55 protein-coding genes and 1 riboswitch (2 of these 56 running past the window's edge) are annotated in these 57,671 nt (G+C 44.4%); of the genes, 41 read left to right on the forward strand and 14 right to left on the reverse strand.

Translation table 11 applies throughout. The features are described 5' to 3' along the window. Positions 1–626 carry the 3' portion of a response regulator transcription factor gene (locus JOD82_RS02015; protein WP_069011716.1) on the forward strand. 67 nt of this gene lie to the left of the window's left edge, so 626 of the gene's 693 nt are visible here — the last part of the coding sequence; the start codon falls outside the window, past its left edge; the stop codon is at positions 624–626. Between the two features lie 64 nt (positions 627–690). Here the strand turns inward: JOD82_RS02015 and JOD82_RS02020 are convergent, their stop codons facing one another. Beyond that, on the reverse strand, positions 691–1,188 hold the full coding sequence (locus JOD82_RS02020) for a C40 family peptidase (RefSeq protein WP_069011717.1): 498 nt from the start codon (positions 1,186–1,188) through the stop codon (positions 691–693). A gap of 279 nt (positions 1,189–1,467) precedes the next feature. Beyond that, the gene (locus JOD82_RS02025) at positions 1,468–2,109 is read right to left on the reverse strand and encodes a thiamine diphosphokinase (RefSeq protein WP_209947434.1); all 642 of its coding nucleotides are present in this window, start codon (positions 2,107–2,109) and stop codon (positions 1,468–1,470) included. A gap of 148 nt (positions 2,110–2,257) precedes the next feature. On the opposite strand from JOD82_RS02025, the gene JOD82_RS02030 reads away from it, so the two are divergent. Continuing rightward, entirely contained in the window at positions 2,258–2,722 is a 465-nt protein-coding gene (locus tag JOD82_RS02030; RefSeq protein WP_069011912.1) for a low molecular weight protein-tyrosine-phosphatase, read from the forward strand. 143 nt (positions 2,723–2,865) lie between these two features. Here the strand turns inward: JOD82_RS02030 and JOD82_RS02035 are convergent, their stop codons facing one another. Then, positions 2,866–3,600 carry an alpha/beta hydrolase gene (locus JOD82_RS02035; RefSeq protein WP_069011718.1) on the reverse strand — a complete coding sequence of 245 codons (735 nt, stop codon included), beginning with the start codon at positions 3,598–3,600 and terminating at the stop codon, positions 2,866–2,868. A gap of 255 nt (positions 3,601–3,855) precedes the next feature. Between JOD82_RS02035 and pdhA the strand changes: the two genes are divergently transcribed. The 8 genes from pdhA (at position 3,856) to JOD82_RS02075 (ending at position 15,207) form a co-directional block, all read left to right on the forward strand. Beyond that, positions 3,856–4,923 (forward strand): pyruvate dehydrogenase (acetyl-transferring) E1 component subunit alpha, encoded by a 1,068-nt coding sequence (gene pdhA / locus JOD82_RS02040; protein WP_029517443.1) that lies wholly within the window; start codon positions 3,856–3,858, stop codon positions 4,921–4,923. Between the two features lie 100 nt (positions 4,924–5,023). Continuing rightward, positions 5,024–6,004, forward strand: a complete 981-nt coding sequence (locus tag JOD82_RS02045; protein ID WP_013310510.1) for an alpha-ketoacid dehydrogenase subunit beta — start codon at positions 5,024–5,026, stop codon at positions 6,002–6,004. A 34-nt stretch (positions 6,005–6,038) separates the two neighbouring features. Further along, positions 6,039–7,652 carry a 2-oxo acid dehydrogenase subunit E2 gene (locus JOD82_RS02050; protein WP_208332708.1) on the forward strand — a complete coding sequence of 538 codons (1,614 nt, stop codon included), beginning with the start codon at positions 6,039–6,041 and terminating at the stop codon, positions 7,650–7,652. 3 nt (positions 7,653–7,655) lie between these two features. Continuing rightward, positions 7,656–9,077: a dihydrolipoyl dehydrogenase gene (gene lpdA / locus JOD82_RS02055; protein ID WP_039271311.1), complete on the forward strand. Its 1,422-nt coding sequence runs from the start codon at positions 7,656–7,658 to the stop codon at positions 9,075–9,077. 252 nt (positions 9,078–9,329) lie between these two features. Continuing rightward, a complete protein-coding gene (thyA, locus tag JOD82_RS02060; protein WP_069011721.1) occupies positions 9,330–10,124 on the forward strand; it encodes a thymidylate synthase in 795 nt (264 codons plus the stop codon). 17 nt (positions 10,125–10,141) lie between these two features. Next, the gene (locus JOD82_RS02065) at positions 10,142–10,630 is read left to right on the forward strand and encodes a dihydrofolate reductase (protein ID WP_069011722.1); all 489 of its coding nucleotides are present in this window, start codon (positions 10,142–10,144) and stop codon (positions 10,628–10,630) included. Positions 10,631–10,868: 238 nt separating this feature from the next. Further along, positions 10,869–12,356, forward strand: a complete 1,488-nt coding sequence (locus JOD82_RS02070) for a glutamate synthase subunit beta (RefSeq protein WP_069011727.1) — start codon at positions 10,869–10,871, stop codon at positions 12,354–12,356. 526 nt (positions 12,357–12,882) lie between these two features. After that, positions 12,883–15,207, forward strand: coding sequence for a type IA DNA topoisomerase (locus JOD82_RS02075; RefSeq protein WP_069011729.1), 2,325 nt, complete (start codon positions 12,883–12,885; stop codon positions 15,205–15,207). 30 nt (positions 15,208–15,237) lie between these two features. Here JOD82_RS02075 and JOD82_RS02080 read toward each other — a convergent pair whose 3' ends face one another. Both JOD82_RS02080 and JOD82_RS02085 read right to left on the reverse strand, forming a co-directional pair. Then, the gene (locus tag JOD82_RS02080) at positions 15,238–16,002 is read right to left on the reverse strand and encodes an HAD family hydrolase (protein WP_069011731.1); all 765 of its coding nucleotides are present in this window, start codon (positions 16,000–16,002) and stop codon (positions 15,238–15,240) included. Positions 16,003–16,068: 66 nt separating this feature from the next. After that, positions 16,069–16,986 (reverse strand): hypothetical protein, encoded by a 918-nt coding sequence (locus JOD82_RS02085; RefSeq protein ID WP_023988964.1) that lies wholly within the window; start codon positions 16,984–16,986, stop codon positions 16,069–16,071. 442 nt (positions 16,987–17,428) lie between these two features. Between JOD82_RS02085 and JOD82_RS02090 the strand changes: the two genes are divergently transcribed. From JOD82_RS02090 to JOD82_RS02110, 5 genes are all read left to right on the forward strand, one after another. Beyond that, positions 17,429–18,586, forward strand: coding sequence for an MFS transporter (locus JOD82_RS02090; protein WP_069011733.1), 1,158 nt, complete (start codon positions 17,429–17,431; stop codon positions 18,584–18,586). Between the two features lie 82 nt (positions 18,587–18,668). Further along, positions 18,669–19,394 carry a phosphonate ABC transporter ATP-binding protein gene (locus JOD82_RS02095; RefSeq protein WP_029517452.1) on the forward strand — a complete coding sequence of 242 codons (726 nt, stop codon included), beginning with the start codon at positions 18,669–18,671 and terminating at the stop codon, positions 19,392–19,394. Then, a complete protein-coding gene (locus JOD82_RS02100; RefSeq protein ID WP_069011735.1) occupies positions 19,391–20,725 on the forward strand; it encodes a hypothetical protein in 1,335 nt (444 codons plus the stop codon). Before JOD82_RS02095 ends, JOD82_RS02100 begins: the two co-directional genes overlap by 4 nt. A 1-nt stretch (position 20,726) precedes the next feature. Beyond that, complete coding sequence (locus JOD82_RS02105) at positions 20,727–21,425, forward strand: response regulator transcription factor (protein WP_007432526.1); 699 nt, start codon at positions 20,727–20,729, stop codon at positions 21,423–21,425. Continuing rightward, entirely contained in the window at positions 21,422–22,846 is a 1,425-nt protein-coding gene (locus JOD82_RS02110) for a sensor histidine kinase (protein ID WP_029517454.1), read from the forward strand. The genes JOD82_RS02105 and JOD82_RS02110 overlap by 4 nt, the downstream gene beginning before the upstream one ends. A gap of 86 nt (positions 22,847–22,932) precedes the next feature. Here JOD82_RS02110 and JOD82_RS02115 read toward each other — a convergent pair whose 3' ends face one another. Further along, positions 22,933–24,159 (reverse strand): glucose-1-phosphate adenylyltransferase, encoded by a 1,227-nt coding sequence (locus JOD82_RS02115; protein ID WP_029517455.1) that lies wholly within the window; start codon positions 24,157–24,159, stop codon positions 22,933–22,935. Between the two features lie 235 nt (positions 24,160–24,394). On the opposite strand from JOD82_RS02115, the gene glgB reads away from it, so the two are divergent. Continuing rightward, entirely contained in the window at positions 24,395–26,317 is a 1,923-nt protein-coding gene (glgB, locus tag JOD82_RS02120; protein ID WP_029517456.1) for a 1,4-alpha-glucan branching protein GlgB, read from the forward strand. Between the two features lie 21 nt (positions 26,318–26,338). Next, positions 26,339–27,781: a glycogen synthase GlgA gene (glgA, locus tag JOD82_RS02125; RefSeq protein WP_029517457.1), complete on the forward strand. Its 1,443-nt coding sequence runs from the start codon at positions 26,339–26,341 to the stop codon at positions 27,779–27,781. Positions 27,782–27,868: 87 nt separating this feature from the next. On the opposite strand, the gene JOD82_RS02130 is transcribed toward glgA, so the two are convergent. After that, the gene (locus JOD82_RS02130; protein ID WP_069011738.1) at positions 27,869–28,939 is read right to left on the reverse strand and encodes a glycine-rich domain-containing protein; all 1,071 of its coding nucleotides are present in this window, start codon (positions 28,937–28,939) and stop codon (positions 27,869–27,871) included. A gap of 42 nt (positions 28,940–28,981) precedes the next feature. After that, the gene (locus JOD82_RS02135) at positions 28,982–30,160 is read right to left on the reverse strand and encodes a M20 family metallopeptidase (protein WP_209947436.1); all 1,179 of its coding nucleotides are present in this window, start codon (positions 30,158–30,160) and stop codon (positions 28,982–28,984) included. 148 nt (positions 30,161–30,308) lie between these two features. Between JOD82_RS02135 and JOD82_RS02140 the strand changes: the two genes are divergently transcribed. The 3 genes from JOD82_RS02140 to JOD82_RS02150 all read left to right on the forward strand — a co-directional run bounded on the left by JOD82_RS02140 (position 30,309) and on the right by JOD82_RS02150 (position 33,555). Further along, positions 30,309–31,772, forward strand: coding sequence for an ABC transporter substrate-binding protein/permease (locus JOD82_RS02140; RefSeq protein ID WP_029517460.1), 1,464 nt, complete (start codon positions 30,309–30,311; stop codon positions 31,770–31,772). Beyond that, on the forward strand, positions 31,759–32,481 hold the full coding sequence (locus JOD82_RS02145) for an amino acid ABC transporter ATP-binding protein (protein ID WP_029517461.1): 723 nt from the start codon (positions 31,759–31,761) through the stop codon (positions 32,479–32,481). Before JOD82_RS02140 ends, JOD82_RS02145 begins: the two co-directional genes overlap by 14 nt. A gap of 230 nt (positions 32,482–32,711) precedes the next feature. Then, positions 32,712–32,880: riboswitch (cyclic di-AMP (ydaO/yuaA leader) on the forward strand. A 6-nt stretch (positions 32,881–32,886) separates the two neighbouring features. After that, positions 32,887–33,555 carry a 3D domain-containing protein gene (locus JOD82_RS02150; protein ID WP_029517462.1) on the forward strand — a complete coding sequence of 223 codons (669 nt, stop codon included), beginning with the start codon at positions 32,887–32,889 and terminating at the stop codon, positions 33,553–33,555. 193 nt (positions 33,556–33,748) lie between these two features. Here JOD82_RS02150 and JOD82_RS02155 read toward each other — a convergent pair whose 3' ends face one another. After that, on the reverse strand, positions 33,749–34,555 hold the full coding sequence (locus JOD82_RS02155; RefSeq protein WP_029517463.1) for a polysaccharide deacetylase family protein: 807 nt from the start codon (positions 34,553–34,555) through the stop codon (positions 33,749–33,751). A gap of 305 nt (positions 34,556–34,860) precedes the next feature. Between JOD82_RS02155 and JOD82_RS02160 the strand changes: the two genes are divergently transcribed. From JOD82_RS02160 to JOD82_RS02180, 5 genes are all read left to right on the forward strand, one after another. Continuing rightward, entirely contained in the window at positions 34,861–35,883 is a 1,023-nt protein-coding gene (locus JOD82_RS02160) for an NADH:flavin oxidoreductase/NADH oxidase (RefSeq protein ID WP_029517464.1), read from the forward strand. 88 nt (positions 35,884–35,971) lie between these two features. After that, positions 35,972–36,640, forward strand: a complete 669-nt coding sequence (locus JOD82_RS02165; protein WP_010348252.1) for a PspA/IM30 family protein — start codon at positions 35,972–35,974, stop codon at positions 36,638–36,640. Positions 36,641–36,771: 131 nt separating this feature from the next. After that, complete coding sequence (locus JOD82_RS02170) at positions 36,772–37,179, forward strand: DUF350 domain-containing protein (RefSeq protein WP_013310484.1); 408 nt, start codon at positions 36,772–36,774, stop codon at positions 37,177–37,179. Between the two features lie 24 nt (positions 37,180–37,203). Continuing rightward, the gene (locus tag JOD82_RS02175; protein ID WP_029517465.1) at positions 37,204–37,710 is read left to right on the forward strand and encodes a DUF4178 domain-containing protein; all 507 of its coding nucleotides are present in this window, start codon (positions 37,204–37,206) and stop codon (positions 37,708–37,710) included. Positions 37,711–37,723: 13 nt separating this feature from the next. Next, positions 37,724–38,479, forward strand: coding sequence for a DUF4247 domain-containing protein (locus tag JOD82_RS02180; protein WP_209947438.1), 756 nt, complete (start codon positions 37,724–37,726; stop codon positions 38,477–38,479). Positions 38,480–38,618: 139 nt separating this feature from the next. On the opposite strand, the gene JOD82_RS02185 is transcribed toward JOD82_RS02180, so the two are convergent. Beyond that, complete coding sequence (locus tag JOD82_RS02185; RefSeq protein ID WP_029517467.1) at positions 38,619–38,846, reverse strand: helix-turn-helix transcriptional regulator; 228 nt, start codon at positions 38,844–38,846, stop codon at positions 38,619–38,621. A 266-nt stretch (positions 38,847–39,112) separates the two neighbouring features. Here JOD82_RS02185 and JOD82_RS02190 point away from each other — a divergent pair, with 266 nt between their 5' ends. From JOD82_RS02190 to JOD82_RS02200, 4 genes are read left to right on the forward strand one after another with little or no spacing between them, the layout of a single operon-like run. Continuing rightward, complete coding sequence (locus JOD82_RS02190; protein WP_029517468.1) at positions 39,113–39,826, forward strand: hypothetical protein; 714 nt, start codon at positions 39,113–39,115, stop codon at positions 39,824–39,826. Next, a complete protein-coding gene (locus JOD82_RS02195) occupies positions 39,777–40,325 on the forward strand; it encodes an accessory gene regulator ArgB-like protein (RefSeq protein ID WP_069011745.1) in 549 nt (182 codons plus the stop codon). Before JOD82_RS02190 ends, JOD82_RS02195 begins: the two co-directional genes overlap by 50 nt. Beyond that, complete coding sequence (locus tag JOD82_RS29455) at positions 40,298–40,429, forward strand: hypothetical protein (RefSeq protein WP_280921430.1); 132 nt, start codon at positions 40,298–40,300, stop codon at positions 40,427–40,429. The genes JOD82_RS02195 and JOD82_RS29455 overlap by 28 nt, the downstream gene beginning before the upstream one ends. 5 nt (positions 40,430–40,434) lie before the next feature. Next, on the forward strand, positions 40,435–41,169 hold the full coding sequence (locus JOD82_RS02200; protein WP_069011746.1) for a hypothetical protein: 735 nt from the start codon (positions 40,435–40,437) through the stop codon (positions 41,167–41,169). Between the two features lie 269 nt (positions 41,170–41,438). Here JOD82_RS02200 and JOD82_RS02205 read toward each other — a convergent pair whose 3' ends face one another. Beyond that, positions 41,439–41,654: a helix-turn-helix transcriptional regulator gene (locus tag JOD82_RS02205; protein ID WP_016820733.1), complete on the reverse strand. Its 216-nt coding sequence runs from the start codon at positions 41,652–41,654 to the stop codon at positions 41,439–41,441. Positions 41,655–41,742: 88 nt separating this feature from the next. On the opposite strand from JOD82_RS02205, the gene JOD82_RS02210 reads away from it, so the two are divergent. The 3 genes from JOD82_RS02210 (at position 41,743) to mobB (ending at position 44,000) form a co-directional block, all read left to right on the forward strand. Next, the gene (locus tag JOD82_RS02210; RefSeq protein ID WP_029517471.1) at positions 41,743–41,982 is read left to right on the forward strand and encodes a helix-turn-helix domain-containing protein; all 240 of its coding nucleotides are present in this window, start codon (positions 41,743–41,745) and stop codon (positions 41,980–41,982) included. Between the two features lie 195 nt (positions 41,983–42,177). Continuing rightward, positions 42,178–43,455, forward strand: coding sequence for a molybdopterin molybdotransferase MoeA (locus JOD82_RS02215; protein ID WP_209947440.1), 1,278 nt, complete (start codon positions 42,178–42,180; stop codon positions 43,453–43,455). Further along, complete coding sequence (gene mobB, locus JOD82_RS02220; RefSeq protein WP_209947442.1) at positions 43,452–44,000, forward strand: molybdopterin-guanine dinucleotide biosynthesis protein B; 549 nt, start codon at positions 43,452–43,454, stop codon at positions 43,998–44,000. Before JOD82_RS02215 ends, mobB begins: the two co-directional genes overlap by 4 nt. A 4-nt stretch (positions 44,001–44,004) precedes the next feature. On the opposite strand, the gene xerS is transcribed toward mobB, so the two are convergent. Continuing rightward, positions 44,005–45,105 carry a tyrosine recombinase XerS gene (xerS, locus tag JOD82_RS02225; protein WP_209947444.1) on the reverse strand — a complete coding sequence of 367 codons (1,101 nt, stop codon included), beginning with the start codon at positions 45,103–45,105 and terminating at the stop codon, positions 44,005–44,007. Between the two features lie 116 nt (positions 45,106–45,221). Here xerS and JOD82_RS02230 point away from each other — a divergent pair, with 116 nt between their 5' ends. From JOD82_RS02230 to JOD82_RS02240, 3 genes are all read left to right on the forward strand, one after another. Continuing rightward, the gene (locus tag JOD82_RS02230; protein WP_039273227.1) at positions 45,222–45,731 is read left to right on the forward strand and encodes a GNAT family N-acetyltransferase; all 510 of its coding nucleotides are present in this window, start codon (positions 45,222–45,224) and stop codon (positions 45,729–45,731) included. A gap of 169 nt (positions 45,732–45,900) precedes the next feature. Continuing rightward, positions 45,901–47,073 carry a M20 metallopeptidase family protein gene (locus tag JOD82_RS02235; RefSeq protein WP_209947445.1) on the forward strand — a complete coding sequence of 391 codons (1,173 nt, stop codon included), beginning with the start codon at positions 45,901–45,903 and terminating at the stop codon, positions 47,071–47,073. 448 nt (positions 47,074–47,521) lie between these two features. Next, positions 47,522–50,593: a X2-like carbohydrate binding domain-containing protein gene (locus JOD82_RS02240; RefSeq protein WP_209947447.1), complete on the forward strand. Its 3,072-nt coding sequence runs from the start codon at positions 47,522–47,524 to the stop codon at positions 50,591–50,593. A 339-nt stretch (positions 50,594–50,932) separates the two neighbouring features. Here the strand turns inward: JOD82_RS02240 and JOD82_RS02245 are convergent, their stop codons facing one another. Then, positions 50,933–51,850 carry an AEC family transporter gene (locus JOD82_RS02245; RefSeq protein ID WP_069011754.1) on the reverse strand — a complete coding sequence of 306 codons (918 nt, stop codon included), beginning with the start codon at positions 51,848–51,850 and terminating at the stop codon, positions 50,933–50,935. A gap of 251 nt (positions 51,851–52,101) precedes the next feature. On the opposite strand from JOD82_RS02245, the gene JOD82_RS02250 reads away from it, so the two are divergent. Further along, on the forward strand, positions 52,102–53,103 hold the full coding sequence (locus JOD82_RS02250) for a copper amine oxidase N-terminal domain-containing protein (RefSeq protein ID WP_029517479.1): 1,002 nt from the start codon (positions 52,102–52,104) through the stop codon (positions 53,101–53,103). 203 nt (positions 53,104–53,306) lie between these two features. Then, on the forward strand, positions 53,307–54,095 hold the full coding sequence (locus JOD82_RS02255) for an SDR family oxidoreductase (RefSeq protein WP_209947449.1): 789 nt from the start codon (positions 53,307–53,309) through the stop codon (positions 54,093–54,095). Between the two features lie 94 nt (positions 54,096–54,189). On the opposite strand, the gene JOD82_RS02260 is transcribed toward JOD82_RS02255, so the two are convergent. Then, positions 54,190–54,918, reverse strand: a complete 729-nt coding sequence (locus JOD82_RS02260) for a DsbA family oxidoreductase (protein WP_209947451.1) — start codon at positions 54,916–54,918, stop codon at positions 54,190–54,192. A gap of 212 nt (positions 54,919–55,130) precedes the next feature. Between JOD82_RS02260 and JOD82_RS02265 the strand changes: the two genes are divergently transcribed. The 4 genes in view from JOD82_RS02265 to JOD82_RS02280 are tightly spaced (at most 30 nt apart) and all read left to right on the forward strand, a layout consistent with a single transcriptional unit that may run on beyond the window. Then, a complete protein-coding gene (locus tag JOD82_RS02265; protein ID WP_069011760.1) occupies positions 55,131–56,159 on the forward strand; it encodes a LacI family DNA-binding transcriptional regulator in 1,029 nt (342 codons plus the stop codon). Further along, positions 56,152–57,030 (forward strand): ribokinase, encoded by an 879-nt coding sequence (gene rbsK, locus JOD82_RS02270; RefSeq protein ID WP_209947525.1) that lies wholly within the window; start codon positions 56,152–56,154, stop codon positions 57,028–57,030. Before JOD82_RS02265 ends, rbsK begins: the two co-directional genes overlap by 8 nt. Before the next feature lies 1 nt (position 57,031). Next, on the forward strand, positions 57,032–57,466 hold the full coding sequence (gene rbsD / locus JOD82_RS02275; protein WP_069011762.1) for a D-ribose pyranase: 435 nt from the start codon (positions 57,032–57,034) through the stop codon (positions 57,464–57,466). 30 nt (positions 57,467–57,496) lie between these two features. Beyond that, a protein-coding gene (locus tag JOD82_RS02280; protein WP_069011764.1) for a sugar ABC transporter ATP-binding protein crosses the window boundary here: on the forward strand, positions 57,497–57,671 show its 5' portion. It continues 1,307 nt past the right edge of the window; 175 of the gene's 1,482 nt are visible here — the first part of the coding sequence; it begins with the start codon at positions 57,497–57,499; its stop codon lies beyond the right edge, outside the window.

Here is a 57,671-nt window from a genome sequence, read left to right on the forward strand (position 1 = left end):
AGGAAGGTTATCAGGTGGTTCATGTTAGCAATACGACGGATGCAAGCTCTTATGTAGCCCATAATCCTGTGGATTTGCTGCTGCTCAATATAAAAGATGAACAGACAGTTTCGCAAGGTTTACTTCGCATATTGCAGCAATACCATCCTCATGTCCCGCTATTAGCAATGACTTCATCGGATGAGGAGGACCATATTGTTTCCTGTTTTGAACAAGGAGCACATGATGTGATCGTTCTGCCCTTTTATCCTAGAGTTTTTCAGGCTAGAGTGGCTAATTTATTGCGGATTTTTGGTATTGAACGTGATGTGAAAAGGGCAATCGAGGCGGGTGATTTACATATAGACAATGCAAGCAGATTGGTGAGCAGAGGGGGACAAAAGCTGGAATTAACTCCGAAGGAATTTGATCTTTTACTTCATCTGGCGATACATCTTAACCAAGTTTGTAGCAGGCAGCAAATTCTGAAGGATGTTTGGAAACATGATTATATCGTTGATACGAACGTTGTAGATGTCTATATCAGACATTTGAGGGTTAAAGTAGATAAGGGATATAAGTTTAAAATGATCCGTACGGAACGAGGTATTGGTTATTCACTCAGAACACCAACCGTATCAGAATAGTATTAGGTATAAAAAAAGCCGGAACTTTTCGTCCCGGCTCGCATATTTCAAAATGAGTTTCATACTACAGCACGCGGCGTGCTTTAATGTATGTTCTTTTCCAGTTGCCAGAGTTCAAATCGGAGATGGTCACGCCAGGTCCGCCGTAAGTGTGTAAAATTTTACCCCCGCCCATATAGACTGCTACGTGGGTAATGTTGCGTCCTGTAGCACGACTACCGCTTGAAAAGAAAACTAAGTCGCCTTTTTTCAAATTGGACTTGGATACGGCATGTCCAACTTTAGACTGTTGAACAGAAGTACGCGGCAAATTTACTCCGTATTTCTTGAATATGTGCTTCATGAAAGAAGAACAGTCAAAATTACGTGTAGTGCTTGTGGAAGCTCCAAACTTATAAGGAGTTCCCATATATTTTTCACCGTAGTTAATTACTTTTTGGCCTACCGAAGTCGTAGTGGCGGCTTGTGCCGTATTTGTTCCCTCAATTGCAAAAGTGCCAAAGCCGATCGTGGCTGCGACCCCTGCTATAATTACCTTTTTTATGATTTTCTGCATATTCATGTTGTAAGTACCTCCAAAAATTGATTTGTGCAATATTTTGCTGAGTTGCTAACTAACTGACAGCGTTGAGTATAACAGTTTTGAAGCCGCCTAATAGTTGGAAAAGAACGCTCAAATGCTTGAGGGACAAGACTTACACAGCGATTATTAAAAAACGATTAAAAATTACAATTTGTAAAAAATATATCGATTCATTGATCTCTATAAACGGAAAAACCCTTGTTCATCAAGGGTTTTGAGTGAAAAACAATTTATATAATGGTTACAATAATGTCATAATTAATCCTTGCTTTGAATAACGAGTAGCAGACCGCTTTTGATGGAAATCGTACCTTTTGAAGCCGTTAGCTTATTACTGACAGCACGTGATTGTCCCATTTTGAGGGTGGCATTATGTAACGGATACATAAATCCTTCTAGTTGTATGCCAGTTACTTCGGCGGTCATAGGAAGCAGGGAGGTATATGTATAGCCCATAGGTTGGATTTCAAGCGTTGATCCGGTGAGCTCAATATAATTATGTGCGTCCATAATAGCGCAGCTAATATGATGCTGCATTGCACGTACCAATATTTGAACATTAGCCAATGTGTGGTCCATCCGGGTGCCAGTCACACCAAGCATCAGTACTTGATCTGCCTGTTCGTCCCTAGCGATTTCTAAAGCAAGCTCAGTATCTGTTAAGTCTTTAAGTACTGGATCGCACGCAATCATACGTTGGCTTGCTGATTCTACCTTTTCTTTTTCCTCTGGTGTGATTGAATCAAAATCTCCTACAGAGATATGTGGTGTAATACCGTGCTCGATCAGGAAAAGAGCACCTTTATCTGCACCTATAATAAAATCATCGGGCTGTATTTGATGTAAATCTTCTTCATTAAGACGACCACCTGAAAATACAATCGCTCGTTTTTTTGTCATAATCAACATCCTTTCTTTCTGATACGATCCTATATATACCATCGTTTTTAAGTATACCGCGTTAAATATGGCTTGCACAATTTTGGAGGACATGGCTACAATGAAACAGAAAAAAGGAAGTGTAACGTGTAATAGGAAGGAGAACGAAATGATTAACGTTTTGTTTGTGTGTTTGGGCAATATTTGCCGCTCTCCGATGGGGGAGGCAATACTGAGACATAAAGCGCAGGAACGGGGATTGGGTGCAGAAATCGGGGTGGACTCGGCCGGGACAGGCGACTGGCACATCGGAAATCCTCCGCATGAGGGAACACTAAAGCAACTTAAACTGCATGGAATCAGCGAACAAGGCATACAGGCGCGGCAAATAACGGGCCGTGATTTTGACGCGTTTGATTATATTGTGTGCATGGATGACTCTAATGAACGAAACATTCGAAAGATTGCAGGTGGAGCGGAGGCAGATATTCTAAAATTTATGGATTTGCTCCCTCAAGAAAAATTAAGAGAAGTACCCGACCCATATTTTACAGGGAATTTTGAAGAGACCTATCGATTAATGGACGCAGGTTGCGACGCCTTGCTGGACAAGATCGTAGAAGAAAAGCTATAATGTGAACGACAGATGACGGCAATCATTGCCGTTTTTCGTTATACATTTTTGAAAGCGCAACCAAATCATGAAAAAGAAGAAGGAGCTTTATGACCTAGTAGGTCAAATGCTCCATTCCCTTTTAGTTACCTGGGAGAATTTACTCAGGCGCGATCCAAAAAATACATTAGCGCGTCAGGCAACTCGTTTTGCCAAAAGCCCCACAAATGTTTGCCATCCTTTTCACGGTAAGAAACTTCAACGTTCCGTTCGCGCAGCAAATCTGCGCATTGACGGTTAAGCTCTACAAAGTTGTAAATGCCAGTATCACTCTCAAATGCATCTTCCTGAAGGCCAACCGTCATCCACACCCGCAAATGAGACAGATCTTTCTCACGGGCGATGATTTCCTGCGAAGCTTCATAGTAAGCACCTGAGAGGCTGATAATGCGGTTGAACAACTGAGGATACATCAAAGCCAAATGCAGAGACACACTGCCTCCCAGTGAATCCCCCGCCAAAATACGGGACGCTGCATCTTTTCTTATAGGATACTTTTGCTCTACATAGGGAATAATCTCTTCTGCAAAACAGGCGGTATACGCCTCAAAACGATTGCCAAAGGGAGCATACTCCTGCGTTCGAATTTTTGTATTCACTTCCACACCTACAATAATGAAGGGTTCGACGCCCTCATCTAGAATGAGGCGGTTGGCATGAGTTGCAATGCGGCCAAAATTGAAAAATTCTTCTCCGTCCTGACAGTACACGACCGGGTAGCTCAATATTTCATTATAGCCGGGCGGCAAATAAATCCGGAGAGTTCTGGTCTCGCCAAGAAAGCGGCTGTCTACTTCGTCTTTAAGGATGGTTCGTTTTAAATACCGAGAATCCGTCATTTTTCGTCACCTTTCTTGGGTATTATTTTGCATTCGGGATCACAATAAGTTAAGATTACCCTGATTGCAATAGATGTTTAAAATTTCAATCATGTACTAAGCTGTTACAGTAAAAAATATACCCTGTTACACACACAAAAATGTGACAAACTCAAAAAAAATAACTAAATCTTTGACGCGAGCGGTATAACAGGTGTATAATAATCCTATAACAGCGGAACTTGATATTCAAATTTTTTTGTTGAGGTGAAGAAAATGAGCAAGGTTCCTTATGAAGTTTACACAGAGGAAGTTGAGGCGCTGTCCGTACTTTCTCCGGATGGTGAAATTATCAATAAAGATATGTTGCCTAAACTTACAGATGATCAATTGAAAGAAATTATGTATCGAATGGTATTTACACGTACTTGGGATGACCGTGCCGTTAACTTAGGCCGTCAAGGGCGTCTCGGTTTCTATGCTCCGGTATCCGGACAAGAAGCAACCATGGTTGGTAGCGAATATGCGCTCCAAAAAGAAGACTTTATTGCTCCAGGCTACCGCGATATTCCGCAAATCGTTTGGCATGGCCTGCCATTATACCAAGCTTTCTTGTATTCCCGTGGTCATCAACACGGCGGCCAAGTGCCGGACGGTGTTAATGTACTGATGCCGCAAATCATCATTGGCGCGCAAATTTTGCATGCTATGGGTATTGCTATGGGTTACAAGCTGAAAAAACAAAAACAAGTCGCCATTACATATACAGGTGACGGCGGTTCTTCCGAAGGTGATTTCTACGAAGGCCTGAACTATGCTGGTGTATACAAGTTGCCAGTTATTTTCTTTGTGCAAAACAATGGTTACGCGATCACGACTCCATTCTCAAAACAAACGGCTGCTCTTTCGATCGCTCATAAAGCAGTAGCTGCTGGTATTAAAGGCGTGAAAATTGACGGCATGGACGTGCTTGCAGTTATTAAAGCCGTTCAAGAAGCTGCAGAGCGTGGACGTAATGGTGAAGGTGCTACTTTGATTGAAGCCGTAACGTACCGTTTCCGTCCGCATTCCCTTTCTGATGATGCAACAAAATATCGTTCTAAAGAAGAAGAAGGCGAATGGAATGCGAAAGATCCAATTGCCCGCTTTGCGAAATACCTTGAGAAAAAAGGCCTTTGGACTGAAGAAGATACAGCTCGCGTAAAAGAAGAAGCTAAGGCAAAAGTGAACGAAGAGATCAAAAAAGCCGAGAAAACAGAGAAAATGACAATTCCTGGCCTGATCGATAGCATGTTCGAAACAACGCCTAAGCACTTGGAAGAACAAAAAGCTGATTTTAAATAATTGAACTTGAAAGAGACCGGGCCGTAACCCGATCCGGTCTGCTTTTCGATTGACCTGAACTGAAATTGATCTGTCAATGTTTAAGGAGGAAATGAAGCAAATGGCACAAATGAACATGAAAGAAGCGATTCGTGACGCACTGCGCGTAGAGTTGAAACGCGACCCTAACGTCCTGCTTTTCGGTGAAGACGTAGGTCATGTAGGTGGCGTATTCCGCGCTACAGAAGGTCTGCAAAAAGAATTTGGCGAAGAACGTGTATTCGATACTCCGCTGGCGGAATCCGCAATCGGGGGTCTTGCTGTCGGTTTGGGTATTCAAGGCTTCCGCCCTGTAGCTGAAATCCAGTTCGTAGGCTTTATCTTTGAAGCGCTTGATCAAATGGCAATTCAAGCATCCCGTATGCGTTACCGTTCCGGTGGACGTTACAATTCTCCAATCGTATTCCGTACACCTTTTGGTGGCGGTGTTAAGGCAGCCGAGCTGCATACAGATTCCTTGGAGGGCCTGCTGGCTCAAACACCTGGTATCAAGGTTGTTGTTCCATCCAACCCTTATGATGCAAAAGGTCTCATGATTGCGTCTATTCGCGACAACGATCCTGTGTTTTTCATGGAGCATTTGAACTTGTATCATGCATTCCGCGCTGAAGTTCCTGAGAATGATTACACAGTTGAACTGGGCAAGGCTAATGTAGTTCGCGAAGGTTCCGATGTGACGATCATTACTTACGGTATGATGGTACACACTTCGATTAAAGCTGCGGATGAGCTGGAAAAAACAAAAGGTATCAAAGTAGAAATCATTGATTTGCGTACCATTAGCCCGATTGACATTGATACCGTTGTTGCTTCTATTCAAAAAACCAATCGTGCCATCGTTGTTCAAGAAGCGCAAAAGAGCTCCGGTGTAGCTGCTGAAGTTATTGCACAAATTAACGAAAAAGCAATCCTGCATCTGGAAGCACCCGTTCTGCGTGTAGCAGGTCCGGATACCGTTTATCCTTTTGCTCAAATTGAAGATACTTGGTTGCCAACGCCAACACGTATCATTGATGCGGTTAATAAAGTATTGGAATTTTAATTAAAGCACACCGTAAATTTGGGAGGTTTTAAACGTGGCTAAATTTGAATATAAATTCCCGGAGCTAGGTGAAGGTCTTCACGAAGGCGAAATCATCAAGATGCACATTAAGCCCGGCGACAAAGTAACCGATGAAGATATCATCATGGAAGTACAAAACGATAAGGCTGTAGTTGAAGTTCCTTGTCCGGTTAATGGTACAGTACAAGAAGTATTTGCCAAAGACGGTGACATCTTTAACGTAGGTCAAGTCGTAGCTGTAATTGATGCAGAAGGTGAACTTCCCGAACAAGAAGATGCACCAGAAGCACCAGCTGCTAGCCCTGAGCCAAGTGCTGCTGCACAAAGCGGAGCTGCAGGTACAGCTAGATTTGAATATAAATTCCCAGAGCTGGGTGAAGGTCTTCACGAGGGCGAAATCATCAAGATGCACATCAAGGCCGGCGACAAAGTAACCGATGAAGATATCATCATGGAAGTACAAAACGATAAGGCTGTAGTTGAAGTTCCTTGTCCGGTCAATGGCACAGTACAAGAGGTATTTGCCAAAGACGGCGACATCTTTAACGTAGGTCAAGTCGTAGCTGTAATCGCTGCAGAGGGTGAACTTCCTGAACAAGAAGAAGCACCAGCTGCTGCTAAACAAGAACAGGATGCTGCACAAGGCGGAGCTAACACTAAACCAGCTGCAACTCCTGTTGCTTCTAACAAAGATGTACTAGCTACACCTAGCGTCCGCAAATTTGCTCGTGAGCAAGGTGTAAACATCGCTCAAGTGAGTGGCTCCGGCAAAAATGGTAAAATCACCAAAGAAGATGTAGAAGCTTTCAAAAATGGTGGAGGCCAAGCGGCTGCACCAGTAGCGAAAGAAGCTGCAAAAGCACAAGAGCCTGCTAAGAAAGAAGCGAAAGCTGCAGCAGCATCCGCACCAGCAGCAGATCCACGTGCTGAGGAAGAGCGCGTACCATTTAAAGGTATCCGCAAGGCTATTTCCAATGCTATGGTTAAATCGGCTTATACGGCTCCGCACGTTACGATTATGGATGAAGTAGATGTAACTGAACTGGTTGCTTTCCGTACTCGTATCAAACCAATTGCTGAGAAGAAAGGCACAAAAGTAACATACCTGCCATTCATCGTAAAAGCTTTGGTTGCTGCTTCCCGTCAATTCCCGGCTCTGAATGCCTCAATCGACGAAGAAGCAAACGAAATTGTCTACAAAAAATACTACAACATCGGTATCGCTACAGATACAGACAACGGTTTGATCGTTCCTGTTATCAAAGATGCTGATCGTAAGAGTATCTGGATGATTGCTGATTCCATTCGTGATCTGGCTGTGCGCGGTCGTGATGGAAAATTGGCAGCAAATGAGATGAGAGGAAGCACAATCTCCATCACTAACATCGGTTCCGCAGGCGGTATGTTCTTTACTCCAATCATTAACTTCCCTGAAGTTGCGATTTTGGGTACTGGACGCATCAGTGAAAAAGCAGTCGTGAAAAACGGTGAAATTGTTGCCGCTCCAGTAATGGCTCTTTCTCTGAGCTTTGACCACCGTATTATTGACGGTGCAACTGCTCAAAACTTCATGAACTATATCAAACAGCTGCTCGCTAACCCTGAGTTGCTTGTTATGGAGGTGTAATCAATGGTAGTAGGAGACGCTTCTCTGGATATTGACACATTGGTTATCGGTGCGGGTCCTGGCGGCTATGTAGCTGCCATCCGTGCCGCACAATTAGGACAAAGCGTATTGATCGTTGACAAATCTGAGCTGGGCGGTGTCTGTCTGAACCGTGGATGTATTCCATCCAAAGCTTTGATCTCTGCAGCTCATCAATACGAAGCAGCTAAACATGGCGAGTCTTTCGGTATTTCGGCTGAAAATGTAAAAGTAGACTTCGCTAAAACACAAGAATTCAAAAACGGCGTTGTTAAGAAAATGACAGGCGGCGTAAGTGGCTTGCTCAAAGGCAACAAAGTTGAAGTTTTCAATGGTGAGTGCATGTTCATCAACGAAAACGAAGCGCGTGTATTCAACGAACATGAATCACCACGTTACCGTTTTAAAAATGCAATTATCGCAACAGGTTCCCGTCCAATCGAACTGAAACCATTTCCTTTTGGTGGACGCATTCTGTCTTCTACAGAAGCATTGAACCTGCCTGAAATTCCGAAAAGCCTGATCGTAATCGGTGGTGGATACATTGGTGCAGAGCTCGGACAAATGTACTCCAAATTCGGTTCCAAAGTAACGATTATTGAAGGTATGGATACAGTGCTTCCTGGTTTCGACAAAGATATGACTTCGATCGTTGCGAAAAGCATGAAGAAAACGGGCATCGAAATCTTCACTGGTGCTAAAGCGGAAAGTGCAGAGCAAACAGATAAAGACGTAACAGTGAAATTCTCCGTTAACGGCGAAAGCAAAGAAGTAACTGCTGATTATCTGCTTGTAACTGTTGGACGTCGTCCAAACACAGACGGTGAACTGGGTCTGGATCTGATCGGCCTAGAACTGGATGAGCGCGGAATGGTGAAAGTTGATCACCAAGGACGTACTAGCATTCCTCACATCTTTGCAATCGGCGATATCGTAGCTGGTCTTGCTCTGGCGCACAAAGCTTCTTACGAAGGTAAAGTAGCTGCTGAAGCAATTGCAGGCGAGCCGTCTGTAGTAGATTACAAGTGTATGCCGGCTGTCGTTTTCACGGATCCAGAATGCTCCAGCGTAGGCTACACAGAGTCACAAGCCAAAGAAAAAGGCTACAATGTCAAAGTTGGCAAGTTCTCTTATGGAGCAAACGGTCGTGCGGTTTCCCTGAACGCTGCTGAAGGTTTTGTGAAAATCGTTGCTGACGCTGACACAGGTTTGGTACTGGGTACGCAAATCGTAGGTCTGGAAGCTTCCAACCTTATTGCTGAGCTGGGTCTGGCGATTGAAATGGGTGCTACACTCGAAGATATCTCCTTGACTATTCATGCTCACCCTACACTGGGCGAGATCGTTATGGAAGCAGCGGAAGTCGTGCTGGGGCATCCGATCCACGCATTGGCACCACGTCGCTAATACCATTTTTCATTATCTCGTTTTCGTTTTCATACATGACAAAGAGAGGCAAGGAGCGCTATATCTGCGCTCTTTGTCTCTTTTTTTTCAAACTTTAGGATTTTCAGGACTACCATGAAAATTCACACAGTACATGGTCAACGAAGTACCGTACATGATAAACTAACTATAGATATGGGTGCAGAAAAGAATTTTAAAGTTTAGAATCTGGCGATGCCAGGTTTTTATTCATGCTCAAAGGAGAGGAATAACGTGCGTAACTATTTGGAACTGCTGGAGGATATTTTAGAGAATGGAGTAAAAAAAGAGGATCGTACAGGAACAGGTACACTATCTGTTTTCGGAAGGCAACTCCGTTTTGACCTGGCCAAGGGCTTCCCCTTGGTGACCACCAAAAGAGTACATTTGAAATCCGTTATTCATGAGCTGTTATGGTTTTTGCGGGGAGATACCAACATTTCTTATCTCAAGGAGAACGGAGTTACCATTTGGGATGAGTGGGCAGACGAGCAGGGGAATCTGGGGCCTGTATATGGGTCGCAATGGCGCTCGTGGGAAACAACAGACGGACAACATATTGACCAAATTGCGAATGTCATTGAAGCTATTAAAAAAAATCCGGATTCACGTCGACACATTGTCAGTGCTTGGAATGTGGCTGAAATCGAATCGATGAAGTTGCCGCCATGTCACTTTGTATTTCAGTTCTATGTAGCTGGAGGGAAGCTTTCCTGTATGCTAACGATGCGTTCTGTGGATACCTTTTTAGGGTTGCCGTTTAATATCGCAAGTTATGCATTACTAACGCATATGGTTGCACAGCAGTGCGGTTTGGAGCCCGGCGAATTTATTTGGTCAGGCGGCGATGTGCATATTTATTCAAATCATATGCAACAAGTGCATACACAGTTGGAACGTGATCCTTATCCGTTGCCTCAGTTGAAAATTCTGCGCAAGCCGGATTCGATTTTTGATTATACCTACGACGATTTTGCTTTTGAAAATTACGAATATCATCCAGGGATTAAGGCGCCTGTCGCCATTTGATTAGAGGAGGTGGGAAAATGGGCATTTCAATGATATGGGCTATGGCACAAAATGGTGTGATCGGCCGAGATAACAAACTTCCCTGGCGCCTCCCTAGAGACATGGCCTTTTTCAAAGAGCAGACGATTAATAAAACGGTACTCATGGGACGCAAAACGTGGGAATCCTTTGGAGGAAAAAGCCTGCCAAACCGGCGTAACGTTGTCTTGACCCGAGATCTGCGCTATCAGACGGAAGGTGCGGAAGTAATTCATTCAATGGAAGAAGGACTCCAATTAGCAAAGCAGGAAGAGTTAATGGTCATCGGAGGAGCAGAGATTTATTCACTGTTTTGGCCACATGCTGATCGGCTGATTGTGACTCGGATTGAGGAGGTTTTTGAAGGCGATACAACCTTCCCTGAGCTGGATTGGAACGGCTGGAATATAGTTAGTGAGACCCCAGGTATCAAGGATGACAAAAATCCCTATGAGTATCGTTTTGTTGTTTACGAGAGAACCGAATAAGAATAGACTATATCCGACCCCACTCATTTGAAAAATTAATAAACCATATAAAAAATCCTTTTGGCTGTTGATGCAGAAAGTTGCATAAGTTTTCATCACTTTTACGCTGTATTGTGATACAATAAATCAAATTCAATGAGAACAGACCCTTTCATAATACAAATAGACAAATTCGAATTTGACTTAAATTCTGAATGGATGATCGGGGTTCATAAGCGAAGAGATGGGGGAACGTAACATGTCTACACCAACTGGATTTATGGAATACACACGACAGCTTCCTACAGACCGGGACCCGGCAGAGCGTATAAAGGATTGGGAAGAATTCCATAAGCATATGTCTGAGGAAGAGCTGCGTACCCAAGGGGCGCGTTGTATGGACTGCGGAACCCCTTATTGTCATACGGGGATGGATATCATGGGAGCAACTTTAGGCTGCCCGGTTCATAATCTCATTCCGGAATGGAACAATCTCGTATATCGTGGTTTGTGGAAGGAAGCGCTAGAGCGGCTGCACAAAACGAATAACTTCCCAGAATTCACAGGTCGTGTTTGTCCTGCGCCATGTGAGGGTTCATGTACTGTGGGACTGATCGGACAGTCTGTTACAATTAAAACCATTGAGGAAGCTATTATCGAAAAGGGTTTTGAGGAAGGCTGGGTTGTCCCTAATCCGCCAGAAAAGCGTACAGGCAAACGAGTGGCTGTTGTCGGTTCGGGTCCGGCAGGTTTGGCTGCAGCGGCTCAGCTTAACAAAGCAGGGCACAGCGTGACTGTGTATGAGCGTGCAGATCGTGTGGGTGGATTATTGATGTATGGCATACCGTCCATGAAATTGGATAAAAAGGTTGTTCAGCGGCGTGTGGATTTGCTGGAGGCTGAAGGTATTCAATTCATCACCAATACGGAAATCGGCAAAGATATCCCTACCGATCAGTTGATTGGTGAATATGATGCTGTTGTTCTATGCGGTGGTTCTACGAAGCCAAGAGAATTCAACATTGAAGGTAGCGATTTGAAGGGTGTTCATTATGCGATGGATTATCTGAATGGTACCATCAAAAGTTACTTGGACTCCAATCTGGAAGATGGCAACTATTTGTCTTCCCAAGGTAAGGACGTTATTGTAATCGGTGGCGGTGATACGGGTTCGGACTGTGTAGCTACTTCTTTGCGTCATGGTTGTCGGAGTGTCACTCAATTTGGCACACATACCAAAGCACCTATGGAGCGTGACCCGATTGCCAATCCTTGGCCACAATTTCCAAACGTGTATTCTCTTGATTATGCACAGGAAGAAGCTAAGGCGCTGTTCGGAGAAGATCCACGTGAGTTCTCCATCATGACGACCAAATTTGTAGGTGATGAAAACGGTAATCTGAAAGAGCTGCACACCATTCAAATTCAACGGATTGTTGATGAAACAGGGCGCAAAATCTATCAACCGATTCCAGGTACGGAGCGCGTATTCCCTGCACAAATTGCTCTTATTGCCATTGGATTTGATGGTCCTGAGCAAACGATTGTAGAGCAAATTGGCTTGGAGACGGATCGTCGTTCCAACGTTAAAGCACGTTATGGAAAATATGTTACTAATGTGGATAAGGTTTTTGCTGCAGGTGATATGCGTCGCGGACAAAGTCTTGTTGTGTGGGCTATTAATGAAGGTCGAGAAGCTGCGCGTGAAGTTGATAAATACCTCATGGGCGCTACCGTTTTGGTGTAATTATAAATTTTATGTTACGGATCAGTCAAAGCTCCATCTTCGGATGGGGCTTTATTGTATTTCAAGCTGAGTCTGCCAGAAGCGAAAAATGAATAAATGATTATTGAGCTGTGAAACATTGTGAAATATATGTTATATAATATAACTTAAATTTAATCGTATCACCATATATTTCTTATCTAAATTGATCATAACATAAAAAAGAGTGTTTAGTGTAGCTTTTTTATAGAAAAAAGAATTATTTCACAAGAAAATTTGATAAAATCTGATATATATGTGATGTAAATTAACATATACATAACTTTCGTTGACTATTTAAAATCATGACCTGAGAGAACCATGGTATCTATGGTATAATACACGTATATTGTTGAAGCGTTTGACTAAATGAATTTACAAAGGAGCTTTCGTCGGGAGAAGGCTCCTTTTGCATGAGGCCGGGATACCTGTGTTTTCTTTAATATCCATGTATATGTATGATTCATGGAGGAGAAACAGAAGGCCGTCAGGAAGGAATGGAGTATGAATGAAGACGTTGATTATTGCTGAGAAACCGGATATGGGACGGACGATTGCCGCTGTTATGGAGCCGCGGGCTAAAAATAACCGTACCTATTTGGAAGGGGAGAAATACATTGTAACCTGGGCGATCGGGCATTTACTGGGTTTGGCTGAGCCGGATGCATACGATGCTAAGTACAAGCGATGGAATATTAAGGATCTTCCTATTATCCCTGAGCAGTTCAAAATTGTACCGAATCCGAAAACAAAAGATCAGCTGAAAATGATTGGTGAACTGGCCAAACGCTGCGATGCCATCGTAAATGCTTGTGATGCTGGACGGGAAGGGCAATATATTTTTGCGTTGATCCAACAGCAATTAAAGTTGCGTCAGCCAGTTAAGCGACTGTGGATTTCAGACTTGACAGCGGAAAGTATTGCGACAGGCTTTGAACGATTGCGAGATGCTTCGGAGTTTGAATTTCTGACTCAAGCTGCGCGGGCACGAAGTGAAGCGGACTGGCTGATCGGCATGAACGCTTCCAGAGCGTTCACAACACGACATAACACACTGCTGTCGGTAGGACGGGTGCAGACTCCCGTGCTGGCACTGATTCATGACCGGGAAAAAGAAATTGAGGCATTTCAGTCTCAAACCTTCTATGACGTGTGGGCAGAATTTAAGCAAGATCAGATCAAGTACAAAGGTGCGTGGCAGGGGGATAGGCTGACGAAGCCAGAGGAAGCTGAGGAAATCGCTGCGGCTGTTCGCGGAAAAATAGGTAAAATCACCAAATATGACACCAAGCAGACAAAAGAGTATCCTTTTAAATTGTACGATTTAACGCTGCTTCAACGAGAGGCGAATGCCAAGTACGGTTATTCGGCCAAAAAAACACTGGATGTGGCACAAGCGCTTTATGAGCGCCACAAGGTCATTTCCTATCCGCGTACCAATTCTAACTATGTGACAGAGCAAAATATAGACGGCATGCACAAGGCACTACGGATGCTGGGCACAGGTCCTTATGCTGATCTGGTCCAACAAGCCAACCCCAATTTGGTTCATAAACAGAATAAATCGGTCTGCAATCCATCTCGTGTTGAGGATCACCATGCTATTTTGCCGACATTAAAAAGGCCAGGAACACTAAGCAAAGAAGAGCAAAATGTATATGACCTGGTTATTCGCAGGTTTTTGTCGCATTTTTTTCCGCCTGCTGAATACAAAATGCATACCGTAATGACACAGGTGGACAAGCATCTGTTTAAAACAAATATTAAAGAGCTTCTTTCCTTGGGGTGGAAAGTAGTTTTAAGTAAGGTTGATCAGGATAAAGGTAAAAAGAGCAAATCACCGAAAAAAGAAGATGAAGAGGAAACGGACGAGTGGACGGACAAGAAGTTTGAGATTGATGCGGGGCGTCCCGTGGATTGTGTTCGCGCCGAGATGAAAGAAAAGGCGACTCAGCCCCCTAAAAGCTACACGGAGGGTACATTGCTTAAGGCGATGGAAAGCGCGGGTAAACAGATGGAGAATGAGGAATTGCGTGAGGTCATGAAGGATGCCGGTTTAGGCACACCTGCGACGCGGGCCGCCACAATTGAACGATTGAAAAAAGTTGGCTATATTGAAATGAAGGGTAAAAAGATTCTTATTACGGAAAAAGGAAAGATGGCTATTGACCTGATCCGTCATGCTGGGGTTGATCTATTAGCCTCCCCGGAGATGACAGGTCAATGGGAACGTCGCCTACATCAAATTTCCAAGGGTGAGGCGGCTCAAGAGAAGTTTATGGAGAACGTTAAAAGATTTACGTTGTCCATCATTGATAAGGTGAGGCAGCAGCCGCCGGCTCCGGCAAATGCCTTTGGTGAGGAAGCAAGGGGGAAGCGTGCGATTGGAAAAGAAGGCGCACGTAGTGCGCGTGCGAGTGGACGCACCGCCGCCAAAGGGGTGGGGCGTGCTACATCAGGACGCGGTGGCAGCGCTGGAAGCGCAACGCTAGAGCAAGCAGCACCACCAGCACGCAGCTCTTCCGACGGATCCTCAGGCATTTCAGGAAGCCAAAGGCAAGCTTTAGGTAGCTGCCCACGCTCTAATTGCGGCGGAAGCATTATTGAAGGCCGTAAAGGGTATGGGTGCAGCCACTACAAGCAGGGTTGTGGCTTTGTCGTCTGGAAGGAATATGCTGGAAAGCAGATTACCGAAACGATGCTCAAGTCCTTGTTGGCGAAGGGACAGACGCAATTGTTGTCTTTTAAGCGTAAAGATGGATCGACCGTCAAAGCGCGAATTGTTCTGAATGAACCTGGTACAGGACAACTTAGCGTTCGAGAGGAATCCTGAGACAGGGTTTAGACCAATACAAAAAGGACCCTATCCGAGGGTCCTTTTTTGTTGGTGCAATTGTATGCTTTCGTGGATAACCCGTGGTACTTCCGTTAGCTTCTGTATCGTATACATCACGGAGTTCACGTTTTTTTGCAGTTCAACCATATTGTAAATCCATTCCTTAGGCTGCTTGAGATATACAGCATGAATACCTGCGGCAAGGGCTGGAGAAACATCAGTGCGCAGAGAATTCCCGATCATCCAGGTGATGCTTCGGTCCAAGCGATTCATCTGGATGATTTCTTCTAGGGCTTCGACATTTTTATGCTGGCGAATGTAGATGCGGTCATCAAAGTAGGTAGCCAGTTTCATTTGTTCAATCTTTCTTTCTTGAATGATCTGCTCACCGCCAGTATACAGATGGAGGGAATGCCCTGCTTTTTGGAGGGAGTTCAGCGTTTCGACCATGCCTGGATACGGTTCGATTTCCTGTTCGTACACACTTCGGCCAAGAGAGCGAAGCTCCTGCTCTTCCCGAGAATCGAGACGGCGTCCGAATTGTTCCGAGAAAAATTGGTACGTATCTATCAAAGATTGTGGGAAATGCTCGCTGGCAAAGCCCACTTGATGAACTCCAGCCACATCAATTTCGATTTGTTTTTCACGAATCGCATTTTTGGTTAGGTTATGAGTTGCAAACCATTCCTGAAGCAAATCAAAAAAGTGGTTGAGGATCAGGTCAAAATACTTGTTGCAGTGGACTAAGGTGTCATCAAGATCAAATAAAATGTGCTGCTTCGGATACGACACGATGCATACTCCTTCCAAGCCAAAGCTTTAACGCTGCTTCGGTTATAACTAAAAGTACAATTCAAATTACAATCCAATATAGGATTCCAAAAATACTTGTAAATCAGCCGCGCCATCGGGACGGATGCTGAATTTTTCCTTATGATAACGTCCGATGTGAATACGAAGCAGACCAGCCACTCGTAAAATCATCATATCAGACATGAGTGTATCTTCCAAACGGCTCAAATCATGGCGCATATCTTCGAGAGACTTAGGACCTTGAGCTACATAACGCAGAATTCGTAGCCGCTGCGGATCATTAACCGCACGAGTGAGCCGTAGCAGAAGCGTAGGCGGTTCTTCCTCGCTCTCCTCGGGGATATCTACTGGATACTGGATCAGCAGTGTGCGGGTATAAAAACAGTATGAATTAATCGGGCGATTATGGACAACTGGAAATAGGACTACTGTATCCAGGTCTTCCATGTGTGGCACGACTAGTCCAGCTGTCGCATATTCAACCAGTGCTTCCGGTTCCATTTTACTCAGCAGCATGCGCTTTTCCGCAGCGTCTTCTTCTGCCAACACACGCAGTTCGCCTTCCAGGGCCCGAAAATAATCACGATCCCACAATTTGAGGAGTGGTGCGTATACCTTACGAATGCGTAAAGATTCTTCAAAGGTTAAAAAAGGGATATGCGGAACGAGCAACTCAAACATATCTTTATCCGGGCCGTGGTCCAAATAAGAGATATAATCAGATATTTCATCTGATTCCGGACGAAGTAACGCCCAAGCATAGAGTGCGTCATAATCGCTAAAAGGGCAATCCTGAGCTGTAGCCAGCTCAGTACGAACTTCATGTTGTAGTCGTGCATCTACCTTGTCGATCCATTCATGGCCCAAGTCCATATCTTGAACCCACTTTTTAGTCACATAGGCCATGAAGCTGCCGAGCAATTCATAAATTGGAGAAGTGTCTATTTTAATTTGATAACTCATGGAACCCAATGCCTCCTATTCTGTCTTCTAGCCCAGAGCGGTGAACGTAATTAAGCCCGTCCATAAGCAAAACATGAGCATTTTAATGATTGCTCACTTATTTATTATGGCTTGTTCTGCCAGGGATTGTCCACTATAATATGAAATAGTGCGTTGTGACGTGAATGGGTTCGGATTGAACATACGAGGCTCCTTAACCGAAGGAGTCGGATACATACCAGACAAGCTCTTTCCGTAAAATCGTCATCTCAGATGGCGATTTTTTTCTTCTATTCTTTAATACACTAATTACACCTGAATTTGTATATGTGATTTGCCGGTTTTGCAGGACGGCATGGAATACATAGTGATAAGAATTATTATTGATTATGGAATCAAATGCAAATCATTTCTTAACATTGATTTTTTTATTATTTTATTTGTTCGATCAGGAGGAGCTAGGATGTCGTCGTCGTTACGGGTTCATTATTTTATTTTAATTGCTGTTATTATTGTTGCCGGATTATGCCAAGGTTTATTATTACCTATTCTGTCAATCTCGTTGGAACAAATGGGAGTTTCATCTTCACTAAATGGAATGAATGCGGCTGCTCTGTATATTGGTTCATTTGCAATGACGTTGGTGGCAGAACGGACATTGGGCTGGTTAGGGTTTAAAAAGCTGATGGCCGGTGGGCTTGTGCTAGTGCTCATTACGCTGCTGCTGTTTCCGCTAATCCCTGATATTCGAGTATGGTTCATACTGCGTCTGCTAGTAGGTATTGGTGACAGTGCATTGCACTACTCTGCGCAGCTATGGATATTGCTGGTGACTCCAGCAGAGAAGCGAGGCCGCAACATTTCCTTTTATGGTATGTCATATGGTCTGGGTTTTGCGTTAGGACCATTGGGATTATGGCTACTTGATTATGGAATGCTGGTTCCATTTGCTGCGTTGGCCTTATTGTGCTTGCTTGTTTTGCTGTTGGTGTTAATTAAGCTGCCGGACTCCAGACCAGAGAAGCTGGAGTCCGAGGCGCGTCCCACTCAAAGATTTCGTCGCAGTTACAGCTGGGCATGGTACGCTCTTTTGCCTGCATTTCTATACGGCTATATGGAAGCGAGCCTGAACAGTAACTTTCCAGTCTATGGCCTGCGTATTGGCTTTCATACCGATGAAATCGCCGCCTTGCTGCCGTTCGTCAGTTTGGGAGGGTTAGTGCTGCAGCTGCCGCTAGGGATATTGAGTGACCGTTGGGGACGTAAAAAGGTGCTAATGAGCGTAGGCATAGCAGGGGGAATGACCTTTATGTTGCTACCATGGAGCGGCAATCATTTTATGTTCACTTTGATATTGCTGACCCTAGCAGGTGGTTTAGTAGGCTCCTTTTTCTCTCTCGGTTTGGCCTACGCCGCTGATCTGTTGCCCAAATCATTTTTAGCAGCCGCGAATGTACTGGCATCCTTTCATTTTAATCTGGGAAGTGTGATCGGACCTAATATTAGCGGAGGGTTGCTGGACTTTGGAACTCAAGGCAGCATGTTTCTTGTCCTTGGTGGTAGTTACATTGTTTTCGGATTGTTAGGTTTGTTTTCCAGAAAAAGAGTAACGGCGGTTTAAAACTGCGGTTTGCATGGTATTTGTTTCACATTTACTATAAAATATAAACAGTATTGATGGTGCGCAAAGGGGAATCACTTAGATGATTAAAATTCGGAAGCTGACCAAACAAGTGGGACCTGAACGGACCCAGCTACTTCGAGGAATTGATGCTGAAATTCATCAAGGCGAATTCATAGCCATAGTGGGGCCAAGTGGAAGCGGCAAAACGACGCTGCTTCGCTGTCTTGCTTTACAAGAGCCATGGGATGAAGGCAGTTTAATTGTAGGTGGCAATGATGTGCTGAAATCCGGTTGGACTGGAAAGATGAAAATAAAGCGGGAATGGGCATACCTGGAGCAAAACCCGCATCTAAATATGAATCGAACCGCTCTTAAAAATGTGCTCATTGGCAGATCCGGTCAAACTCCAATGTGGAGAATGGTGACCGGTATGGTGCGTTCCGACGATTATATGGGAGCGATGGACGTACTGGAGGATCTGGGTCTGCTGGATAAGGCGCATGATAAATGCGACAAGCTCAGCGGTGGCGAGCGGCAGCGGGTAGCGACTGCGCGTGCTCTCGTGCACGGAGCTAAAGTTATTTTAGCGGATGAGCCTGTAAATGGACTTGATCCAGCTTCGGCAGCGCATGTATTGGAGACTTTTCGCAAGCTGTGTTCTGACGAGCGGGTGACGATCATGACTGTACTGCCGTTGGAAATGGCTGAACGCTTTGCTTCCCGTATATGGGGGTTGAATGATGGTGAATTGGTGTTTGATATTCAGGGGAGACGATTGACACAAGCGGAAAAGAACAAATTGTGAAGGGGACGGCAAGAGAAGTGAAAATAATGCTGTTGAGAATGGTGACTGGCTGCTGTTCCTTGCTGCTCCTTGCTGGATTTTTAAGCGGCTGTAATGTTATTAGCGATCCCATTTCGCTGATGGAGACACCGACGATGTCTGACGAGAAGCAGGAACTGAATGGTGCAGTGAATACGCAACTAGGGGCGGTACAGCCTTTAAGGCCGAATGATCCAGATGACCCGACGCCAATTCGAACGGGTGATTTGAACAATGATGGCACAGACGAAGCAGTGCTCTTTTATGAAACGCCTGATGAGAGCGTAAAAATACATGGTGCCTTGTTTGAAGATCAGGGGGGAACGTGGGTAAAGAAGCTGACGTTTGATGGGGAAGGCACTGTGCTGGAGTCATTTAAGCTCGTGGATTTAACGAATGATGGAACACTCGATATTGTAGCGGGTTTTTCCAGCGGAGATAGTGGCGATGGCGGGGACCAGAAGGGACTCATCGTGTATTCCTATACCGGAGGAACTCTGGAGAAAATATATGCTACAGGTTATACGGACTTCGTCGTAGATGATTTTAAGCATAACAAGATGGACTTAAACGGGGATAAATTGAATGATTTGACGATTATCACGCTGCGACGTAATGAATTCTTTACAGTTAAAACATTCCAATTTAGTGGGGGGACCTTTAAGGAAATCGGATCGTTGGATTTGGACAGTCAGGTCTTAGATGTCTATAATGTCGTTGCTGGCAAGGTAGCCGAGGGTAGGCAGGGGATTATTATAGACACCAAAATTGCTCAGACCACTACCGTTTCCAATGTTATTGTGATGGATCACGGCAAGCTTAGGAAGCTTAATCTTATGGATGTCACCTTCAAGGATGCGACCATCGCCAGTGGTGATGTGGATGGTGACGGTATTCTGGAATTTGGTAATTTGGAGAAGCCTAAAGGTTGGAGTAACAAGCCGCTGGATGAGGTTCCATATTTTGTGTCGTTCTATCAGTGGGACGGGGCGAAAGGAACGGTTTTTAAGCAGCAGCAGTATCGTGATTCTAATGAACAGGTCTACTTCAGATTACCGAAAGAGCTGCATGGCAAGGTGACGATTGATCCGAAAGTTTCGAAGAAGGACAGCTATTTGCGCTTTATTTTGGATGATACAGACAAAACGATAGCGGAAATTAAATTTTTCTCGTTGTCACAATGGGAGCGAAACAACGAAGGGTATAGCCAACTGTGGCGAACGAATGCGCAGGTCATTGGCATTAAGCGATCCAGTGAGCTGGAACCGCGTAAAACCATTAAAAACAAGCTGGGGGAAAGGCAGGTAGAGTAGAGTGAGTAAAGTTTTAATCATGGAAGACGAGGAATCCATTCGCAGCTTTATCGTCATTAATTTGAAACGTAACGGTTTTGAGGTGCTGGAGGCGTCGGAAGGGCATGAGGCTCTGAATATTTTGAACACGGTGCGGGATATTGATATTGCACTGCTTGACGTAATGGTACCCGGTATGGATGGTTTTGAAGTCTGTCGGAGAATCCGGGAGACGAATGAGCGCATCGGCATTATCTTTCTCACAGCGAAGGTACAGGAGCAGGATAAGGTATATGCCTTGTCTGTAGGGGCCGATGATCATGTGAGCAAGCCTTTTAGCCCGACGGAGCTGATTGCACGTATTCAATCGTTATTGCGTCGGGTGAATGTTCATCGTGAAACAGCAGCCAAAGTGTCCTTCCAGTCTGGACCGTTCACCCTAGATTTGATTGCTAAGCAATTTAAGAAGAACGGGCAGCTGATTGAGCTGACACCGACTGAGTTTTCCCTGATTCAATTTTTTCTGGAAAAAGAGAACACGCCGCTCAGCCGAGATGTTCTACTTGATCACGTATGGGGCAAAGAGTATATGGGCGATCCGAAAATTGTAGATGTGAATATCCGACGTCTTCGGCAGAAAATTGAAAACAATCCATCCGAGCCAGCCTTTTTACAAACAGTTTGGGGACATGGATATAAATGGAAAGGTCAGTCTCAATGATCAAAAAGGGAATTCGCCGACAGATTGTGCTTCACTATTTTTTCGTAGTGTTCTTAGCGCTTCTGTTAGTAGAAGTCATTTTTATGTTTGCACTCCGGTCGTACTATTACGATTCCATTTACAAACATATCGAAAGCCGTATCGAATCGGTAAGTGAATTTGCACCCAAATTTAAAGAGCCGGAACAGTCTTTGCAATCGTATTTGTTAAATACATTTTCTCTGCCCTTTACTGAACTGCAGTTGCTCGATGAACAGGGAAATGTAATTGATAACTCGACGAATTTTGCAGCAGATCTAAGTGTGCAAACAAGTGATGTGACACAAGCATTAGCTGGAGATACGGGCAAATGGATCGGAAAGCAACCGAGCACGGGGCAGCAGGTGATGGCGGTATCTCAAAAACTGGACAATATCGTCGGAGACCAGGTGTACGTTATTCGGTATACAACCTCGCTGGAATTGGTAAATGATAAGCTGTTTACGATTACGCTGTTTTCTCTTGGCATCATGGCAGCTGTACTGGTTATTGTATTTGTGGTCAGTACAGGGCTCGCGAATTCCATTGTTAGACCGATTAATAATATCCGCGATGTATCTGCTCAGATGGCTCAGGGGAGGTTTGATACACGCATTGAAGGCGATTATCGGTATGAGTTGGGTGAACTGGCTTCGACTCTGAACTATATGGCACAGGAAATTGTCAGAACAAATCAAATCAAGGATGATTTTATTTCATCTATATCTCATGAATTGCGTACTCCGCTTACATCTATTAAGGGTTGGAGTGAAACGTTAAATTCTGGCGGCTATGACCCCGAGGAGACGAAAATCGGGATGAAGATTATCTCTAAAGAGACGGATCGGCTGATTGGCTTGGTGGAGGAAATTCTCGATTTTTCCAAGCTGGAGCAAAATGCCATGAAGCTTGTAATGGGAACGGTAGATCTTCGGGAGCTTTTGCAGGAAATTATGCTGAACGTATGGGCCAAAGCAGAAATGAAGCAAATAAAACTTCAGCTTGATTCGGAAGAAGCGGCATATTTCGTCCATGGAGACGGTAACCGTCTAAAACAGGTATTTTTGAACATTGTGGATAATGCTATCAAGTTTTCGCATGAAAGCTCAATTATTTTTCTGTCGCTTCAACGGGTTGATGGCAATATCGAGATATCCGTACAAGATACAGGAATTGGAATTAGTGCTGAAAATCTTGCCAGAGTAAGAGACCGCTTTTTCCAGGTAGACCACCAAAACGGTGGTACTGGACTGGGATTGGCAATCTCACAACAGTTTGTCGAGCGCCATCATGGTCAGATGCTCATCAGAAGTGAACTGGGGGCTGGCACCACTATTACGGTTTCATTACCTGCTCTGCAAGCAGAGCAATCCGTGGAACCACCACAACTCACTGAAGAATAGATTTAAAGCCTACTTATAGGTGCAATTAGAAAAACAGCCAGTCCTCTTAAATCGGGAGGGCTGGCTGTTTTTGATTTGGGGTAACGTTATGAAGTAAAACCTTCGGCACGCAAGCGTGTATTGCGCTCGTAAGCTTCTTTCAGCATACGTGTAGTTTGCGGCCGTACCGCCATTTTACCAAATACCACTTCATTGGGTCCGATGACCATAATTTCGCCCGGACTGCCTTTAATGACAGCACCATCGCGAATCACAGCACCTTCACCAATAATCGCATGTTCAATATGGACGTTACGTCCAATGCGTGTGTCCGGCATAACGATACTTTCTTTGATGGCTGATCCTTTACCTACCTCGACACCACTAAATACAACGGAGCGTTCAATTCGGCCCTCTACTTGACAGGAATCATGCAACAAGCTGCCCAATGGCTGCGTTTGACGGTTAGGTACCTTTTGTGCGCTCAACCTTGTGCGGCGTTCACGTGTATACATCGGCCAATCCTTACGTTGAAGGTCGATCGCACAATTCTCGTGTAACAAATCCATGTGTGAATCCCACAGGCTTTTAACGGTACCTACGTCCTTCCAATAGCCCTGGAATTCATAAACGTACAAGGATTCTTGATCCGCTAACATTTTAGGTATGATATCTTTACCAAAATCATGACTGGATTGAGCATCCTGTGCGTCTTCTAACAGGTAGTTTCTCAAGTAATCCCATTTGAAAAGATAAATACCCATAGAGGCCAAATTACTTTCCGGTTTCTCAGGTTTCTCTGCAAATTCTGTGACACGTAGATCTTCATCCGCACTCATAACACCAAAACGGTGTGCTTCATCCCAAGGTACCTCCATGACAGAAATGGTAGCCGCAGCTCCTTTTTCCTTATGGTGGTTCAGCATTTCGCGATAATTCATATAGTAGATATGATCACCGGATAAAATAAGCACATGCTCCGGATTTTGGCTGTCAATATATTCAATATTCTTATGAATAGCATCTGCCGTTCCTAAGTATTCAGCGTTACCTGTGTTGTAAGATGGAAGCAGGGTAATTCCTTTGTCATCTGTTTTTGTAAGACCCCATGGTGTTCCATCCCCGATATGTTCGTGCAAGGATTCTGCCTCATATTGCGTCAGTACACCTACAGTATCAATGTCTGAATTTACGCAGTTACTGAGAGGAAAATCGATGATTCGGTAATGACCGCCAAAAGGTACGGCGGGTTTTGCAATCGTTGAAGTAAGGGGAGCAAGACGGCGTCCCTCTCCGCCTGCCAGCAGCATGGCAATGCATTCTTTATTAAACATTTCGTTTCCCTCCCGGTTTAGTTGTCAGTGTAGTACATACATAAACGGTATGGGGTACTCTTGAAACCATTAGGTATATAAGATTCCCCAAAAACTAAGGTTTATTTTTTTCCTAGTCATTTTTCTGTTCATTGTGGCTAGAATGGGGTAATAACTCAAGTCAGCTTTGAGCCAAAAGCGAATGCATTACCGATTCATACATTTTTACTTACAAACATATAAGGGTGGTGACGTGATGACAGACCAAACTCTTCCGCAACAGGCTATTTCATCGGAAGATATTTATTTGTTTCATGAAGGAACGCTTTATCACAGCTACCGATCTTTGGGTTCCCACCTTACTGTGGAGAACGGAGAACAGGGCGTCCGTTTTACGGTCTGGGCTCCTCATGCTCTCCATGTCGGGCTTGCTACAGATCGCAACAACTGGAATGGGGAACAGGATTCCTTATATAGGGTTCCCAAATCCGGTTTTTGGAGTCGTTTTTTTCCGGGGATATCCCAAGGAACTTTTTACAAATACGACATTACGGGTGCAAACGGTGAACGATTTCTGAAAGCAGACCCTTACGCGGTACGTGCTGAAGTGAGACCGGCAACGGCTTCTGTGGTAGCTTCTATAGATGGTTATACTTGGAACGATGCGATTTGGCGCCGAAAACGTAGAGCACCGTATGGAAAGCCTCTACACATATATGAGCTTCATCTGGGCACTTGGAAGCAAAAAGAAGATGGTACGTTTTATACATACAGGGAAATAGCTGAGCTTCTTGTGCCTTATGTGACTGATATGGGGTATACACATATTGAACTGATGCCGCTGAGTGAACATCCGTATGATCTTTCCTGGGGCTACCAACTTACTGGATATTTTGCACTCACAAGCCGTTATGGAGAACCGCATGATTTTATGTATTTGGTGGATCGTTGCCATCAGGCGGGAATTGGAGTGCTGATGGATTGGGTCCCAGCCCATTTTGCAAAAGATGCTCATGGATTAAGGCTGTTTGACGGATCGCCCCTGTTCGAATATGCGGATCCGCTGATTGCGGAAAAGCCCGGCTGGGGAACGCTGACGTTTGATTACAGCAAACCGGAGGTGCGTTCTTTCCTGATATCTAATGCGTTATTTTGGATGGATATGTACCATATTGACGGCCTGCGCGTAGATGCTGTGACGAGTATGCTACGGCTGGATTTTGAAAAGCAGGACGGTCAATATCGTTTTAACTCTAAGGGAGGTATTGAAAATGAGGAGGCTATTGCCTTCCTTCAACAACTGAATGAAACAGTATTCCGCTATTATCCGTATGCTCTGATGATGGCAGAGGAGTCCAGTGCCTGGCCTATGGTAACTTCCCCGGTAAGCGATGGAGGACTCGGTTTTAATTACAAATGGAATATGGGCTGGATGAACGATACGCTTGATTATATCGAAACGAATTTCGATCAGAGACCGGAGCGCCATAATTTGCTGACATTCCCCATAGCTTATGCGTACAGCGAAAATTTTACACTGCCATTGTCGCACGATGAGGTTGTTCATGGTAAGAAGTCGCTGCTTGATAAAATGCCAGGTAACTATGAGCAAAAATTTGCCGGGCTTCGAGCGCTTCTCGGTTACCAACTCACCTCGCCGGGCAAAAAGCTATTATTTATGGGAGGGGAATTCGGCCAATTCATCGAATGGAAGGATGAGGAGCAGCTTGACTGGTTTCTGCTGGATTATGACAGTCACCGTTCGCTGCACGCTTTTACGAAAGCGCTGAATCATTTGTATATTCAGGAAAAGGCACTATGGGAACTGGATCATTCGTGGGATGGATATCAGTGGATTGAGGCGGAGGACCGTGGGCAGAGCGTAATTACGTATTTACGTAAAAGTAAAAAGCCAGGAGATACATTGGTCGTGCTTATTAACTTTCAGCCCGTACCGAGAGAGAACTACCGAATTGGGCTGGAAAAGGCCGGGAGTTATATCGAACTGCTGAACAGTGATCATAAGGACTTTGGGGGAAGTGGCCAGCTAAATACCGGAATGATACGGACCGCCCGTATTCCTTGCCACGGTCAGCTTCACAGCTTGGAGGTGACTATACCACCCCTGAGCATCGTTATACTCAAGAAAGCGCCTCGGAGGCCTAAAAAAGCAGATTAACCACATAAGGAGGAAGCATATATGAACATTTTGTTTGCGGCAGCAGAAGCACATCCATTTATTAAAACAGGCGGGTTGGCTGATGTCATTGGCGCACTGCCGAAGGCACTTCGTCAGGCGGGGTGCGACGTCCGAATCATTTTGCCTAAATATGCGGGGATTCCCGATACTTATAAAAAGTCTCTACGTCCGGTAGCGGTAAAGCAAGTAGCCGTAGGCTGGCGTAATCAATATTGTGGAATAGAGGAACTGACATTAGACGGAATCAAGGTTTATTTTATAGACAATGAGTATTACTTCGGTCGTGACGGTATTTACGGTTATATGGATGATGGCGAACGCTTTTCCTTTTTTAACCGAGCGATTTTAGAAATGCTGCCTGAACTGAACTTTCGGCCGGATATTTTGCATTGTCATGATTGGCATACAGCAATGGTTCCGCTGCTTCTGAATGCCGATTATCGACATTTGCCCTTCTACAGCGATATTCGCACGGTGTTTACCATACATAATCTGCTGTATCAGGGGGATTTTCCGTATGAGGTCTTAACTGAGCTGCTCAACCTGGATGGGAGCTATTTCACCTCCGAGGGTGTGGAGTATCATGGCAGACTGAATTTTATGAAAGGTGGGCTTACGTACTCGGATCATGTCACGACCGTGAGTCCGACCTATGCAGAGGAGATTCAAACGGAATTTTACGGATATGGGCTTGAGGGTCTGCTTCGTAAATTGGGAGATCAGGGTCGCTTAACAGGGATTGTGAACGGAATTGACACCAAAAGCTATAATCCTGCTACGGACAATCGTATTTATACGAAGTACCGAACGAGTCTGACAAAGAAAAAGGAAAACAAAATTGGTCTGCAAAAGGAGCTGGGTCTGCCGGTACGGCCGGACGTACCTATGATTGCCATGGTAACCCGACTTGTAGATATGAAGGGGCTAGATCTGGTAACGAGAGTGCTTGATGAAATCTTGTATTATGATGATATCCAGTTTGTCGTTTTGGGAACAGGGGATCCGGCTTTTGAGCATTGGTTCCGTGAGGCAGCGGGACGCTATCCACTGAAAATGTCGGCGCAGCTTGCTTTTAGCGAACCTCTGTCACGAAAAATATATGCGGCAAGCGATATGTATCTTATGCCATCAAGGTTTGAGCCTTGCGGGATCAGCCAACTGCTAGCGCTTCGTTATGGAAGTATCCCTATTGTGCGAGAAACTGGGGGCCTTAACGATACCGTGCAGGCTTACAATGAGTCTACAGGGGAAGGAAATGGATTTAGCTTCACGAACTACAATGCACATGATATGCTGAACACCATTCGTCGTGCTGTTCATTTTTATCGCCAATCTGAGCATTGGTCGAAGCTTACACAGACGGCTTTCGCAGGAGAATATAGTTGGGATGTTTCAGCCGAAGCGTATATGGATATTTACCATTTGCTCACAAAGACGGACTGAACGGAGTAGGAACACCATATTCATATTAATGAAAAAGGGAATCCCTTTAGCCAGTGTTTGGCTGAGGAATTCCCTTTTTTGCTATGATCAGTCGCCCCCGCCACCACAGCTGCTTCCACATGAAGAGCCGCTGCTACACGAAGAATGGCTACCAGAATCGCCTGAATCATGGTGAGAAGAGCCTCCATGATGAGAACTGTCATGGGAGGAATGATGATGCGAGTGATGCGTATCCCAGTTCGAGCAGCCGCTTGCCGAGCTACAACCAGATGAGCTAGCTAACCCGGCATTGCCTGTAGCATCCGGGTGCATGTGTATGGCAAATTGTTCAGGTTGATACCATGAATACCATACAACAGCTAATAACAGATAGTCGACCTGTAAATAGTTGACCTTAGGCAATTGCTTACCCTCAGGATCATCCACCGCTTTATTCACCCGCTCGCGCAGATGTTGTACAATCTTATGAACCGTTTGTTGGGCTTGCTGTGAAATGGCTATATTCTCCTGAGTATTCCAACGGTTACCTGCTGGCTGCGCCGAAGTTGTGAGTTTGTAATAGTGTGAAAGCTCGTCGTTCGGTAATGGATGATTAAAAAAAGTCCCCCACAAACTGGCGCTATAGCGGTTCCAGCCAAAGCATTCCACATACAACCAATCAAACCACGCACGCTCCTCCGGCATCGGCTGAGAGCCGCCAGAATGGGGCGCATGGTGAAGCATACGACCAAAAAAAGCTTCCGAGAATTGCTGATATTCGCGGGTAAACATCAACATTTCGTGCCATAATTCATCCACATCACTACTGAACATAGGCACACGATTCATAATCGCGCATAGCATAAAATATCGTTTTAGCTCATGCCAACGCCAATCATATTCTTGCTCCGTAATCTCTGGGTGGGCTTCCATTACACGATTCCTTACGCTATGAGCATAGGAGACGGGAATGGATTGCTCCAATAGCTGCATCAGCTCCGTAATCTCTGGATGACGCTCCTGCGTAAGGGAAGAAGGAGAAGGGGAGCTGAGGAAAAAAGCATTCCGGCGCCGTGTTTTTCTGTTTCCCCGGTTCCTGCGTAATGCACGGAATATAAACCAAAAAATGATGAGGTCTATCACAATAAACAACGTCCAAAAGCTACTCATACTATCCATGATGGCTGGCTACTCCTTTCTGAAATAACACGGAATTAAGATTTAGCGTTCGTTATTCAGCAGAGCGAATTCTTTTTTTATCTGGGCTAGCAGTTCAGGATTCGTGATTACATCGCAAGCAGTCCATGCCAAAGTTCTCGCAGCCAGCAGCATTCCTTCCATGGCTCGGTCCTGCATCGCCAAATCGCGGAATTCTGGTGTATGCAAGGCATGCTTCTCGTCAATAACTTGAATGTAAGGATGGATAGCAGGGCAATGAAGCGATACATTTCCGATATCCATGGAGCCATGATCTTCGCCTTCCGTTATATCTTCTTGCGAAATGCCAGCCTGCACCAAATTTGCGGTAAACGCATCGGAAAGTACACGGTTCGTGACCATTTCATCATAAGAAGTCTCATAATTGGAGGTCTCCAAACGACACCCGGCCTGTAAAGCAGCTCCTTCAGCAATTTGAATAACACGGCGAGTCAGCGGGTTCAGTTCTTGACGTGTAGCGGCCCTTACATAAAATTGGGCTGAGGCGTAATCAGGAATAATATTGGCTGCTTGCCCACCCTGATTAATGATCCCATGGATACGCACTGTACTTTTTACTTGTTGACGGAACGCATTGATGCCATTGAACGTTTGAATCACAGCGTCCAGCGCGTTAATGCCTTCGTGCGGGCTGGCAGCCGCGTGAGCGGATTGACCAAAAAATTCGAATTGTACAGCATCAATCGCCAGCGATTTGCCTGATTTTTCGTAACGATCATAAGGATGCGTCATAAGTGCTATGTCGCAATCATCAAACAAACCGGCAGAGGCCATAGGGACCTTAGCACCACGAGTTTCTTCGGCAGGTGTGCCGTATACCCGTACTTCTCCACCAGTTTCGTCGATGATCGACTTGAGGCCAACGGCAGCACCGGTACTCATCATGCATATCAGATGGTGCCCACAGGCGTGTCCTAAACCTTTCAGAGCATCATATTCTGCCAGAAAAGCAACAATCGGTCCGGATTTTTCAGCTTTGTAAGTTGCAATAAAGGCTGTTTCTATGCCCAATACGGGTGCCTGGACCTCAAAACCGTGAAAAATGAGTTCTTCTTTTAAACGGGCAGCGGCCAGAAATTCCTCGTTTCCAAGTTCAGGATTTGCCCCAATATATAACGAAATGTCCTTAAAGCGTGGGGCATGCTGCTCAATTGTCTTTTGAATGGTCTGTTTAAAATTCATGCTGAAAACTCCTTTATATAAGCTGTAATGTAGGTACTGCGCTAGGTATGCTGAAATTGTACTATAACATTCATTGCATAATCATGCATATTCATTTATAATGACACAATCTTATTTATTATAAAGAATTTAAGGAGAGAAAAAAAGATTGAAAAAGGCATATCGTTTTACCGCCCTGGTTTTGACGGCGGTTATCTTGCTGTTGACGGGTCTTCCCATGCTCAATGCATACGGAACGGAAGCAAAGCCACAGAAAAAACTTGTAGTGGGCATGAGTGCCGACTTTCCGCCGTATGAGTTTCATAAAGTTATTAACGGTAAGGATACTATTGTTGGCTTCGATGTGGAAATCGCGAAGGAAATCGCCAAAGATTTGGGTGCGGAGATGGTCCCTGAGGACATGAGTTTTGACTCTTTGCTACCTGCTCTGCAAAGTGGTCGCGTAGACTTGGTACTGTCCGGTATGACACCGACGGATGAGCGTAGAAAAAGCATTGATTTTTCAGATGTATATTATCGCTCCAAGCAAGTCATTATGGTACGCCCAGAGGATAAAGACAAATATCCTACGATGGCTGCTTTGAAAGGCGAGAAGATTGGCGCGCAAAAGGGGAGTATTCAGGAAGAAATTGCTCAAAAAGTACCCAATGCCTCTGTAACCTCACTGGACAAAATATCCGATCTGGTACTCCAGCTGCGGACCCAGCGTATCAACGCTGTTGTGATCGAAGATACGGTTGCTAAAGGGTACACGTTAGATGGGACCGTAACACTTGCCAAAGCGATACCTGAGGATGCCGGAGCAGAAACTGCTGTAGGTATACGCAAGGGGAACGCAGAATTGCTTGCCTCTGTAAATAAAACGTTGGCTCGCCTGAAAGCGGACGGGTCGATTGAAAAGTTTTCTACAGAAGCGAGTGCACTCTCGGCAGATCGACAGGTTTCTTCTAATAACATCGTAGATATTTTTTGGAAATACCGCAGTCTTTACGCTACGGGTATTGGTTACACTCTGTTGCTGTCTGCACTCGGAGTACTGTTTGGATTTATCATTGGTCTGATCGTATCCTTGTTGCGGATGAGTGGTATACGCATCATTGAGTGGTTAGGTACCACATATGTGGAGATCCTGCGTGGCACACCTATGCTGGTGCAGCTCATGATCATTCACTACGGGATTGCTTTGACGCTGGGTGTCAATTTTACTCCACTCCAGTCCGGTATAATCACATTGTCTCTGAATAGCTCGGCATATCTGGCTGAAATTTTCCGTGCAGGTATCCAGGCAGTAGACCGTGGACAGATGGAGGCCGCACGCTCATTGGGTATGGGACGAGGCAAAGCTATGCGTCACGTCATTTTGCCACAAGCGTTTAAATCTATTTTGCCTGCTATAGGTAATGAGTTTATTACAATTATTAAAGAATCCTCCATTATTTCGACTATTGGTATGGTGGATATTATGTATCAAGCCCAGGTCATTAAGAATATTACCTACGAAGGATTAAGTCCGTTCATAATCACAGCCGCTATTTATTTTGTAATGACATTCAGCTTGTCTAAGCTGCTTGGTTTATGGGAAAGGAAGTTGAGAGCCAGTGATCACCGTTAAACAATTGCGTAAATCGTTCGGCAAGAATGAGATTTTAAAAGGCATTGATATAGATATCGCCAAAGGAGAAGTTGTCGTTATCATCGGTCCCAGCGGTTCGGGGAAGAGTACGTTTTTGCGTTGTATGAATCTGTTAGAACAGCCGACGGATGGGGAGATTTTATTTGAGGGCGAGCCGATTACAGCTCGTGGTCATAATATTAATGTAACCCGGGAAAAAATGGGGATGGTGTTCCAGCATTTTAATCTGTTCCCACACAAAACAGTGTTGCAGAACCTGACGCTTGCACCGACGCAGGTTAGAAAACAGTCAGGTAAGGAAGCGGAAAAAATTGCATTAGAACTCCTGCGTACCGTGGGGCTCGAGGATAAGAAGAATACCTATCCGAACCAGCTATCCGGTGGTCAGAAGCAACGTATTGCGATTGCGCGTGCTTTGGCCATGCAGCCGCACGTAATGCTGTTCGATGAGCCGACTTCTGCATTGGACCCTGAAATGGTTGGAGAGGTTCTGGATGTAATGAAGAAGCTCGCCGAAGGCGGTATGACAATGGTAATTGTAACGCATGAAATGGGCTTTGCCCGCGAGGTAGGCGATCGAATTATCTTTATGGATAACGGTCAAATTGTGGAGCAGGGTGCACCAGACCAGGTATTTGGCACTCCAAGCCATGATCGCACTCGTGATTTTCTTGCCAAAGTATTGTAAGAAAGTGCTGGTCTAATCATAAAAAAGCTCTCCGTTGACGGAGGGCTTTTCTTATTTTGTCACCATTTCCCCATACTTTCGTAACAAATATCGATTTCTTAATGACAAAATTGTAACGAGTGTAGTATGATGTTCAGGGTTCCCAACATTTTCATGCGGATAAGGTTACAAAATTGTGATATTATGCAGTAAGCCAAAACTTACCGGGACAGCATGCGGTTAGACAAGCGCTGAAATGCTGGCCCAAACTATGGGAAGTGCGGGGGACGTAACAACGGCAGCCATTCCGATACGTCATAAGACGATGAGGAATATGCCTAGGGGTGAATTGCACAAGCATAGGGCTTCTCCTGAGTCCGAATCCGACAGCTAACTTCGCAGGCATAAAAGAGGAGGTACATATCTTTGAAACATTTAAAACATATTGGTAAAACGATGAAAATTGCGGTGCTTGCCGCAGCTATTGCAGGGTTGGCACAGACAGCTGGAATAGCGGATGCTGCCTCGCTTCACACTGCCAAAGAGGGCGATACCTTCTTTTTGCTTGCTCAACGTTATGGAGTATCGGTAGACGAGCTAACAAAGGCTAACCCAAACATTGCCTCCAGCAATATATATGCAGGTCTGCAAATTAAGGTGCCTGGCGAAAAAAGTGTAAAGGCAGCTTCGGAATCGAAGCCGCAGCTTCTTACGGAGAAAGCAGCAGCGAATGAGGCGCCAACGATTGAAGCTTGGGGTAAAACATTCAACTATAGCAAAATAGTTGACGTTAAGGCTTCAGCGTATTCTGCCGCAGCCGATGAGAATGGTAAATGGGGCGCAGTGGACTACTACGGCAATCCGCTTAAACTAGGTACAATTGCGGTAGATCCTAACGTCATTCCGATGGGCACGAAAGTACTGGTTACAGGCTACTCCCATCCAGGTTTGCCGGATCATTCTTTTGTAGCTGTCGCTCGCGATCAGGGCAGCGCCATTACAGGAAAGCGGATTGATATCTTTATTCCAGGCAACAAATCATTTGTGAACGACTTTGGATTTCAAAATGTGAAGCTGTACGTTATTGATAAATAGCATTGTACGTATATACAGTTTAATTAAACATAATATATATTATGTAAACATAACGCCTATATCCGTATATATCTAGGTCGGACTCTTATCAGGTCCTATCCGTAAAAAGGCTGTCTTGACGAGCAGAATACTTCTGCTGGTAAGACAGCCTTTTTACGTTGCTTTAGCTTGGACCTCAATTATAAACATACTGTTATTTTCGTTCCGATGTGTGGAGTAGCCGGGGGACTGTCACAAATTTGTAGCCCTTAGCTTTTAGAGAGTGAATTAGACCCGGCAAAGCTTGGACAGTGCCTTGCAAGTTGGAACTTTGACCTCCACCAGCGTGCATTAAAATAATAGAGCCAGGCCCTGTAGCTGGAATCACATTTCGCTGAATTTGTGTTTTACTTAGTCCCTTCCAGTCGAGAGAGTCTACATTCCAGTTGACAATCATGTAGCCATGACGACGTGCCCACTTTATTTGAGGCTCTGTAATTTCACCGTAGGGTGGACGAATCAACTTGGGGCGAAAACCTGCGCTGGCTTGTAAAATACGTTCTGTTTTTGTAATCTGGTTGCGAAAGCGTTCTGGTGTAGCCTTCCTAAAATCCGGATGAGTATAGGAATGATTTCCTATAGCATGGCCTTCACGGATAATACGACGTATAATCCCCGGATGCTTTTCCGCACGGTGACCGACGATGAAAAAGGTGGCTTTGATGCCGTTGGCGTGTAATACGTCCAAAACCTGCGGCGTATACCTAGAATCGGGCACATCATCAAAGGTTAAGGCAATTTGGCGGGTGTGTGGGCCGCACATTTTAAAAATGTCCGCATGTTTTTTACGCAACATTGCTAATGTAGGAGTAGCTCGATCTGTACTCAGATGTACAGAAGAAGCAACAGCTGCTTCCTTGGGATGGGGCGTTCCGATCTTGGGAGGCGCATCCGCGTGAACGGGTAAACTTGAAAATGCTAGTAACAGTGCCAAGCATGGCAACACTCCCCTGTACGGCATATGTATCCCCCCTTTTCGTGCAGTGGTACCTAGTGGTGCTCTCGACTATTATGTACCTGTCCTATTAAAAATATGCTGGTTACCAAGTTAGGCTCATAAACGTCTGGAAAGAAGTTCGCGATGAAATGATTATCAATGAAGATGATGGAGCTAAACGTACATATTCTCTTAAACATGACCGAAAACAAGAGCATTTTCGCAAGTTTTAGCCTTACAACGGATTCGGTATCCCGTGACAGCTGGTGTATAATGGGGTTGCAATTCATAATTATACAGACATGGAATTGAAGGAAGGAAGGATAAAAGTGACCGACTTGTTTACTCCTTATCAATTAAAGGGGCTTTCTTTAAAAAATCGGATTGTTATGCCCCCGATGTGCCAATTCAGTGTGGAGGCCGAGGATGGAAATCCGACGGATTGGCATCATGTCCATTATGTGAGCCGAGCAGTAGGAGGTGCTGGTCTTATTATTGTGGAAATGACAGCGGTTCATCCTGATGGACGTATTACGGATCGTGATTTAGGTATTTGGAGTGACGAACATATTCCTGCATATCGTAAGATTGTAGAGGAAGTTCACAAGTATGGTGCCAAAATTGGCATTCAACTAGGCCACGCTGGACGCAAGGCCGAAGATGCTGAGCAACCTGTGGGTCCTTCTTCGATTCCTTTTAGCGAACGCCTTAAAAAGCCGCACGCCTTAAAGACAGCAGAAGTCAGGGAACTGGTTCAGGCATACAAAGAAGGCGCGCGCCGCGCGGTGGAAGCCGGTTTTGATACGGTTGAGATACATGGCGCTCACGGCTATCTGATCCATCAATTTCATTCGCCTTTAACAAATACGAGAGAAGATGAATATGGCCAGGATCTGTCACTGTTCGGTGTTGAGGTCATACATGCTGTTAAAGAGGTTCTTCCTGCTGATATGCCTGTGCTTATGCGGATATCTGCCAAAGAATACGTCGAGGATGGATATAATGTGGAATACATAACAGGTGTAGGGGAACGATATCGTGATGCAGGTGTGGACATTTTCCATATCTCTTCTGGTGGCGAGGGTCCAATTGGTTCTGGCGGAGGGCCGTCTGCGCGTGCTGGCTATCAGGTGGATTTAGCTCATACCGTCCGTGAAAAGCTGAATGTACCTGTAATTGCTGTTGGATTACTGGATGATTATGAGGACGCCCGTCGGGTTGTTCAGCAAAAAGAAGCTGATCTGGTAGCAATAGGCCGCGCCATGCTGCGTGATCCCTATTGGGCGTTGCATGCATCGCGGGAGCTAAAAGTACAGGCCGACATCCCAGAGCCTTACTTGCGCGGCTTTTAGATAATTTTTGAAACCCTCTTTGCAAAGCTTGCGTAAACATGTGTACAGAGCTTAAAATTTAAGCATTCAACTCTAGGAGGAACTTCACATGTCTATTTTCAAACGATTAAGAGATCTTACGATGTCCAACATTAACGCCATTATTGACAAGGCAGAAGATCCAGTTAAAATGACGGACCAATACATTCGTGATATGCAAGAGGACCTGGAAGATGCAGAGAAAGCGGTAGCCGCTCAAATTGCTATTGAAAAGAGATTCAAACAGCAATACGAAGAACAGGCTGCTTTGGTAAAGAAACGCGAAGAACAGGCACATACCGCTGCAAAAGCACAAAATGTAGATCTGGCCCGTCGCGCGCTGGAAGAAAAGAAATCTGCTGAACAAAAAATGAACGAGTTCAAAGCTGGTTACGAACAGAACAAAGCTGCAGCCGATAACCTGCGTGGCAAGCTGGATGAAATGCGCAGACAGCTGACAGAAATGAAAAACAAGCGCGAGACACTGGTTGCCCGTTATAACGCAGCTAAAGCGCAAACTGAAATTAACAAAGCTATGAACGGTTTTAGCTCTGATACGGCAACTGCCGGATTGAAGCGTATGGAGGAAAAAATGCTGCAAGCAGAAGCACGTGCCGAAGCGAGCAACGAAATGTCTTCTAAGGAAAAATCGTTGGATGAGGAGTTCAAAGAGCTGGATAAGAAAAGCGCCGTGGACGATGAGCTTGCCGCTTTGTTGAAGCAATACGAAAATAAATAAGAACATTTAAGCAGTGCCGCCAAGTTTGATTGCTCAGGAAGCGAAGGAGAAACGTTTTCTCCTTCGCTTTTCCCTGCCCGCAGGCGTAAAACATTATATGAAGGTCAAGAAGATGTGGAGGATGGTATGAAATGCATTTTTTAGAAACGATGAAAGCAATGCTTGTATGGACTGGTGCGGGAGCTATTTTGATCTTCGCATTAATGTATGTCGACTCTTTATTCACGAAGTATAAGGATTTTGCCGAAGTGAAAGCTGGAAATATGGCCGTAACGGTACGAATGATTATGAAGCTGGTTGCACAAGGCTATATTTTGTCAGGCTCTATCGCTACAGCTAATAATTTGCTCGAAGCGCTTGTGTATTCTGTGATCGCTTTTGTCATCCTGCTTGTTTTGGAAGTTATTGTACGTCTGCTGTTGCGGTACTGGGCCCAGTTTGATCTGGATAAAGGTACACAGGAAGGTAAAATTGGTTTCGGCCTGTTTTCAGGAGCGCTGCATCTGGTTGGCGCCTTGATCATTACAGCATGCTTCTAGGCTAAGAAAGGCAGGAATATAACCATGGGTGTTTGGAAACGAATTTCAAATCTATTTGCTAAGCCGGAGCCGCCAAAAGCAGAGAAAAGCATGCTTCACTTAAATCCAGGTGATATCTGTGAAGTTTCGCTTGTCACCTATGAAGTGGTAGGTCGTGTACATAATCGTGCCCGGAATGCCGTTGTTTTGACGCTTCAGGATGGTAATCAAATCAGTTATCTTCATATAGAGGAACGGGAAACACTGCAATTCGGACTATATCAGGCCATCGACGGTAGACTTGACAACCCTGAGGAAGTGCCGACCATTTTAGAGCTGGATGATACAACGTATCATTTGGAGGAGCAATATTCTGGGCAAGTTACCGTCATGGGCCGTGCTCCTTTCCGACAGGGTGGAGAGCAGCATGTTTGGCAGTACCAGTCTGATAATTACCATTTGTTGCGGGTAGAGTGGCAGGACGGTCGCTTTATGCTTTATGAAGGAGAAGAAGTGATTACCGGAGACGTCAAGGTTATTCGGGCAAGCTAGGAGAGGGTTACACATGAGCAAACGCACCTGGCAGTATGCATTAAAGGTCTTTGTGGCGCTGAGCTTGTTCGTATCCGTGTTAAGCGGCTGCGGCTCGCCAAGTGTAAAGGATACGTATCCGCTGGAATCGGTTAGTGGTAGCGGAAATTCAACCTCGTATGTATACCGGGCAGCTGGCAAGACAGTCCCGGAAGTAGCGGAGGAATTGAAAGAACAGCGTACACCGGAACAAATGTCACCGCAGAGCAATGAGCGGATGTTTCTGGTATATAGCGATGAGTGGTACCATTTGCAGCAAGATCCAGCTAAGAAGGAAGATACACTCATTGAAATTGACAGTAAAAAGTATGTAGAACAAAATTACAGTTCAAGCTTTTTAAAAGGATACTTAACCGCAACTGTGCTGGATGCTCTGTTTGATTCCTTACGTGGTTCAGGCTCCTATCGGGGCTACTCCAGCAGAGATGTATACCGACCTTCTCAGGGCCAATATCGTGCTCCTACAGTGCAGGAGAAAAAGGCGATTCCGCCGATTACGGTGGAGCGGAAAGGTTCGGTTACCCGTAGAGGGAAGAACTCGGATTCTAGCGTTGGGTCAAGCGGAAGTTTGTTCGACAGAGGGTCCAGCAGTTCACCGAGCAGAGGCTCGATTTCACGTGACCGGAGCGACAGCGGCGGTTCCAGCATATTTGATTCGCCGCGTAAATCTTATAGTAAGCCCAAAACACGTAGCGGTTCAGGTAAAATCAGCCGACGAAGTCGACGATAATGGGTAAAATTTTATTTTCTTCTAAAGTTGTTTGCGGAACTGTGGAGCTGTTGCACAGTTCCTTTTTTGTAGTTTGATATAACCTAAAGTGAATTGAACGGTGCTCCTTTGCTTCGATTTTATTGCCGTCTACTTTGACCTACACTTGATCAGAGCTTATGTGTTCAATACCATCGTCTTCAATAATGTTGCTTTTTTTGATATGGAAATGACGAGCTATCTTTTCTATAGCACCCATCCGTGGTTCAGAAAGTCCGCTCTCCCAAGCTGAAATTGCTTTATTGGTAACCCCAGCGATCTCAGCAAGTTCTTGTTGAGTCAAATGATATTTTATACGTAATTTTTTAAAATTGTCACTTAAAGCCACTATAATCCCTCCACCCCAAATTAAGTAGATTATAACCTTGATATCGAAAAAAAACCAACATAATACATTAGCAAAAGCAACGTCGCTCACTTGGGGTGACTTTTTTTGTTAGTATAAATGGGTGTCGAGTTTGAAGAAGAAAGCCAGGGGAAGAAAATTCCACCTCATATTTATACAAAAAAATCCAATTTACTAGATTATTTCATTGCCACATCTATTAGTAAAATATACAATTACATCAGGCGAAATAGGAGGATGGTGTAACTGTGTTATCTGCTTTTTTATATATTTTACTTGGTTTTTTCGATGCTTTAGCGGCAGTTACTTTGGTCTTGAAGATTTATATGCTCCCCGTGTGGGAAAATCGAAGAAAAATACTTCTCTATGCAATTGGCATAACTTTGTTTTCCTTTCTCATGAGAGAAGTAATAGGCATGCCTAAATTAGATTTTCCGCTTCAGTATTTGTTAATGGTTCTCTTTTTAAGATTTGGTTTAGGGATCAAAACATATCTTGCGGCTTTTTCTGCTGGTTCCGGTCTTACAGCTTACATTAACCTACAGCTATTTGTATATATATTTGCAAACTTTTTCGGAGTAGCACAGCCAGGTGTTATAAGTGATACAGCTGGCTCTTCTATATACGTTATACAGTTGTCTTCCATCCTTACTGCGTACTTTATTTCTTTTGTGATGGGTAAATATAACTTTGGATTCTCATTTATCATTCAACCCCCACATGATTTTTTGAAAGGTGAAAATTACCTAGCATCTCTAAATAAAATGTTCATTATAGGGTCCCTAATATCATTTGTCACTATTTTTGTTACTTTGTATATGCTCTATAACTCCAATACGATAGGATTACTTTCCATCTCATTACTAACTTTTGGAATATCGTACTTCTTATCAGAGAAAGGAGATTACGAGGATGCTAGAAACGCTATCGAGGCACATCGCATCAGAAATAAAGAAAGCTGATCCTGATGGACCCACAAGTGTTGAAGTGATGGAGTATGCGATTGGTATAAAAATTACCGAAATTTCAGCAGTGCTCATGGTCGCAGTTATAGGATGGATAACAGGACATTTTTGGGGGGCATTACTAGCTCTGGCTACGATCATGTTTGTAAGGAGATTTTCAGGAGGGGTACACTTCAGCAACCTTACACTTTGTGTCTTCTTTACAACGGCCATATGTGTAACTATACCTTTTGTCTCTTTAAGTTTAGCAACGATTTTGATAATTAACGCTTGTTCATTATTAGTGATTGTACTATATGCTCCCAATCATTTTATCTATATTAATAAGACCAAACATCACAAATATTATAAAACGATATGTATTTTGGTTTGCATATTAAATTTTTTTATACAATCTCACATAATATGTTTAGCTTTAATTATACAAGCATTCAGTATTCTTCCTTTATGGAAAGGAGGTGAGCGAAAATGGATAAGAAATTGGCGAGAGCTTTAAGTATAAGCCTTGGTAAATACGCTAACAAGTCTACGAAAAAAGAAAAAACAATTTTTGGCGCTAAACCTGTACCAGCTGAGCTGAAGAAAACAGAAAAGAACTGAATTTAATGGAAGAGGGAAAGCGAATCCTAGCCACTCCATTGCTTGATGACAATTCACTTGGAGATTGCTCTTTTTTTTGTGAGAATCACCTAGTTGCGATTGAATTGTGGAAGCCTAAAAGCAATTATCACATTCCGCTTTTTCATACTTCTCATGGAAGATTTACAGTTCCCACCACCCTCCATGAATGTTCCGTAGGCTTACCCACTTTTTGCAATTTGGACGGATCTAATTTGGTTAACATCACACAAGTGGACAAGATCATTACGGGAGATTATGGAGGGGGGCAGGTTGTTTTTAAAAATCAAGACATTAAAGAAAGTATAAATTCAGCAAATTTATCTCGATGGAGACAAATATATGCAGATGCAATGAATGCCGATAGAGAAATTCGTTATATTTTCGGATCGGAAATTAAGGTAGTGGGTAAGGCAGCAGTGAGCGGTTTTTTTAAGGTAATGAATATGCACAGTGTGGATATGTGGGAACCTAAAAAAAATTATTATGTCCCGCGTTTCAACTCTGGAGATCGTTCTTATACAATCGGGCTAACCGCACAGGCTTGCAGGGAAGCTTTTCCGTATCTATATCCAGCTTATAAAGATACCCTGATAAATCTCGACTTGGTTTGTGAAATTGAGTCTAACGCATTTGGAGGGCTGGTACGATTCGAAGGATCTGACTTCACTTGCTCGATGTCTCATAATAAACTTAAAGCGCTTAAAAAACTGTGGAAATGACCCATGAAAATTCAGGGGTCATTTTTGTTACCAGATTTAAATGAATAAGTCAATAATCAGTTAGACTAGGATAAGCCGGACGGGTTCGATTTAATTCGACATATTTCCCGTTTTTAATCATTTTCCATGTGATAAAATTGATTATGAAAAAAATAACAATCTTTTAAATAAAGGTGAAAACAATCTACATATAAGAAAAGGAGGGTGAAAGCGGGATATATATTGTAAATGCCGGCATGTACAAATGCCCCGAAGGAAATGCCTGTTTGTCAGGCAAGTTCCCACTCATATAAGTCCTCAGCTTTACACTCCAATATCCTAGAAATGAGGACTGCCGCCTCGAATGACATTTTGTCACGTCCCGCGATCCAGTTGGATATTTGTTGCCGCGAATATCCAGTTCGTCGGGCGAGCCATGATTGAGTGCGTCCATGAGATTTGAGTTCCTCTTTCAAAAGGCATTTCCCCCGAGTAAGTTTTTGCACCTTACTTGCTCCTAACAGGGGAAAAGTGTTTCGTTCAGAGTATACAGGTAAATTACTTTTTTATCAATTATATTGTGGAGTTGATTGGATGGTTGCAGATAAAAATGAAAATGTAACTTGCACTAGCTTTTATACAATAAAGATGGCACGACTCGCTTCAGGATATAGTGAGTTAATAGCTTGCAATATACTTGGTATGTCAATGAATGAATTAAAACATATAGAGGAAGATTCATCCGATTTAACAATAGCTCGAGCACAGCAAATGTCCTCGTTATATGAGGTTTCAATAGATTCAATCTATTTCGGAAAAATTAATATAAACTAATAAAATAGAGAAATGACCAGATGATACGCAAAATTAAAAACTGAAATCTACCAAAAACAGCCGCGATATGATATCCAGGCTGTTTTTTGGCGGATAAAGACTTGGAGCAATTCAATAAATACCGTTTGGATTTGCCAGATAACGGTTTTAGCGTTATAACAGAAAGAGGGCATTTAAGAAGAACGGAGTGAAAATATGAATCATACATCATTAAACGCAGAAAAATTCCAGCGTAAAGCAGTTCAGGTGGAAGAGGCACAAAGCAGGATAGCTAGTCATGTTAAACAGGGTGAAAGGGAGGACGTAGGGCTTGAGCAAGCAGATGGTCGCTATCTGGCGATGGATTTGACTGCGCCACATCCGTATCCCCGCTTTCGTCGTTCTGGTATGGACGGCTATGCGATCCTTGCCTCGGACACTGAAGTCTGTTCGACCGGTCAGGAAATCTGGCTACACGTGATTGATGAAATTCCTTGTGGCACCGTATCGGACAAGCGGGTGGAGACGGGAATGGCAGCCCGCATCATGACAGGAGCACAACTACCTGAAGGAGCGGACACGGTGGTTATGCTGGAGGCGACACAGCTGCGTGAGGAAAATGGACAGACATATGTTGGCTTAAAGAAGCGTATGGAAGTTGGCAAAAATGTGACACAAATTGGTCATGAGATTAAGGAAGGTCAGCTTTTGCTCAGTAAGGGAACTTGCGTGGGAGCGGGGCATGTCTCAGTACTGGCTACTTTTGGTGTACATCGGGTGCCTGTTTACAGGAAGCCAAGGGTGGCTGTCTTTTCCACAGGGTCAGAATTGCTCGCAGTGGATGAGCCGTTACAACCGGGAAAAATTCGAAACAGTAATACATATATGCTGGCTTCTCAAATCAGAGAGGCAGGAGGAGAGCCGTTCATTTTACAAGCCATTCATGATGATTTGAGTCTTGCCCGTACCTCTGTACGTGAAGCCATAGCTGCCTATGATATCGTGGTCACGAGTGGAGGAGTATCGGTGGGGGATTTTGATATTATGGGTGACCTGGTACGACAGGAAGATGTGAATATGCTGTTCAACAAAGTTACGATGCGTCCAGGAAGTGTGACCACAGCCGCAGTGATTGACGGCAAGCTGTTATTTGCGCTTTCAGGCAACCCCGGTGCGTGCTTTGTAGGCTGTGAGCTGTTTGTACGGCCGACGATCCAAATGATGTTATCTTCGGCACATCCATATTTACAAACCTGGACGGCGAAGTTAGGCGCAGATTATACGAAGGTAAACAACTATACACGCTTTGTACGCAGCTCTTTGGAGATACGTGGTGGGCAAGTATACGCGATTCCTGCGCGAGCAGATGAATCTAGTGTCATGGTGACCATTAAGGACAGCGACTGTCTGATCGTGATTCCTCCTACAACAGAAGGATTACGCAAAGGTGAAGAGGTGCGAGTACTGGTATTACAAGGTGGACAGGTAACGTGAATACGAAACATCCATTTGTATGTCAAATCGTCGGATTCAAAAATACGGGGAAAACGACCTTTCTCGGAGGGTTAATTCGTTATGTGCAGAAGTCAGGTCTACGCGTAGCAGTGATCAAGCATGATGGACATGAATTTGAAATGGATCATGAGGGTACTGATACGTATAAGCACCGACAGGCGGGTGCTGAAGGCGTAGCTATTGTTTCGGCTGGAAGAACAGCTATTTTAGAGGAGAATAGTCAGCCTGTCACCAGTCTGATACGGCATTTTCAGGCCTATGATTGTGTGTTGCTGGAAGGCTTCAAGCAGGAGGATTATCCAAAGCTGGTCATGGTGAAGGAACAATCGGATGCTCAGCTTACCGATAAGCTGACAAATGTACAGGGGGTAGCGGTTTGGGAGCAACAAATGGATTGGGCTCAACGTCACTACTCAGATGAAATGATACAAATATTTCCTGCCGAGGCCAACGGACCCGCAGGCCGCTGGCTACTCGAACAGATTCAAAAGCAGATAGAAGGAGCGAGGAACGAGCAGGAGTGAGACATCAATTGGCTGAGTCGGTTAGAGTCTCTACCCGCCGTTCGATCGCCTGAGACATGGTTTTGTCAGTCAGGTGGGCATACACTTCTGTTGTTTCTGTCGAAGCGTGCCCCAGTTGTTCCTTTGTTTTGTAAATATCATTTTGTAAATAATAATCAGTAGCAAAGGAATGACGAAGCTTATGCACGGTAAGGTATGGCTTGCCGAACCGTTTGGCGTACTTGATGATCATTGCCTGAATCGCTCTTTTGGTCATCCGTTTGCCTTCTGTACTGCCGTTAGGACGTGTGACAAAGAGAGCCTTTTCTTTTTTTGGAGCGCGGTAACGGGTATGTCTCAGGGACAAATAAAGTACGAGATCATCTTTGGATTGCTCGCGGAAATACACCGGCGTTTTAAAGGTTTCGTCGTTATTGCCTTTGCGGTACACATATAATAATTTATTGTTAATATCTAAATCATCCAGGTTCAGATTGACGATTTCAGACACGCGCAGGCCTGAGTTCAAAATAAGGCTGGCGATACAGGCATCCCGTTCCTTATTTAGTTCATAGGAGTATAGCGCCTGCTTGTTATCGGCTAAATCCTGACCATAGCCTTCATAAATATAACCGATGAATTCAAGCAGTTCTTCCTCTTCCAGTATTTTACCTTTAAGCTTGGCCGCCGTATCCTTGGGTTTATGTATACGCTTGATTTCAACCTTGGCCATAATGTTGCGTTTGAGCAATGGATAAAAATTTTCATCCTCAGCGATCTGACTTAAATAATGAAAAAGCGAACGCAGAGACGATAGCTTACGTGAAATGGTTATACGGGAGTTGGAGCCTTCGCGCTTAGTAGACAGAAATAATCGAAAGCCTGTAATACTGTCCATGTGAAGTGTCTCCAACTCTTCAAGTGTAACTTGGGTATTCGTTTCTCCGGCAGACAAGCCTTCCAAGCGAAGCCATGAAAAGAAAGCTTCGTAATCCCGCACATATTCTAGTAGTGTGGAAGGGGACAGGTCGGGCAGCTTATAATCCATAAATTGCTGCACGTACCATGGTAATCCCGGCATTTTTTCATCTAGTTTGCGCCGGTCGATGATCTTTTGTATATTCATTGGGTTCCACCTCGTCCGGTCATAATATATATGTATTTTAGCATATTTTGAACAGCACTGGATGGGATGTAATTCGAAGTTAAAGAACGGATTGAACCGCCAAGAGAGGTGAAAGTATGGGGTATAATATCAAATCGGAACTGAAGCTGTCTATTAAGAGTGTACCGGAGTCGCAAAAGGACATTATTGTAAAGCTCATGCAATTTTATTTATACGATTTTACAGCCTATCTTCGAATTGATGTCACAGAGAAGGGGACATTCCCGGCTTATCCAGACTTGTATCAATATTGGACGAGCGGTGAACAGAAGTTGCCTTTTCTGATTTGGAGACAGGATGTTCCTGTGGGCTTTGCACTCGTTGACCGAATGTCCAGCAATCGAGAAGCTGACTACTACATGGCTGAGTTCTTTGTACTTCGTCCTTATCGGCATAACGGGGTTGGGACTTGGGCGGCTCATGAGCTGTTTGGACGTTTTAACGGACGCTGGAAGGTGACCCAGATGAGTACGAATAGGCCGGCACAATCCTTTTGGCGTAAGGTGATTGGAAGCTATACGAAAGGTGAGTACAGGGAACAGACACATCCCGTAAGAGGAAACATTAGTCAGTTTTTCAATACCTGAAAAATTCTAAATAGATAAGTTAGTAATGAAAAAGAGTTGGGGAGAGTATCCTATCGGCTCTTTTTTGTTGTAAATTCAAGTCTTCTATGATAAGAGAGCTACATTCTACAGGCTGTTCATGGTAAGATAAGGATAGAAGCATATAAATTCAATAGGAAAAGAGGGTATTATGCTAGAAAAATGGGTTCAGGAATTAAAAGATGGTGAACAAGAGCTGATTGCGTGGAGAAGACATCTACATCAGCATCCCGAGCTTTCTTTTGAAGAAACGAATACATCTGCTTTTATCGCCGATCAATTGCGCTCTTTTGGTATTGAGGTAAGAACGAATGTGGGTGGAAACGGTGTGCTCGGGTTTTTAGAAGGCGGTCAGCCAGGTAGAACGATTGCATTTCGTGCTGATTTTGATGCACTTCCTATTCAGGATGAAAAGGAAGTGCCTTATAAATCGACCGTTCCGGGTGTTATGCATGCCTGCGGGCATGATGGTCACACGGCTGCATTACTTGGAGTGGCACGCGTGTTGAGCCATAACCGTGAGGCGCTGAAGGGAAAGCTTGTGTTTATTTTTCAACATGCAGAAGAAAAACCGCCTGGCGGAGCCAAGTTTATGATTGAGGATGGCTGTCTGGATGGGGTAGAGGCGGTGTATGGTATTCACCTCGCATCTGAAATTCCTTTTGGTAAAATTGGATTAAAGAGTGGGCCCGCGATGGCGGCTGTCGATGCGTTTACGATCCAGATCAACGGTAAAGGTGGGCATGGCGCACGACCGCATCAGACGGTGGACTCTATTGTTATCGGCAGTCAAATTGTGAATGGGTTGCAGCAGGTGGTTAGTCGTAGGGTGGACCCTATTGAATCAGCAGTGTTAACGATTGGGGTGTTTCAAGCTGGAACTGCCTTTAATGTGATTGCAGATAAGGCCAAAATTGAAGGGACTGTACGTACGTTTAATAAAGAAGTGCGTAAGGAAGTCGAGAATGAAATTCGCAGTATCGTCAAGGGGTTGACTGAGGCTTATCATGCCGGATACGAAATGGACTATTTGAATGGCTATCCTTCTTTGGTGAATGCCGAAGCCGAAACGGAGCGTGTACGCGAGCTCATCGGCAGACTGTATGGAGCAGACGCTTTTTTGGATTTGAAGCCGGTCATGGGAGCAGAGGATTTTGCCTATTATTTGGAGCAACGACCGGGAGCCTTCATTCATGTAGGTGCCCGTAATGAGGATGAACGAACGCATTTTGCTCATCACCATCCTCACTTTGATTTTGATGAGCGGGCATTGCTCGTCTCAGGGCATATTTTTTTAGCTCTGGCGCTTGAATACTTGCAATAATATGCATTTGTTTATGACTAAAGCCAGTATTAACGGAAGTAACGGAAGCTGGAACCGCGCATAGCGCGGTTTTTTTGTTGTAAATCCAAGTATTTTGACACCCATAAAGAATGAAAATAAAGTAATTAATTCACTATGTGAAAAATTCATAATAGAAATAAATAAAAGGTGTTAACTCTGAAGGAAGTCTAAACCTCATACTATAAGCTGCGGAGCAGGAGATAATATCGCATGATCTTGATTTTTCGTACAAGGAAATGAAAAAAAGATGACGAATCTATTGAGCATGACAACAGTGTAAGCGCTAACAAATTGGGTGTTGCACTATATTTATTGGGATGAATGGGGGTGAGTCTAAGAGAACATTTGTCAGAATTGTGAGAAGCAACGATAACGATAGGAACGAATTCGTATATTCAAATGATTATGAAGAAGGAGGTTGAATTCATTGACTAAGGCAAAAAACAGGTTGAAGATTGCTTGTTTGGCGCTTGTGGTAGCGGGTGCTTCCTGGACAGGAATGATAGCGCCGACTCATGCTGCTTCAAGTGACGATTACAGTTGGAAAAGTGTCGTTACGGGTGGAGGTGGTGGTTTTGTACCTGGCATTATTTTTAATGAAACGGAAAAAGACCTGATCTATGCACGTACAGATATTGGAGGGGCTTACCGGTGGAATGCTGCCAATGAGAGCTGGATTCCGCTGACGGATTCTGTGGGCTGGGAGGATTGGAACAAAAATGGTGTCGATGCACTAGCGACTGATCCTGTTGATCCAAACCGTGTATATATAGCTACAGGTACGTATACTAATTCATGGGATAAACAAAACGGGCAAATTATGCGTTCCACCGACAGGGGCAATACGTGGCAGACGACCAAGCTTCCTTTTAAGGTGGGGGGCAATATGCCGGGGCGCTCGATGGGGGAACGTCTGACGATTGATCCAAATAGGAATAATATTTTGTTCTTTGGAGCTCGAAGTGGTAATGGACTATGGAAAAGCTCTGATTTTGGAGCAACTTGGAGCAAGGTGAGCAGTTTCCCAAATCCAGGGACGTATGTACAGGACCCTTCCAATGAATATACCAGCGACATTGTCGGTTTAGCCTGGATCACCTTTGACAAAAAAACAGGCTCTTCGAGTAAAGCAACGCAGACGATCTATGTAGGTGTAGCAGATAAAAAGCAAAGTGTCTATCGCAGTACAGATGGCGGGACAACCTGGTCTGCTATAGCGGGACAGCCTACGGGCTATTTGCCACATCACGGTGTGTTATCAACGGACGGCAATCTATATATTTCTTATAGCGATGGAGCCGGTCCATATGACGGAACAAAGGGTGAACTGTGGAAATTGAATACAGCCAGCGGGCAGTGGACTAACATTAGCCCCATAGGTAGCAGTAGCGCGGACAATCATTTTGGATATGGTGGACTGACGGTGGATGCCCAGAAGCCAGGTACACTTATGGTTGCTACGTTGAATGCCTGGTGGCCGGATGAAACGATTTACCGCAGCACGGACAGTGGGGCAACCTGGAGTCCTATTTGGGAATTTGATGGTTATCCGTCTCGCAAGCTGAAATATAATCTGGATATAAGCGGTGCACCTTGGCTGACTTTCAATGCCAACCCGGCTCCACCGGAAGTATCGCCCAAGCTGGGGTGGATGATCGGTGATCTGGAGATAGATCCATTTAATTCAGACCATATGTTGTACGGCACCGGAGCTACGATTTATGGCTCTAAAAATCTAACCAATTGGGATAAAGGCGGAAAGCTGGATATTTCAGTAGCCGCTAAAGGGGTAGAGGAAACGGCGATTTTGGATCTGGTGAGCCCTCCAACCGGCGCGCCTTTGGTGAGCGCAGTAGGTGATGTCTCTGGATTCAGACATGACGATTTATTCAAGGCTCCAGCTAAAATGCTGGATAATCCGACTTTTACAAGCAGCGAAAGTATTGATTATGCCGAGCTGAATCCTTCTTTTATGGCTCGGGTAGGTAAAGCGGATTATAAAAAAGATCCAAATGCCAAATCCATCGGTATTTCCAATGATGGTGGAGCCAACTGGTATAAGGCAAATAGCGAGCCTTCTGGTACAGCAGGAGGGGGCAGCATCGCTGTAGCAGCAGATGGTAATGGCTTGCTGTGGAGTACCTCAGACAAAGGTGTGTTCTACTCCAAAACTGGTGGCAACTCATGGACAGCAAGCACAGGGATTCCAGCGAATGCAAAGATCGTCTCTGACCGAGTGAACCCTAATAAATATTACGCATTTGCCTCCGGGAAAATATATGTGAGCACCAATGGTGGCGTATCCTTTACGCCTTCAGCGGTAACTGGCTTACCGACAGCAGGCAATGCTGATATTGATGCTGTACGAGGAGCAGAAGGAGATGTGTGGTTCGCCGGAGGCTCCGAGGATGGGGGGCCATATGGTTTATGGCATTCCAACGATTCCGGCGCTACGTTCACCAAGCTCTCTAATGTGCAGGAAGCGGATTTTGTAGGCTTTGGTAAGGCAGCGCCGAACCGCACGTATGCAGCGGTATTTATCGTTGGTAAAATAGATGGTACACGTGGATTTTACCGATCGGACGATGCTGGTGCAAACTGGACGCGCATTAATGATGACAAACATCAATATGCTCGAGTGACCAAAATTATTGGGGACCCGCGGGTTTATGGACGTGCTTATCTGGGAACGAATGGCCGCGGCATTCTGGTGGCAGATCGTGTGGGTGGTGATCAGCCATCTACCGGGCAAGCAAGTATTACACCAACGACTGCAACCTATGGAGTGAATAACAACAATACAGATATTACTGTCAAGCTAACACTTAACGGCAATACGCTGGAAGCGATCAAGCAGGGGAGTGTGGTGTTGAACAAAGGTGAAGATTATACGCTTAGTGAGGATACAGTCGTTCTTACCAACAAGTATTTATCTAAACTTCCTAAAGGAGAGACAGCACTAAACTTCCATTTTAGTACAGGCAATGATGCGTTGTTTACGATTACGGTGAAAGGGGATACGCCAAGTGAGCCAGGAACAGGCGAGGGCGTTCTGAAGGTGCAAACCTTCAATGGGAATGTATCCACCACAAGCAATACAATCAGTTCCAAATTTAAAATAACCAATACGGGAACCTCATCCATTTCCCTAGCAGATGTGACATTGCGTTATTATTACACCATTAACGGGGAGAAAACACAAAATTTCTTCACGGATTGGTCGAGCGTCGGTACAGGGAATGTGATTGCTAGCTTCAAAACATTATCCAATGCGAAGCCAGGGGCAGACTCTTATGCAGAAATTGGGTTTAAATCGGCTGCGGGTTCTTTAGAGCCTGGTCAAAGTGTGGATTTGCAAACCCGGATATCCAAAGAGGACTGGAGTAGTTACACACAGACCGATGATTATTCATTTAATCCTACAGCAAACAGTTTACAAGATTCTGCTAAAATAACCGCTTATCTGTCTGGAAGCAAGCAATGGGGAATTGAGCCCTAAACCTTAATAAGGATAATCCTAAGTCAGCCACTCTAATGAGTGAGCTGGCTTTATTTTTGACGATCTTATTGTCCGCATTCTTTTTTTAGGAAAAAGCAACGACAAGTTGAAAACAGCAACTAATAGAGATCAAATTATATAGTATAATTATTTCACTGTATGAAAAATTCATAATAGAAAAAACTCTTGCTCGCATACGATCTCCACAAAACAAACACACCACCTTAAGTAGAAAAAAGAAGCACCAACAGGAACGTATGTTCTTTTATCTCGAAAAAGAAACGCTCCTGTCCTTAGACAAAAAGCGTCTCTAATCCATTTTTTATATTATCATACACCTCAAACAAGATGCCGGGATACTGAAATTAACAGTGTCATCGTAATGACATTCATAATCGTTGATAGTAATACTGTTTGTGCGGCAAAATCGGGTTCATTTTTATATTCTTCCGCCAAAATACTTGTATTAACTCCGGTAGGCATACCCGATGCAATGAGCAAGGCTTGAGCGGGAATCCCTTTAAGACCCAGTAGCAAGACGAGCAGAAAACCGACCAGTGGACCTGCAATCAGGCGTAGTACCATACTGATGTATACGGCTGTCCGGCGCAAACGAAAGGGATATTGCACAATTTGTGCTCCCAAAGTAAGTAGAGCCACGGCAACCATCGACTGACTAATATATTTCAAAGGTTCAGCCAGTAAATTAGGCAACGGACTATGCAACAGATTTAGGAGCAAACCTAGTGCAAGTGCATAAGGTACAGGCATTTTCAAAAAATTAATTAAAATTTTTCGAGTGTTAGCCTTACCGTTCTGTACAACAAAAGTACCGTATGTAAATGTAACAAAGCTTTGAAAGGTCATAATCAGAGCCTGAACGGAAATGGCTAGCGGATCACCTTTGAACACTAACTGATTGATTGGTAGACCATAATTTCCTGAATTATCTAGCATTACACTGTTTGTAAAAGCTCCACGCATTCCAGGGCTGTATTTCAGCGATCTGGCGACGGTAGTACTGATTACGTACAGAATAGCTATGTACAAGGCATAAAAAAGTGAAACCTCACCCATGAGCATTAAAGAAATTTCCGAGTGATATAGACCCGTAAACACAACTGCGGGGGTGATATAATAAAAATTGATTTTAGCTAAGGTATACAAATCCAGTCGAAAATAATATTGCATGATACAACCAAAACCGATAAGTACAAAAATAGGTAAAACAACGTCCAAAAGAATGGTGCCGAACATGTCTGTTTCATCTTCTTTCTATTATGCGAATGTAAAGGCTGTTTCTTATAAATGCATGGGCATTTTCTCATTATACTGTGTAAATAGGTTAGACGTATAATAAAATTTTATAGTGGTTTTGGTAATCTGGACTGCAGCTATAGTGGTGTCTCACACATTAAATAAAAAAAGATAAAAAATCAGCTTAGAGAAACCGTTAATACATCTAGGGACGATTGAGCCCGGTGTTTACTATAAGGAGGAATCGCATCATGAAAAACACTTGGACAGCTTTACTAGCGTGTATACTGGTCTTGGGATTGGCAGCGGGAACCGCTGAAGCCAAGCAGGGACGCGGAAATGATCAGGGGAACAAACAGGAAGCAAAGACGTCTGTTAAAGACGGGAATGAAAAGAGCGGGGAAGAGCTAATCAATCCCCATGACTCAGACAATGATCAGTCCAAAAAACAAAAGGACAAAGCATCTGGTAAAAAGGATGAAAACAGTAAAAAAGACAAACACGCAGAAATCAGAAAAACTGAACCTGTTGCAGTAACGGATGATACATACGGGGGGTCCAAAGACCATAATGGTCACAAGGGACGCAACGGTTACAAGGGTCTGCTTCACGCGGTAGAAAATACGAAGGATAAGCCGGCAGGAGCGGTTATTGCGAATCTGCTGCTTACGAAATACCCGGACCGTTTGACTTCGGAGCAGGTTGCTGAACTCGAATTGATCCGGAATTCTGGTAAAGCACTGACTGAGGCAGCTGAGCTACTGGCTGAAAACGGAAATGTGACAGATGCCGTTTACATGCAGGAGGAGGCGGTACTGGCTAATGTGTCCGATCTGGACAGCTACAAAAAGCTGGGTGAATTCTCGAAGAAGGCCGGACGGCCGTCGGGTATGAAGCTGTTCGTGAATGGTGAAGAATACGACGCCAAACCGATTAACCGCAATGGGACCACACTTGTTCCGTTTAGAACAGCTTCCGAAGCTTTGGATGCAAAGGTTTCCTGGGATCCGAAAGAAAAGGCTGTTACTGTCACCCGTAACGGCGTGTCCGTCAAATTATTTGTTAACAGTCCGAAAGCATATATTAACGGTCAGCCGTATTCTATCGAGCAGCCAGCATCCATAGTGGATGGGACGACAATGGTACCTGTAAGGGTAATCGGAGAGGCCTTGGGGACAAATGTTAAATGGGAGCCTGAGAGCCAGTCCGTTGTTGTATACGAGCAGCCAACAACACCTGCATCAACATCATAACGTGCTGTAACAAATATTTTGTAAACAAAAAGGGCCCCTGACTAAATGTCAGGCCTTTTTGTTTTACCTTGCAATGAATGATTCCGTATTCTTTTTAATGGTGAGAGGATAGATAGCCTTCATGATACTACCAAGCTATTCGCATTATGTGCTGGTCATGTGTACAATTAAATAGAGAACACTGACAAAAGGGAGTGTTATAGATGGATTTAGGATTAACGGGAAAAACAGCTTTTGTTGCAGGTTCCAGTAAAGGACTCGGCAAGGCAAGCGCAAAGGAACTGGCACGTGAGGGTGCGAATGTCATCATTTCAGGACGGAACGAGGCAGAGCTTCAGCGGACGCAGGCGGAATTACTGGAAACAGCGAGTAGCCGAGTTGAATATGTAGTTTGCGATGTAACAAAACCAGAACATATCTCTCAGACCATCCGTCGTACAGTCGATTGGTTTGGCACTGTCGATATTTTAGTTAGCAATGCGGGTGGACCACCTGCTGGTACCTTTGATGATTTTACAGATGAAGTGTGGATGCAGGCCTTTGAACAAAATTTACTTAGTCATATCCGGTTGATCCGTGAGGTGTTACCCTATATGAAAAAACAACAAAGCGGTAGGATTTTAAATATTGCTTCTTCCTCAGTTAAGCAGCCAATTCCGGGACTAATCATTTCAAATACGCTACGTACTGGAGTCGCTGGATTGGCGAAAACATTGTCTCTGGAATTAGCTCCTCATAATATTCTGGTACATACTGTAGCACCGGGGAGAATTGCAACCGATCGCGTGCGTAGCTTGGACGAGCATCGAGCTGAGAAAACCCAGCAAACGACGGATCAGGTTCGAAAACAAGCAGAAGAGGGCATTCCATTGGGACGGTATGGAGAGCCTGAAGAGTTCGGTAAAGTTGTTGCTTTTCTGGCGTCTTCAGCTTCATCCTATTTGACAGGGAGCACCATCCTTGTGGATGGCGGAATGATTAAATCGTTATAAAATAAAGAAGCGTGCCAGCCTCAGGTTTAATAGGGGGCTGGCACGCTTCTTTAAAGTTTATTTAGGGAGTTGAAAATGTTCATTCAAGGACTGTTCAGCTCTCGCGGCCTGGAAGCTCACAACCCTCATCGGTACATACACCACCTGCATCCTGTTTGGACGAGCTGCCGCTTATCATGGTGAAAGGTGAGCGTTCATCCCATGCTTTTTGAAGCGCATCATGAAATACTTCCTCCGGCTGGGCACCAGAAACGGCAAATTTTCGATCAAATACAAAGAATGGCACACCCTGAACACCCAACTCAGCGCCTTCGGCTTCATCAGCTCTAACTTCGTCGGTAAAACGGTCACTGGCTAATATAGCAGCCGCTTCTTTTTGATCTAGACCAACTTCAGTAGCCAGCGCTGCCAGCACTTCATGATCCCCTGTATGCTTGCCTTCGATGAAAACAGCATGGAATAAGCGCTCGCTCAGCTCCAGCATTTTGCCTTGTGTTTGAGCCCAAAGTGTTAAGCGGTGAGCATCAAGAGAGTTCGTCGGCACCATGGCATGAATATTATACTCAAGACCCGCAGAGCGTGCATTTTCGTTCATTCGATCATTCATAGCCTGAGCCTCTTGCAGACTGACCCCATATTTAGCGGCTAGTTCTTCATTGATCGTTTTACCACTATCTCTCACAGCACCCGGGTTCAATTCGAAACTCTTAAATGTCAATTGCACCTCATTGTGATGTGGAAATTTCTGTAACACTTGCTCCAAACGGCGTTTACCAATATAACAGAACGGACACATATAATCAGACCAAACTTCGATATTCATCAGGGATAAGCCTCCATGTATACGTATTTTATTGTGTAACCGGGAGCATTGCTCCTCACTTTAGAATGTGTATAAAGGTGGAACTTCACTAGTTACAATAAGAATTATAAAGCTAAAGGATTTAACGTGCAAATAATTAATGCTTGTCAAAAAATTAATGCTGTGATATTTTATATGTGTAACCGGTTACACATTGGAGTTGAACCTACACTATGACAACAATTAAAGAAGTCGCCAGCTTTGCAGGGGTTTCCGTAGCAACCGTTTCCAGAGTTATCAATGAAACTGGATATGTGCATGAGGATACACGGCGAAAGGTTGAGGCTGCTGTGAAGCAGTTAAATTACAAGCCTAATGAAGTTGCACGTTCTTTGTATAAAAAGAAATCTAGATTAATCGGTCTTTTGCTGCCGGATATTACGAACCCTTACTTTCCCTTGTTAGCTCGCGGGGTAGAGGATCGAATGCAGGAAAATGATTTCCGGATTATTTTCGGTAATAGTGATGAAGATCGTCAAAAAGAATTGGATTACATGGATACTTTTGTTCAAAATAATGTCGTTGGTGTTATTTCTTCTACCAATGATCCCGATGCCGATTGTTACGCAAAATTGAAGATCCCGGTCGTTTTTCTCGATCGAACTTCCAGTGACAGCCTCTCCGTATATGCAGATGGAGCCCATGGTGGTTGCTTGGCTGCTCAAGAAATGGTTGCACGCGGCAGCAAACAAATTACAGTCATGCAGGGCCCTGCACATATTCGTCCAGCACAAGACCGTTTTCGCGGGGCGGTTGAAGAGCTTCAGCAATCCGGAATTGCTTACCATGTGGTCGAGACAACGTCCTTTTCGTTCAAGGAGGCCGAGTCGTGGGCCAAAGAGCTGTTTAGCAAGTATCCCGATACGGACGGAGTTATCGCAAGTAATGATATCGTGGCTACAGCGGTGATGCATGAGGCACATAGATTAGGAAAGAAAATCCCGGATGATGTTCAAATTATCGGGTTTGATGATATACCACTAAGTAGTTTGTTATTCCCGCCTTTGTCAACGATTCGACAGCCTGCTTATGAAATGGGCTGGGAAGCAGCAGGACTACTCATTCAGTTGATTGAGCATTCGCAAGTAACGAAGTCAAGTGTACCTAATCTTCATTCGAAAGTACTTACCTATTCAAGCATACAATTGCCCGTCAAATTTATAGAACGGGATACAACGAGAAGGGTGGATAATGATGGCTAAAATTTCGATTATCGGAAGCAGTTCTATGGATCTCGTAGTTACTTCGTCCAAACGTCCCGGTGCTGGTGAAACGGTATTGGGTGAAAGCTTCACAACCGTACCTGGAGGTAAAGGAGCCAATCAGGCAGTAGCCGCAGCACGACTCGGAGCCGACGTTACGATGATTGGACGTGTAGGGGATGATCATTTTGGGAAGCAGATTTTACGTAATTTTGAAGAAAATCATGTTCATACCGATTATGTGAAACCGGTTACACATATGGAAAGCGGTACAGCGCATATTATACTAGCTGAAGGCGATAACAGTATTGTCGTGGTAATAGCAGCGAATAATGAAGTGACGCCCGCCTATGTGGAAGAAGCGCTTGACGTCATCCGAAGTTCGGATATTGTGCTAATTCAACAGGAAATACCAACAGAAACGGTTGTTTACGTAAGCGAGATTTGTGCGAAATACCAGATACCCTTGTTGCTGAATCCAGCCCCGGCTCGTGAAGTAGAGGAAAGCGTAATTGCGAATGCGACCTACATTACGCCAAACGAGCATGAAGCTGCCATTATGTTTAAGGATTTAAGTCTTCAAGAAGCGCTGCGCAAATATCCCAACAAGCTGTTTGTGACTGAGGGCAGCAACGGTGTACGGTTCTTCGACGGAGAACAGGAAGTCGTGGTTCCTACTTATAAAGTAGAAGCTATTGATACGACAGGTGCAGGAGATACGTTTAACGCTGCTTTTGCAGTGGCTTTAGCTGAAGGAAATTCGCTGGCAGACAGTGTGAAATTTGCTAATCGTGCTGCGTCATTATCCGTTACCAAATTTGGTGCCCAAGGTGGAATGCCAACCCGTCGTGAAGTGGAGGAGCAAATATAATATGAAGAAACATGGAATCCTAAACAGTCATATATCCAAAATACTGTCGGATCTCGGCCACACTGACTATATTGTCGTGGCTGATGCTGGCTTACCTGTTCCTGAAGGCGTTACCAAAATTGATTTGGCCCTTAAACTGGGTGTTCCATCCTTTCAGGACGTCGTTGATGTCATTGCAGCAGATATGGTGATCGAAAAAGTAACGCTGGCCGAAGAAATCAAACAAGAAAATGAACAAGCATTACAGTATATTATGCACAACTTTGCAGGGGACCAATTAGAACAGCCACAGATTAGTAAGCAGGTTGCCGTCATTGAGTTTTGCTCTCATGAACAATTCAAGGAGCTGACCCGTTATGCAAAGGCGATCATTCGTACAGGAGAGGCTAAACCGTATGCCAATTGTATTTTGCAGGCAGGAGTTCATTTTGGATAAATCAATGTTGAATAAAAAGGAGGGTACAGCATGCAGATTCAAATGAAAGGAATTCACAAAGCCTTTGGAACCAATCAGGTACTGAGTGGTGTTCACTTTGATCTTCGTGAAGGAGAAGTACATGCCCTCATGGGTGAAAATGGTGCAGGCAAATCAACGCTGATGAATATTCTAATCGGACTGCATCGGCGAGATGAGGGAACGA

The sequence above is a fragment of the Paenibacillus sp. 1182 genome (genome assembly GCF_017833915.1).
GTDB lineage: Bacteria > Bacillota > Bacilli > Paenibacillales > Paenibacillaceae > Paenibacillus > Paenibacillus polymyxa_D.

Excerpts from the sequence above, each read along its gene's own strand:
- JOD82_RS02110 (WP_029517454.1), top strand. The coding sequence starts at position 21,422 with ATGATCAAAAAGGGAATTCGCCGACAGATTGTGCTTCACTATTTTTTC.
- JOD82_RS02045 (WP_013310510.1), top strand. The coding sequence starts at position 5,024 with ATGGCACAAATGAACATGAAAGAAGCGATTCGTGACGCACTGCGCGTA.
- JOD82_RS02215 (WP_209947440.1), top strand. The coding sequence starts at position 42,178 with ATGAATCATACATCATTAAACGCAGAAAAATTCCAGCGTAAAGCAGTT.
- JOD82_RS02180 (WP_209947438.1), top strand. The coding sequence starts at position 37,724 with ATGAGCAAACGCACCTGGCAGTATGCATTAAAGGTCTTTGTGGCGCTG.
- JOD82_RS02255 (WP_209947449.1), top strand. The coding sequence starts at position 53,307 with ATGGATTTAGGATTAACGGGAAAAACAGCTTTTGTTGCAGGTTCCAGT.
- JOD82_RS02195 (WP_069011745.1), top strand. The coding sequence starts at position 39,777 with ATGCTAGAAACGCTATCGAGGCACATCGCATCAGAAATAAAGAAAGCT.
- JOD82_RS02090 (WP_069011733.1), top strand. The coding sequence starts at position 17,429 with ATGTCGTCGTCGTTACGGGTTCATTATTTTATTTTAATTGCTGTTATT.
- JOD82_RS02025 (WP_209947434.1), bottom strand. The coding sequence starts at position 2,109 with ATGACAAAAAAACGAGCGATTGTATTTTCAGGTGGTCGTCTTAATGAA.
- JOD82_RS02175 (WP_029517465.1), top strand. The coding sequence starts at position 37,204 with ATGGGTGTTTGGAAACGAATTTCAAATCTATTTGCTAAGCCGGAGCCG.
- JOD82_RS02170 (WP_013310484.1), top strand. The coding sequence starts at position 36,772 with ATGCATTTTTTAGAAACGATGAAAGCAATGCTTGTATGGACTGGTGCG.
- JOD82_RS02260 (WP_209947451.1), bottom strand. The coding sequence starts at position 54,918 with ATGAATATCGAAGTTTGGTCTGATTATATGTGTCCGTTCTGTTATATT.
- xerS (WP_209947444.1), bottom strand. The coding sequence starts at position 45,105 with ATGAATATACAAAAGATCATCGACCGGCGCAAACTAGATGAAAAAATG.
- JOD82_RS02235 (WP_209947445.1), top strand. The coding sequence starts at position 45,901 with ATGCTAGAAAAATGGGTTCAGGAATTAAAAGATGGTGAACAAGAGCTG.
- JOD82_RS02230 (WP_039273227.1), top strand. The coding sequence starts at position 45,222 with ATGGGGTATAATATCAAATCGGAACTGAAGCTGTCTATTAAGAGTGTA.
- glgB (WP_029517456.1), top strand. The coding sequence starts at position 24,395 with ATGACAGACCAAACTCTTCCGCAACAGGCTATTTCATCGGAAGATATT.
- rbsD (WP_069011762.1), top strand. The coding sequence starts at position 57,032 with ATGAAGAAACATGGAATCCTAAACAGTCATATATCCAAAATACTGTCG.
- JOD82_RS02265 (WP_069011760.1), top strand. The coding sequence starts at position 55,131 with ATGACAACAATTAAAGAAGTCGCCAGCTTTGCAGGGGTTTCCGTAGCA.
- JOD82_RS02115 (WP_029517455.1), bottom strand. The coding sequence starts at position 24,159 with ATGTTTAATAAAGAATGCATTGCCATGCTGCTGGCAGGCGGAGAGGGA.
- JOD82_RS02065 (WP_069011722.1), top strand. The coding sequence starts at position 10,142 with ATGGGCATTTCAATGATATGGGCTATGGCACAAAATGGTGTGATCGGC.
- JOD82_RS02210 (WP_029517471.1), top strand. The coding sequence starts at position 41,743 with ATGGTTGCAGATAAAAATGAAAATGTAACTTGCACTAGCTTTTATACA.
- JOD82_RS02245 (WP_069011754.1), bottom strand. The coding sequence starts at position 51,850 with ATGTTCGGCACCATTCTTTTGGACGTTGTTTTACCTATTTTTGTACTT.
- JOD82_RS02095 (WP_029517452.1), top strand. The coding sequence starts at position 18,669 with ATGATTAAAATTCGGAAGCTGACCAAACAAGTGGGACCTGAACGGACC.
- JOD82_RS02250 (WP_029517479.1), top strand. The coding sequence starts at position 52,102 with ATGAAAAACACTTGGACAGCTTTACTAGCGTGTATACTGGTCTTGGGA.
- JOD82_RS02075 (WP_069011729.1), top strand. The coding sequence starts at position 12,883 with ATGAAGACGTTGATTATTGCTGAGAAACCGGATATGGGACGGACGATT.
- JOD82_RS29455 (WP_280921430.1), top strand. The coding sequence starts at position 40,298 with ATGGATAAGAAATTGGCGAGAGCTTTAAGTATAAGCCTTGGTAAATAC.
- pdhA (WP_029517443.1), top strand. The coding sequence starts at position 3,856 with ATGAGCAAGGTTCCTTATGAAGTTTACACAGAGGAAGTTGAGGCGCTG.
- JOD82_RS02165 (WP_010348252.1), top strand. The coding sequence starts at position 35,972 with ATGTCTATTTTCAAACGATTAAGAGATCTTACGATGTCCAACATTAAC.
- JOD82_RS02030 (WP_069011912.1), top strand. The coding sequence starts at position 2,258 with ATGATTAACGTTTTGTTTGTGTGTTTGGGCAATATTTGCCGCTCTCCG.
- JOD82_RS02085 (WP_023988964.1), bottom strand. The coding sequence starts at position 16,986 with ATGAGTTATCAAATTAAAATAGACACTTCTCCAATTTATGAATTGCTC.
- JOD82_RS02130 (WP_069011738.1), bottom strand. The coding sequence starts at position 28,939 with ATGGATAGTATGAGTAGCTTTTGGACGTTGTTTATTGTGATAGACCTC.
- JOD82_RS02070 (WP_069011727.1), top strand. The coding sequence starts at position 10,869 with ATGTCTACACCAACTGGATTTATGGAATACACACGACAGCTTCCTACA.
- JOD82_RS02200 (WP_069011746.1), top strand. The coding sequence starts at position 40,435 with ATGGAAGAGGGAAAGCGAATCCTAGCCACTCCATTGCTTGATGACAAT.
- JOD82_RS02135 (WP_209947436.1), bottom strand. The coding sequence starts at position 30,160 with ATGAATTTTAAACAGACCATTCAAAAGACAATTGAGCAGCATGCCCCA.
- JOD82_RS02155 (WP_029517463.1), bottom strand. The coding sequence starts at position 34,555 with ATGCCGTACAGGGGAGTGTTGCCATGCTTGGCACTGTTACTAGCATTT.
- JOD82_RS02020 (WP_069011717.1), bottom strand. The coding sequence starts at position 1,188 with ATGAATATGCAGAAAATCATAAAAAAGGTAATTATAGCAGGGGTCGCA.
- glgA (WP_029517457.1), top strand. The coding sequence starts at position 26,339 with ATGAACATTTTGTTTGCGGCAGCAGAAGCACATCCATTTATTAAAACA.
- JOD82_RS02035 (WP_069011718.1), bottom strand. The coding sequence starts at position 3,600 with ATGACGGATTCTCGGTATTTAAAACGAACCATCCTTAAAGACGAAGTA.
- lpdA (WP_039271311.1), top strand. The coding sequence starts at position 7,656 with ATGGTAGTAGGAGACGCTTCTCTGGATATTGACACATTGGTTATCGGT.
- rbsK (WP_209947525.1), top strand. The coding sequence starts at position 56,152 with ATGGCTAAAATTTCGATTATCGGAAGCAGTTCTATGGATCTCGTAGTT.